Here is a 56,812-nt window from a genome sequence, read left to right on the forward strand (position 1 = left end):
TCCTCGGGGCGCTCGCGCACGTCTTGGATCGACATGCCCGACACGATCGCCAGCACCTCGGACTGCACGTCGTTGCGGCGCGCCTCGATGAGCATGCGGGCGAAGCGGGGATCGATGGGCAGGCGCGAGATCTCGCGGCCGATCTCGGTCAGACGGGGCGTTCCCGACTCGCCGCGGGCGGGGAGCTTCACCGCGCCGAGCTCGACGAGCAGGTCGAACGCCGCCTTCACGCCCCGCGAATCGGGCGGGGTCAGGAACGGGAAGGCCTGGATGTCGCCGAAACCGAGCGAGAGCATCTGCAGGATGACGGATGCCAGGGAGGTGCGCAGGATCTCGGGTTCGGTGTACTCCGGACGCCGGGTGAAGTCCTCTTCGGAATACAGGCGGATCGCGATGCCCGGCGAGGTGCGTCCCGCGCGGCCCGAGCGCTGCTGCGCCGAGGCCTGCGAGACGGCCTCGATCGGCAGACGCTGGATCTTCGAGCGGTTGCTGTAGCGCGAGATGCGCGCGGTGCCGGTGTCGACGACGTACCGGATGCCGGGAACGGTGAGACTCGTCTCGGCGACGTTGGTGGCCAGGATGACGCGGCGGCGCACACCGGCGACGCTCGAACGCTCGAACACGCGGTGCTGTTCGGCGGCGGAGAGGCGTCCGTACAGCGGCAGCACCTCGGTGGGCGCGGCGTCGTTCCGGTACGCCCCGCGGATGGCATCCGCCGCATCGCGGATCTCGGCTTCGCCGGGGAAGAACACGAGCACGTCGCCCGACGACTCCCGGTCGAGTTCGCGCAGGGCCGCCACCACGGCTCCGACCTCGTCGATCTCGTCGGCGTCGCGCCCGGGCTTGGCGGCGGGCCGGGCCGAACTCCTGATTTTCTGAGGGCTGGACGCCTCGCGGCGGCGGGATGACGCGTCATCCGTGCCGTCGGCATCCCCATCCTCAGGAGTTTCGCCCGCACCCTCGACGATCTCGGCCCCACCGGCCGGTCGGTAGCGGATCTCGACCGGATACGTGCGACCCGACACCTCGATCACCGGCGCGAGAACCGGATCGCCGCCGGGCTCGGCCGGGGGAGCGGCGAAGTGGCGCGCGAAGCTCTCGGGGTCGATGGTGGCCGAGGTGACGATGACCTTGAGGTCGGGGCGCTTCGGCAGGATGCGGCGCAGGTACCCGAGCAGGAAGTCGATGTTCAGCGAGCGTTCGTGCGCCTCGTCGACGATGATCGTGTCGTAGCGGCGCAGCAGGCGATCGCGGTGGATCTCGTTGAGCAGGATGCCGTCGGTGACCAGCGCGACGCGCGTGTCGGCCGACACCTTGTCGGTGAAGCGCACCTTGTACCCGACGGTGGAGCCCAGCGGCACCTGCATCTCTTCGGCGATGCGCTCGGCGATCGTGCGCGCGGCGATGCGGCGGGGCTGCGTGTGCGCGATCGAGGTGCGCCCGAGCTCGAGGCAGATCTTGGGCAGCTGCGTGGTCTTGCCCGAGCCCGTCGCCCCGGCCACGATCACGACCTGGTGGTCGCGGATGGCGCGCGCGATCTCGTCCCGCGCGGCGCTGACGGGCAGCTCGGGCGGGTAGACGATGACGGGTTCGACAGACACAGCCTTCGAGCCTATCGCGGTGTCCGCCGTCGGGTGCCGTGCGCGCCCCCCGATGCGGGCGGAGCGCCGAGACCCGTCAGGGCATCGACGCCTTCTGCGCGAGGATGCGGGAGGCCGCGGCATCCACCTTGGCCGCGAACGCGCTGTCGGCCTGCGCCCGGGCGAGCACCGCCTGTCGCATCTCGGGGTAGACCGACGAGTCGGCCGACACCAGCAGCAGATCGATTCCCGCCTCGACGGCGAGGGTCGCCCGGTCGGCCGGCGACCACGCCTGCACCTGCTGGGCGGCCGAGAGGTCATCGGTCGTCACGACGCCGTCGAACCCCACCGTGTCGCGCAGCACACCCACCACGGTGGGCGAGAAGGCGGCGGGGGCGTTCGGGTCGATCTTGGCGTAGACCGCGGTCGAGAGCATGACCACCGCGGGACCCCCGGGAAGCACGGTCGAGTACACGCCCACGTCGGCGCCGTCGGCGGTGACGAAGTCGTCGGTGACGCCGGCTGTGGTGTCGGTGTTCTCACCCACGTGACCGAGGCCCGGGAAGTGCTTGAACGTCGGCAGCACGCCGCCGTCGCGCATCCCGTCGGCGAAGGCACCGGCCTTCGCGGCGACGGTGGCGCCGTCGTAGCCGTACTCGCGCGCGAGCTCGCCGATCGGGGGATTGGATGCCGCCGTCTCGGGGCTCGTGACGATGTCGGCGACGGGGGCGAGGTTCATGTTCACGCCCGCCTGCGCGAGCTGCGCGCCCCAGGTCGCCGCGTTCGCCCGCAGCGTGGCGTCGTCCTGACCGCCCTGGTCGACGGCCGAGGGGATCTCGTCGAACCCCGGGCCCGAGAGCACCTGCACGGTCCCGCCCTCCTGATCGGTGGCGACCCACAGCTCGGGGTCGCCCGCGGCGACGGCCGAGGTGAATCCGTCGACGAGCGCGGCGGTCGCCTCCGTTCCGGCATCCGATCGTCCGTGCAGGAAGATCCCGCCGATGTGATCGTCGGTCACGGCGGCGAGGGTGGTCGGGTCGGCTCCGTCGACCGAGGTGCCGACCATGAACATCTGACCCACCTTGTCTTCCAGGCTGAGAGCCGCCGCCGGGTCGGGCGTGGCCGTCGGCGTCGGTGTGACCGTCGGCGTCGGCGTCGGTGACGGGGATGCCGTCGGACTCGGCGCCGGAGCCGGTGGCGGCACGCAGCCGGTCAACGTCAGGGCGGTGAGCACGAGCAGGACCGCGGAGCGCGAGGCGTTCTTCACCCCCCGATCGTCTCGCATCGAGGACGCCCCCGTCTGCCCCGCCCGGGAATCAGCCGTTTCCGACGGAGCACGTGGACTGGTCGGCCTTCGACCCGCTGACGTTGCCCGGCAGCTCGACGACCTCCGGCGCCGGCGTCGCCGTCGTGGCATCCGGTGCCGGCGTCGTCTCGACGGGTGCCGGCTGCGGCTGCGACGGATCGATCTCGACGCCGCCGTTGGCGCCCGCCTCACCGGTGAGGGCGAGGGGAGCGTTCCGGGCGAGGGCGTCCCAGAGCACGGCCGCCGCCGCGTCGTCGGGGATCACGCGGTTGGTGTCGGACGGGTCGTCGACCACGGGGTACTGCACGAAGGTGACGTCGCCGAGGGGCACGTCTTTCAGCGTGTAGCCGAGCTGCGCGAGGCGCAGCGGGTCGGCCAGGCTCTCGCTCGGGGTGATGTTGTCGACGGCGGTGTTGGCCAGGCCGATCAAGGTCGCCGGGTTCGAGAGCACCTCGTCGCTGCGCAGCTTGTTGAGCAGCCGCGAGAGGTACTGCTGCTGGTTGCCGATGCGCGCGAGGTCGCTGCCGTCGCCGATGCCCTTGCGGGTGCGCAGGAACGCCAGGGCGTCGTACCCCTTCACCACGCGCAGCCCGGGCTCCCACGCGATGCCCGCGTCGTAGTCGTCGATGCCGTCGCCGCCGATGCACACTTCGACCCCACCGACGGCGTCGGTGATGTTCACGACGTTGCCGAAGCTGACCTTCGCGGCGAACGGGATCGGCTGGCCCGACAGATCCGACACCGTGTCGGCGACGCAGGTCAGCCCGCCCGCTTCGTACGCGGTGTTGATCGAGGCCTTCCCGACGCCCGACGAGATCGATCCGTCTTCGCGCGTGCAGTCCGGGATCGCGACCTGCAGGTCGCGGGGGAACGACACCACCGTCACGCGCCGCGGGTTCGTCGAGACGTGCACGAGCAGGTTGACGTCGTTGCGGTTGCCCTCGGCGCCGGGATCGGTGCAGCGCTCGCCGAAGGCGTCTTTGACCTGGTCGTCGCACTCGTCGGTGCCCACGACCAGGAGCGAGAACGGCTCGTCGTAGGTGCTGAGTGACGGAGCCTGAGAGGGCGCGTCGTTGAGGGGCACCGCGGCATCCTGAAGCCTCTGCGACAGCGACCACGCCGTGTAGCCGCCCACGACCAGCGCGGCCAGGACGATGACGGCGACCGTGAGGGCGATGATTCTGATCCACCGCCGACGAGGCGATGCCGGGCGGACCCGCGAGCGCTGGGCGGGGGGCGAGCTCTGCATCGGGTCAGTCAACCACGCTGACCCGCGCCCCCCTGTGCGCGGCGCGTCGGGGCGACCCCGTGAGAACGGCCCCGCCGGGGGCGAGGCCGCACGCCTTACGCGCGTCGAAGGGGCGACCGGTGACCCGGTCGCCCCGTCGACGGGGTCCTACTGACCGCCCTCGGTGAGCGTCACCTCGATCGGCGTGTAGTCGCCGTCCACGGTGACCCCCTCGTTCTTCAGCTCCGACAGGGCCGCCTCGATGTACTCGTTGGAGTGGGCCGTGTCGGCGGGCTCGGTGGTGATGAGGTTCAGGCCGTCCTGGTTGACGGCCTTCATCGCTCCGGCGACCGTCTTGTCCCAGGCTGCGGTGTCGATCATGCCGAAGTCGCCGCCGGTCCAGATGAGCTTGTTGACCTCGTTCATCTGCCACAGCTGGTGGGTGGGGCCCACGGGGAACGCGTCGACGCCCGGCGCGGTCGCGGCGGCGTACGTGATGTCCGCGGCCTCGGTGGGGTTGTCGCGGGCGTACACCCAGCCCTTGACGACGGCCTTGAGGAAGCGCTTCGCGGCGTCGGCGTAGGCGGGGTCGTCGGCCAGCCGCTGCGTGTCGGCCCAGAGGGCGTCCTGCAGCATGGCCCCGGCGGTGTCCTCGTACGAAATCACGTCGATGTCGTCCATCGTGTAGAGCTTCCCGGTGGCGGGGTCGACCGTCTCGAGCAGCTGCGCGAGCTCGTTGTAGGTCATCGCCTGGGCGGCATCCACGTCTTTGTCGAGCAGGGCGTTCATCGAGAAGTCCTGCGTCGTGATCTGCACGGTCGACGCGTCGAGGCCCTTGTCGGCCATCGCGGCGAAGATCTCCCACTCGTTGCCGAAGCCCCACGAGCCGATGCGCTTGCCCTCGAAGTCGTCGACGCTCGTGATGCCCGAGCCCTTCCACGACACCTGGGTGGTTCCCGACTTCTGGAACACCTGCGCGATGTCGGTGAGTTCGACCCCCTGGTTCTCCATCGTGCCGAGCACCTTCGGCACCCACGCGACGGCGAAGTCGACATCGCCCGCGACGAGCGCGTCCTGCGGCACGATGTCGCCGCCCGAGGGCAGTACCTCGACGTCGTCGAAGCCCTCCTCCTGGAAGTAGCCCTGGTCGAGGGCGACGTAGTAGCCCGCGAACTGCGCCTGCGGCAACCACTGCAGCTGCAGCTTCACCGAGGTCAGGGGCGTGAAGTCGCCCTCGGATGCCGCGGGTTCGGAGCCTCCGCCCGAGCAGGCCGACAGTGTGAGGGCCGCGACGGCGACCCCGGCGACCGCGCCGAGGGCGCGACGGGTGCTGTGTCTCATGGATGGTCCTTCCGGTTCGGGTGGAGCGTGTCGTGGTGGTGCAGGCTCTGTGAGGACCGGGATGCCGGTCAGCCGGGCGGGCGCAGCGCGCCGAGGCGTCGCGCGACGACGCGTTCGAGCAGCGCGGTCACGGCGAAGAAGATGAGACCGATCGCGATACCGCCGCCCACGAACGCCCACGCCAGGGCCGCGCGGCCCGACTTGGCGTAGGTCGCGATGGCGGTGCCGACGCCGTCGGCGGGACCGCCGAAGTATTCGGCGACCAGGGCGGAGATGACGGCGAGCGATGCCGCGACCCGCACGCCCGTGAGCAGGTAGGGCAGCGCGGTGGGGAGGGTCAGACGCAGGAAGGTCTGTCCGCCGGTGGCGGCGGTCGCGCGGAACAGGTCGCGCTGCACGGGCCGGGTCTGGCGCAGGCCCCTCAGCGTGTTCACGAACACCGGCACGAACGCCGCGATCCCGGCCACGGCCTGCCGGCCGAACTGGCTGGAGGCCCCGAACATCGTGTTGAGGATGGGGGTGAGCGCGACGATCGGTACCACCGCGAGGGCCGCGACCAGCGGGGCGGTCATGCCGTCGACCGGTCGCCAGGTCGCGGCGAGGGCGGCGATCAGCACGGCGACGACGGTTCCGGCGAGCAGTCCCACGAGGGCATTGGTGCCGGTGATGCCGGCGGCCTCCCACACCAGGGGGAAGCGCGCGACGAGCTCGGTCGCGACGGCGAACGGGTCGGGCAGCATGCGGGGCGCGCTGCCCGAGGCGACGAACGCGTACCAGGCGAGCAACCCCGCGAGACCCACGACGACGGGGGCGGCGAGGCGCGCCCAGCCCGGCAGGGGAATGGCGTTCATCGACCACCTCCGGCGGGAAGGGAGGCCACGGTGCGCCGGGTCACGGCATCCGATGCGCTGATCGAGACCGCGGATGCCACGGACGTCCGCGCCACGAGGCGTACCCCGCTCATCGTTCGTTCGCCCGGTGGACGGGGGTGCCGTGCAACGCTTCGCGCACGGCGGTGACGCGGGCGAAGAACTCCGGCGACTCGCGCAGGTCATCGTCGCGCTCGCGGCCGGGGCGGGTGTCGATGACGTCGGTGATCCGTCCGGGTCGGGGGCTCATGACGACCACGCGGTCCGAGAGGAACACCGCCTCGGGGATGGAGTGCGTCACGAACACCACGGCGGCTCCGGTCTCGGCGGCGATGCGCGCGAGCTCGGACTGCAACCGCTCGCGGGTCATCTCGTCGAGTGCGCCGAACGGCTCGTCCATCAGCAGCAGTCGGGGCTGGGCGGCGAGGGAGCGGGCGATCGCGACGCGCTGCTGCATGCCGCCCGAGAGCTGGTCGGGGTAGCGGCCGATGAAGTCGGTGAGTCCGACGAGTTCGGCGAGCTCCGCCACGCGGGCGTCGCGGCGGGCGCGGGGCCACTTGTGCAGGTCGAGGGGAAGAGCGATGTTCGCGGCCACCGTCAGCCACGGCAGCAGCGCCGCCTGCTGGAAGGCGATGCCGTAGTCCTGGTCGAGTCGCGCCTGGCGCGCCGACTTCCCGTACAGCGTCAGCTCGCCGTCGGTCGGACTGTCGAGGTCGGCGATGAGTCGCAGCAGCGTCGACTTGCCGCAGCCGGAGGGTCCGATCAGCGAGACGAACTCACCGGCGGCGACGGTGAGGTCGACGCCGGTGAGCGCGGTCACCTCGCCTCCGGCGCTGGGGAACACCTTGCCGACGCCCGCGGCGCGGACGGCGAGGTCGGTGGCGGTCTGGGTGGTCATGCGGTGTCCTCTCCGCGACGGAAACGGTGCAGAGCGACGCCGACGAGGGCGACGCCGCCGGCTGCGACGAGTCCCATCACGACGGTGCCGAAGGTGGGCGCCCAGGGGGCGGCCGGGTCGGACGAGGCTTGGCCGGCGAGCTGGATGAGCATGCGGCCGATGCCGCCGCGCAGGCCGATCGAGACCTCGGCGACGACCGCGCCGACGACCGCCGACGCGGCGGCGAGGCGCAGGGCGGGCAGCAGGTGGGGAACGGCCGCGGGCAGCCGCAGGCGCAAGAGCGTCTGCCACCACCCGGCGGAGCTCGCTCGCATGAGGTCGAGGTGCATCGCATCCGGGGCCGAGAGGCCTCGCAACATGCCGACGGCGACGGGGAAGAACGCCAGGTACGACGCGATCAGGGCCACCGAGAGCCACGGCGGCCAGGGAAAACCGGAGCGGTCGACCTGCGTGCCGATGGCGTTGACCACCGGGGCGAAGGCGATGAGCGGCACGATCTGGCTCACGACGATCCAGGGGAGCAGTCCCGCCTCGACGAGACGCCATCGCTGCATCGCCACGCCCAGGAGCGAGCCGACCACGACGCCGATCACCCAGCCGAGGGCGGCGAGGCCCAGCGTCATGCCGGCGGCTCCCGCGACCGACACGATCAGCGGCGGGGTGTCTCCTCCGCTCGTGGGCGCGAACATGCGCACCACCATGTCTCCCACGTGCGGCATGGCGCGATCGTGGCTGCGCGGCAGCAGGATGACGCCCGATCCGGCCGATCCGTCACTTCCGACGGTCACGCCGTCGGCGGGTCCGAGCAGCTTGTAGAGCTCCCACACCGCCACGACCGCGGCGATCCCGAGCACTCCCCAGCCGACGCGGATCGCCGTGGCGCGCCCGCGCGAGGAACGGCCGCCCCGCGGCATCCGCTCCTCGGGGACGACCGCGGTGGTCGTCCCCGGCGCGAGCACCTGGTCGGTCACCGCTTCGCCGTCACCGGGGGAGTGAGCGCCGGAATGACCGTCTCGCCGTAAACGCGCATCGTCTCCTCCTTGTTGTCGTGCTGGAGGTACCCGGCGAACTGCGTCACCCCGAGGGCGCGGAGCTTCTCGAGCTTGGCGATGTGCTCCTCGGCGGTGCCGAGCACGCAGAAGCGCTCCACGATCTCGTCGGGCACGAAGTCGACGTGGTCGTTGTTGCTCTTTCCGTGCGAGTTGTAGTCGTACGCGGTGCGCCCCGCGATGTAGTCGGTCAGCGCGGCGGGCACCGACGAGTCGCCGCCGTACTTCGCCACGATGTCGGCGACGTGGTTGCCGACCATGCCGCCGAACCAGCGGCACTGCTCGATCATGTGCGCGCGGGATTCGGGGGTGTCGTCTCCGATGTACATGGGGGCGGCGACGCAGAACGAGATCTCGTCGGGGTCGCGCCCGGCGTCTTCGGCCGCGCGGCGGACGGTGCGGATCATCCACTCGGCGATGTCGAGGTCGGCCAGCTGCAGGATGAAGCCGTCGCCCACCTCGCCGGTCAGCTTCAACGCGAGCGGTCCGTAGGCGGCGACCCACACCTCGAGCTCCGACCCGCGGCTCCAGGGGAACTGCAGCGTCGCACCGTTGTACTCCACGGCGCGGGAGTTGCCGAGCTCGCGGATGACGTGGATCGACTCCCGCAGGGCCTTCAGCGTGGTGGGCCGACCGTTGGTCACGCGCACGGCGGAGTCGCCGCGGCCGATTCCGCAGATCGTGCGGTTGCCGTACATCTCGTTGAGGGTCGCGAAGGTGGAGGCCGTCACCGTCCAGTCGCGGGTGGCGGGGTTGGTCACGAACGGGCCGACGGTGACCCGGCGGGTGGCGGCGAGGATGGCGGAGTGGATGACGTACGGCTCCTGCCACAGCAGGTGCGAGTCGAAGGTCCACACGTGGCTGAAGCCGTGCGCCTCGGCCAGCTGCGACAGCTGCACCGTGCGGGCCGCGGGGGGATTGGTCTGCAGGACGACACCGAAATCCATGGGGTTCCTCTCAGACCAGGTACTGGCTCAGGCCGCGCTTGACGAATCGCCCGTCGCCGGGGGATCCGAGGTACGCGCCGTCGTCGACGACGACCTTGCCGCGAGAGATGACGGTGTCGACGTGGCCGTCGATCTCGTAGCCCTCCCACGCGGAGTGGTCCATGTTCATGTGATGGGTCTTGCCGACGCCGATCGAGGTGTGCCCGGCCGGGTCGTAGACGACGACGTCGGCGTCGGCACCGGGCGCGATGACGCCCTTCTTGCCGTACATGCCGAACATGCGCGCGGGAGTGGTGCTGGTCAGCTCCACCCAGCGCTCGAGGGTGATCTGTCCCGTGACGACGCCCTGGTACATGAGGTCCATCCGGTGCTCGACCGAGCCGATGCCGTTGGGGATCGCGCGGAAGTCGCCCTGGCCGAGCGTCTTCTGGTCCTTCATGCAGAAGGGGCAGTGGTCGGTGGAGACCATCTGGATGTCGTTCGTCCGGAGCGCCTGCCACATGTGGTGCTGGTGGCCCTCGTCCTTCGAGCGCAGGGGGGTGGAGCACACCCACTTGGCGCCCTCGAAGTCGCCCCACTGCTCGCTGTTCGCGCCGAGCTGGTCTTCGAGCGACAGGTAGAGGTACTGGGGGCACGTCTCGCCGAAGACGTTCTGGCCGTTGTCGCGCGCCCAGGCGAGCTGCTCCACCGCCTGCTTGGCGCTGACGTGCACGACGTACAGCGGCGCGCCGGTCAGGTGCGACAGCATGATGGCGCGGTGGGTCGCCTCTTCCTCCATCTGCCAGGCGCGGGCGACGCCGTGGAAGTACGGCGAGGTCTTGCCCTTGGCGATGAGCTGTTCGGCGAGCACGTCGATGACGGGACCGTTCTCGGCGTGCATCATCGTGAGCAGTCCGGCGTCGGCGGCGACCTGCATCGCCCGCAGGATCTGGGCGTCGTCGGCGTAGAAGACGCCGGGGTAGGCCATGAACATCTTGAAGCTCGAGATGCCCTCGTCGATCAGGCCCGGCAGTGCGGCGAGGGAATCGGCATCCACTCCGCCCACGATCTGATGGAAGCCGTAGTCGATCGCGCAGTTGCCGGCGGCGAGTTCGTGCCAGTGCGCCAGGCCGTCCTGCACGCGCTCGCCGGCGCGCTGCACCGCGAAGTCGACGATGGTCGTCGTGCCGCCCCACGCGGCGGCGCGAGTGCCGGTCTCGAACGTGTCGGAGGCGCTCGTACCGCCGAAGGGCAGCTGCATGTGCGTGTGCGCGTCGATCCCGCCGGGGATGACGTACTTGCCGGTGGCGTCGATGACGGTGTCGACGGATGCCGCGAGGTCGTGGCCGAGCAGGGTCGACCCGGGTGACAGCACGGCGGCGACCGTCTCGCCGTCCAGGAGCACGTCGGCGGCGGTGCGCCCGGTCGCCGAGACCACCGTGCCGCCCGTGATCAGGGTGGTGGCCATGTCAGGCCTCCACGATCTCGCCGTAGGTGTCGGGACGACGGTCGCGGTAGAACTGCCAGTCGTCGCGCATCTGCTGAACGAGGTCCATGTCGAGGTCGCGGATGAGCAGCTCTTCGTGCTCGGCCGAGCCGATCGCGCCCACGTGGTTGCCGCGGGGGTCGATCACCTGGCTGCTGCCGTAGAACGACACCGCCTCGTCGCCGTACTCGTTGTCTTCGCGTCCGACGCGGTTGGGCTGCAGCACGAAGTAGCCGTTGGCGACCGCGGCGCACGGCCCCTCGACCTCCCACAGGCGGTTCGACAGACCGGGCTTGGTGGCGTTGGGGTTGAACACCATGTGCGCGCCGTTCAGGCCCAGCTCTCGCCAGCCCTCGGGGAAGTGGCGGTCGTAACAGATGTACATGCCGACCTTGCCCACGGCGGTCTCGAACACGGGGTAGCCGAGGTTGCCGGGGCGGAAGTAGAACTTCTCCCAGAACTTCTCGAGGTGGGGGATGTGGTTCTTGCGGTAGCTGCCGAGCACGGTGCCGTCGGCGTCGACGAGCACGGAGGTGTTGTAGTACACCCCTGTCTGCGCCTCTTCGTAGATGGGGAGCACGCTGACCAGTCCCAGCTCCTTGGCCAGGGCGGCGAAGCGCTGCACGATCGGCCCGTCGACGGGCTCGGCGTAGCGGTAGTACTTCTGGTCCTGCGTGATGCCGAAGTAGGGACCGTAGAAAAGTTCCTGGAAGCACACGATCTCGGCGCCGCGGGCTGCGGCGTCGCGGGCGAACTGCTCGTGCTTGTCGAGCATCGATTCCTTGTCACCGGTCCACGTGGTCTGCGTGATGGCCGCTCGCACCGTCGTCATGGGTCCTCCTCGGTCTCTGCCCCGCCGGGGAGTGCGAGTGGTCGCATTCGTGCGGGTCGTTCTGTTACTGTCGCGCCTGAACATTTCCCGACGATTTCGTCGGGTGACTTCGTCGTTAATTGGAGCCGCATGCTCTCGCCCCGCGCCCTCGAGTCCCGCTCCGCGGCGGGGCTCGCGGCCGAGATCGCCCGCCTCGTCACCGACGGCACGCTCGGGCCGGGGGAGCGCCTTCCCACCGTCCGGCAGATGGCGGCCGACCTGGGGCTGTCCACCGGAACGGTCGCCGCGGCCTGGCGCGCGCTCGCCCAGGCGGGAGTCGTCACCTCTCACGGTCGCTCGGGCACCTTCGTGCGCTCCGAGCGTCGCGAGTGGCTGAGCCCGCGGGTGCGCGGAATGTCCTCGAGCGAGCGGGCGATGCCACCGACACCCACCCCGAGCGGACTCGGCGGACGGGGCGCGCACGGCATCCGTCTCGATCTGTCGCTCGGCACGCCGGATCCGGCGATGCTCCCCTCGATCGAGCGGGCGCTCTCGCGCGCGCGACCTCGCGCCGACACCGGCCGCTATCACGACCTGCCCGTGCTCCCCGAACTGCACGACGTGCTCGCCGAGGAGTGGCCGGTGCGCACGGTCGAGGCGTTGACCGTCGTCGACGGGGCACTCGACGGCATCTCCCGCACGGTCGAGCAGGTGGTGCGCTTCGGCGACCGGGTCGCGGTGGAGTCACCGGGCTTCCCGTACATCTTCGACCTGGTCGATGCCACCGGCGGCGTCGTGATCCCGCTCGAGAGCGACGCCGACGGCATCCTCCCCGCCTCCCTGGCCCGCGTGCTCGCGCAGCGGCCCTCGACGCTGGTGCTGCAGACCCGGGCGCAGAACCCCACCGGGGTGTCGATGTCGGCGGAGCGGGCGCGACGCCTGGCAGACGTGCTGCTCACCGTTCCCGGAGGACGCGCGGTGACGGTCATCGAAGACGACCACTCCGCTCTCATCGCCACCGCCCCGGCGGTCACCCTCGCGCGGTGGATCCCCGCCCAGGTCGTGCACGTGCGCGGTTTCTCGAAGTCGCACGGCCCCGATCTGCGCATCGCCGCGCTGGGCGGACCCGCTCACATCGTCGAGCGGATCGTGCGCCGTCGCATGCTGGGACCCGGGTGGACGTCGCGGCTGCTGCAGTCGGTGCTGCTCGAACTGCTCATCGACCCGCGCTCCGTCGCGCCGGTTCGCACGGCCCGCCTCATCTACCGTGATCGGCTCGATCGCATGGCCGCGGCCTTGCGACGTCTCGGCATCGACGTGGGCGCACCCGACGGGATCAACCTGTGGCTGCCCGTCCGCGACGAGCGCGCCGCCCTCGTCTACCTCGCCGCAGAGGGCATCGCGGTCGCCGCGGGCGGGCCGTTCCTCGCCGACGCGTCGGCGCAGCAGCGGGTGCGGGTGACCGCCGGATCGGTCACCGAGAACGTGCGGCTCGTCGCCGACGCGCTCGCCCGGGCGGCCTCGGCTCCTCCGCTGTCGTAGGGGCCGTCAACCCCCGGATCCGATGTCGGAGGCGCCTCCTAGGGTGGATGCCATGACCGTTCCCTCTGTGCAGCTCAATGACGGAAACTCCATCCCCCAGCTCGGCTACGGCGTGTTCCTCGTCCCCGCCGACGACGCCGAACGCGCGGTGACCGAGGCCCTCGAGGTCGGCTACCGCCACATCGACACCGCCGCGATCTACAAGAACGAAGAGGGCGTCGGTGCGGCCATCGCCGCCAGCGGCATCCCCCGCGACGAGCTCTTCGTCACCACCAAGCTCTGGAATTCGCGCCACGACGGCGACGACCCGCACTCCGCGATCGACGAGAGCCTTCAGAAGCTGGGACTCGACGCGGTCGACCTGTACCTCGTGCACTGGCCGACCCCGCAGGCCGACAACTACCTCAACGCGTGGCAGAAGCTCATCGAGATCCGCGAGGCGGGCAAGACCCGTTCGATCGGCGTCTCGAACTTCCTGGTGCCGCACCTCGACCGCATCGTCGCCGAGACCGGTGTCACCCCCGTGGTTAACCAGATCGAGCTGCACCCCGCCCTCAGCCAGCGCGAGATCGCCGCGTGGGGCGCCGAGCACGACATGCACATCGAGTCGTGGGGCCCCCTCGGCCAGGGCAAGTACGACCTGTTCGAGCTGCCCGCGGTCAAGAATGCCGCCGAAGCCCACGGAAAGTCGCCCGCCCAGGCGGTGCTGCGCTGGCACATCCAGCACGGCTTCATCGTGTTCCCCAAGTCGGTGCGCCGCGAGCGCCTCGAAGAGAACTTCGACCTGTTCGACTTCGAGCTCACCGCCGACGAGATGGCCGCGATCGACCAGGTCGACCCGGGCGACGGCTCGGGCCGCGTGGGCTCGCACCCCGATGAGGTGAACTGACCTGAACCGCCTGGCGAACGCCTCGAGCCCGTATCTGCGGGCCCATGCCGACAATCCCGTCTCGTGGTTCCCCTGGGGGCCCGAGGCGTTCGCCGAGGCTGCGCGCCGCGACGTGCCCGTGATGATCTCGATCGGGTACAGCACCTGTCACTGGTGCCACGTCATGGCGCGCGAGTCTTTTCAGGATGCCGAGACCGCTGCCGTCCTCGATGACGGCTTCGTCTCGATCAAGGTCGACCGCGAGGAGCATCCCGACGTCGACGCCGCCTACCTCGACGCCGCCTCCGCCTTCACTCCCCATCTGGGGTGGCCGTTGACGGTGTTCGCCTCCCCCGAAGGGCGCGTCTTCTACGCCGGCACGTATTTCCCGCCGGTGCCTCGGCCCCCGCAGCCGTCGTTCCGCCAGGTGCTCGCCGCGGTGCGCGAAGCGTGGACCCTGAGGCGAGACGAGGTGGGTGCCACCGGCTCCTCGCTGCGTGACGCGCTCGCCGCCGCGGCGACCGATGCCGCAGACGCGCCGCCCACGCTCGACCAGCTCGCGGCAGCAGCCCGCACCGTCGCCGCGCGCGAGGACCGCGAGTACTCCGGCTTCGCGGCGGGCCCGGCGTTCGAGACACCGAAGTTCCCCAACACCCCGGTGCTGCGATTCCTGCAGCACCCCGCGCTCGTCGACGCCGCCCCCGAGGCCGCACCGGTGGCATCCCGTGCCCTGGCGGCGATGCGCGACTCCGAGCTGCACGACACCGTCGACGGCGGCTTCTTCCGCTACGCCACGCGCCGCGACTGGAGCGTGCCCCACTTCGAGCGCATGCTCACCGACAACGCGGGCCTCGTCGAGGTCGCGCTCGCCGCGCGAGACGAGGTCACCGCCACCGACGCCGCGCGCTTCCTGGTCGACGTGCTCCAGCTCCCCTCCGGCGGGATCGCCGCGGCCCAGGACTCCGAGTCGATCATCGACGGCGCGCGCAACGAGGGCGGCTACTACCGCGCGTCCGCCGAAGAGCGGGCGGGGCTGGCTCCGCCGGCGCTGGATGCCAAAGTCGTCACCGGCTGGAACGGCCACGCCATCGCCGCGCTCGCCGCCGCAGGCACCCGCACCGACCCCCGTTTCGTCGAGGCCGCCCGCTGGGCCGCCGACGCCGTGCTCGAGAACAACGTCGCCGATGACGGGACGCTCCGCCGCGCCTCGCTCGACGAGATCCGCTCCGCCGCGCCCGCGACGCTCGAGGACTACGGCGGCTTCGCCCGCGGTCTGCTCGCGCTCGCCCGCGCGACCGGCGAGGTGGCCTACGCCGAGCGGGCCCGGGCGTTGATCGATCTGTGCCTCGGCGACGACGGCATCGCTCCCCCCGGCGGCGGGGATCCCGTGCTGACCGCGCAGGGGATGCAGCCCCGCGGGGTGCCCAGCGACGGAGCCGCTCCCTCGGGCCCCTCCACGTTCGCCGCCGCCGCTCTCGACCTGTGGCGTCTGGGCGCGGGGGAGCGTTATTGCGAAGCCGCCGACACGCTGGTGCGCGTGGCCGCCGACGCGGCTCTCGCCGCGCCGCTCGCGCACGGCGCGATCCTCGAGGTGGCCCTCGGACTCGCCGCCGCCCCGCGCCAGGTGGTCGTGGTCGGAGACTCGGATGCCGAGATCGCCGACGCGGCGCGCCGCGTCGCCGCCGACGTGGTCGTCGTCGTGTCGCCGGCACAGGCCGCGGCCTTCGCCGCGGCGGGCTTCGAGCTGTTCGTAGGAAAGAGCGCCCTGGCCGGCGAGGCGACGGCGTACGACTGCCGCGCGTTCACGTGCGCGTTGCCGACGACGGATCCGGCGCGACTGGTCTGAGGCGGGTCCGCCCTCTCCGCGCGTTTCCCCGCTGCGCGCGGCCGGTGCGTTCCGACCCCCGCGCGGTGGTCCGCGGACCGTCCGACGCCGGGTGAGAGCCCGGATGAACAGCGCCCGCGCGGTCCTTCGCCTCCGGGGGCGACTACCGCGGCAACGGGCGGGTATGACCTTCTTCACCCGGGGCGAGCGGCGCGGGCACGCCCGCGGAGGCCGGCGCGGTGGGCGCAGGATCTCGACGGTGCGCCCTGTCCGGCGCCCCCGATCCGGCAGAAGAGGACCCGCCCATGACCACGAACACGCCGCCCCGAGCTCTCATCACCGGAGTGACGGGTCAAGACGGGGGACACCTGACCGAGCTGCTCCTGCAGAAGGGGTACGACGTCTTCGGTCTCGTCCGTGGGCAGCGCAACCCGCGTCGCGACGCGTTCGCGCTCGAGTTCCCCGCCGTCACCCTTATCGAGGGCGACCTCACCGACCTCACGTCCCTCATCCGCGCCGTCGAGGTGAGCCAGCCCGACGAGCTGTACAACCTCGGTGCCGTGAGCCACGTCGGGTACTCCTTCCACAACCCGCTCCTCACCGCCGAGGTCACGGGCAAGGGGGTGCTCCACGTGCTTGAGGCGGTGCGCCTGGCGGGACGTGCGGGGTCGACGCGCGTCTATCAGGCGTCCACCTCCGAGATGTTCGGCGGTCTCGACTACAACCGCCCCGCGACCGGATACACCGAGCAGTCGACCTTCCACCCCCGGAGCCCCTACGGCGTCGCGAAGCTGTTCGGCCACTGGGCGGCGACGAACTACCGCGAGAGCTACGGGATGTTCGTCTCGTGCGGCATCCTGTTCAACCACGAGGGCGAGCGACGGGGCGTCGAGTTCGTCACCCGCAAGATCACCGACGCCGTCGCGGGCATCGTGACCGGACGGCAGTCCCACCTCGAACTCGGTGACCTCACCCCGCGGCGCGACTGGGGATACGCGGGCGACTTCGTCGAGGGCATGTGGCGCATGCTGCAGCACGACCAGCCCGACGACTTCGTGCTCGCCACGGGCGAGACCCACTCGATCGAGGACTTCCTCACGCTGGCGTTCGCCGCGGCGGGCATCGACCAGTGGCGCCCCTATGTCATTCAGAACCCGGCGTTCTTCCGACCCGCAGAGGTCGACGTGCTGCTCGGAGACCCGGCCAAGGCCGAGAGCGTGCTCAACTGGCGCCGTCAGGTGGATCTCCCCGAGATGACGCGTCGCATGGTCGCGCACGACCTGGCCCTCAGCGCCGCGCCGGTCGCCGCGGGATGAAGCGCCTCGTCATCACGGGCGTCGGCGGTTTCGTCGGCGGTCACCTGGCGAGAGCGGCCGCCGAGGCCGGATGGTCGGTGTTCGGTATCGGCCGCACCGAGCGGGTGGCATCCGGGATCGAGCAGGCGCTCGACGGCTACGCGGGCGTCGACCTGCGGCACGAGTGGCCGGCGTCGGCGCCGGCGGACGCCGCCGTCGTGCACTTGGCCGGTCTTGCCGCCGTCGGGGCGTCGTTCGACCGACCGCAGCAGTACATCGCCGACAACAGCGCGATGACGACCGTGCTCTGCGAGGCGGCGTTGCGTTCCGGCGACGGTGCGCGGATCGTGGCCGTCAGCTCCGGCGCGGTCTACGCGGCCTCCGCCGGTGAGTCGGTGCGCGACGAGTCTTCGCCGATCGGATTCTCGTCGCCCTACGTCGTCAGCAAGATCCTCGTCGAGAACCAGATCGCGTTCTACCGCGCGCGCGGACTCGACGCGGTGGTGGCGCGACCGTTCAACCACTTCGGTCCCGGGCAGGGTCCCGGCTTCCTGGTGCCCGACCTGGCGCGCCAGCTCACGGCATCCGTCCCTGGTGAGCCGCTGACCGTCGGCAACCTCGACACTCGCCGTGACTACTCCGACGTCCGCGACGTCGCCCGCGCCTATCTCGCTCTCGCCGACGCGCCGGCCCTGACCCATTCGCTGTACAACGTCGCCTCGGGTGTGGCTCGTTCCGGCCGCGACGTCGTCGACGCGATCTGCGCCGCCGTGGGGCGCGAGATCCCCCCGCTGCGTGTCGATCCCGATCGCATCCGTCCCTCCGACCCGGCATCGATCCGCGGTGACGCGTCTCGGTTACGCGCTGAGACCGGGTGGCAACCGCTCCTCGCCTTCGAGACGAGCATCGCCGACGCCGTCGTGAGCCTCGACGCGGCGGGCGCAGCGTGGCCGCCGTCCGACGCATCGGCGCTGCGGAGCGCCTGAGCCGGGACTGCACGTCGGCGAGTGCCGGACGCCGCTCGGTCCGCCGGATTCTCCGACGCCGGTGCCGCTCACCAAGATGAGTCTGAGGGTGAATCAGGTGCCGGCTCGCCCCGTGATTCCACACCTGACGACTGTCCCCGAACGGAGCCACGCGCATGATCGAGGTTGTCTGAGTTCAGGCGACGTCGACCGCCGCGCCGGCGGGTCCCGGGGGTGCATATGCTCTCTGTCCTTCGTCTCGTTGCCCTGTCCGTCGCGACCACGTTCACCCTCGTGGTCGGACTCGCGGTCCCGACTGACGTTGCGCACGCCGAGACGCCGCCGACGGGTGGCGTAGCCTGGCGCGCCGACGATCCGGCCCTCCCGGCGAACGACGAGGCATCGGAGGAACCGCAGATGCCCGAGGGATCCTTCGATGTCCCGTCTGACGTCCGGGTAGAGCCGGCTCCGCCGGTGGAGCCGATCGGGCCGCCGCCCATCGGCGATGCGGTCGCGACGTGGCAGGGGGACTCACTGGCGCCCGCGGATCTCAAGGCTCTCCTCGAGTCCGTGACATCAACGTCGAAAAGCTCCCCGTCGAGCGGCGGGATCGCCGGCGTCACGACGCAGCCTCCGCGCACGGGCGAGGGCGATGGCGCGTATTCGGTCACCAAGACGTACGTCAAGCGCGTGCCGTTCGTGCGGCAGGTCGGCGGATTCGTCCGCGGCGGATGCGTGGCGAGTGGAGTTCCAGCGAAGGCCGGACAACTCCGTAGCCGCGCTTGTTGCCCCGACGTCCGCCGGTCATCCTGCGTCACGACCAGAGGCAATCTCCGCGTGGCGATGACGACGATGCTCGTGGACTGAGCGGATCGGGAGTCCGCCAGAGGCCTGCCTCGTGGGGTATCGGGGCTGAACCCGCTCGTTCACTCCAGGAGATGCCGCAGGTACCGTCCCGGAGCGTCCAGAAACCCCCGGTGCAGTCGCACCAGCTCCAGGTCTTCCCACTCACTCTCGCGAATACCCCACTCGCCGAGCTCGAGGATCGTCGCGCCCGGCAGGGCGGCGAGCACGGGGGAGTGGGTGGCGCAGATGACCTGCGTTCCGCGTGAGCGCATGCGGTCGAGCGACGCCAGCCAGCGCAGCGTCGACGAGAACGACAGGGCCGCCTCGGGCTCGTCGAGGCACGCGAGGCCCGCAACGTAGTGCTCGTGGTCGAGGGCTTCGTCGAGCAGGGCGTTGAACGACTCGCCGTGGCTCATCTCATGCAGGCTCGGCGCCGGGCCGCCCAGTTCTTCGCGCCACGAGTAGTAGCCGTGCATGGTCTCGGCGCGTAAGAAGAAGCCCCAGCGCGGCGCGCGGGGGCTGCGCTCGATACGCAGCCACTCGCCGAGGGCGCTTTCGCTGCGGCGGGTCTCGGTGCCGCCGTTCGTCGAGCCCCCCTCGGCGGGAAGCCCGGCGGCCTCGGCGATGCCCTCGATGAGGGTGGACTTGCCCGAACCGTTCTCGCCGACGAGAAAAGTGACGCCGGGACCGAACTCCCACCCGTCGCCCGCCGCGACCTCGAGAAACTGCGCCACCGCCGGCACGGTCGCCGGCCACGCGGCGTGGTCGACGGGGGCATCGCGGAACAGCTTCACCCGCTGCACCGGCCGCGGGTCGTGCAGCCACTCGTCGCCGCGGCTCACGTCAGATCCAGGTGGGCAGCCAGTTGTGCAGGCGCCAGAACTCGTACGGCACCGGCAGCCCCGCCCACACGGGGTACCAGAACGCCGAGATCCCCACGCACACCACCACGAAGACGAGCACGACACCCTGACCGCCCGCGCGCGACATGCCGCGCGTCCCCTGGGCGATGTCGCGCAGGGCGAACGCGAGCGCGAGCACCAGGAACGGCAGCATCGCCACCGTGTAGAACTGGAAGATCGTGCGCTCGGGGTACAGCAGCCACGGCACGTAGGTGGCGGCGAGCCCCGTCAGCACCAGCGCGTGGCGCCAGTCCCGCACGATGACGAACCGCACGAGCAGATACACGGATGCCGCGACCCCGGCCCACCAGATGAGCGGGTTCGCGAGGCTCGAGATCGCCTCGGTGCAGCCGTCCGGCAGGGCGCAGCCGTTCACCCCGAAGTCGTCCTGGTGCCAATACATCGACGTCGGGCGGACGAGCAACGGCCATTGCCAGGCGGGGCTGGCGTAGCTGTGCGGGGTGACGAGCCCGACGTGGAAGTTGTACATCGCCTGGTGATAGGCCCACAGGTTCTGCAGGGGCTGCGGCACCCACGACCAGAACCCGCTCGCCGACGCGGCGAGGCCGCGCATATACCCGCCCGAGGTGAACAACCAGCCCGACCAGCTCGCGAGGTACACGACGGCGGCGACCGGCACGAGCAGCACGAACGAGGCGAGGCCCTGGCGCACGGCATCCATCGGCCACTGCACGACACCCGCGCGGCGGCGCGCGAGCGCGTCGGTGACGACGGCGTAGATCCCGACCCCGGCGAGCACGTACAGGCCCGACCACTTCACGCCGGTCGCGGCTCCCGCTGCGGCACCCGCGGCGAGCAGCCAGGGGCGGTTCCAGAGGATCGGCCCCCACCGGGGCGGATCGCCCTCGCGCGCCGCGACGAGACGGGCCAGACGATCGCCGGTGCGCCGGTGATCGAGGGCGACGAACCAGAACGTCAGCACGACGAAGAACGTGAGAAAGATGTCGAGCAGCGCGATGCGGCTCAGCACGATGCCGAGGCCGTCGATGGCGAAGAGACCGGATGCCACGGTCGCCAGCGGAATCGATCGCGTCAGCGTCCGCGCGAACAGGTAGATCAGCAGCACCGTGGCCGTGCCGAAGACCGCGGCCGACAGGCGCCATCCGGTCGCGGAGTCGGGGCCGAGCACCGCCATGCCGGCGCCGAGCAGGATGCGTCCGAGCGGGGGGTGCACGACGTAGCTGCCGATGCCGGTGAAGACGTCGGTGTCACCGGCGGCGAAGCTGGCGTCGGCGCCCTCGGGCCACGTCGAGGGATACCCGAGCACCCACTGGCTCCACGAGTCCTTCACGTAGTAGGTCTCGTCGAACACGAGCTGGTGCGGATTGCCGAGGTCGATCAGACGCAGCACGGCCGCCACGACGGTGACGAGGGCGGGAGCCAGCCATCGCCACACGCGCAGACGCCGGGGATCGAGGAGCATCGCGTCACGCCACCGGTCGAGTCGCGTTCGCTCGATCGGGGCCAGCAGAGGAGGGCCGACGGTGCTCACGGCCCCCAGCCTAAGGTGGAACGGTGATCATCCTCGCGGCGACGCCCATCGGCAACCTGGGTGACGCCTCGCGGCGTCTCATCGAAGCGCTCGAGAACGCCACCGTCGTGGCGGCGGAAGACACGCGCACCACCCAGCGGCTCATGGCCGGCCTCGGCGTCGAGAACCGTCCTCGCCTGATCGCCCTGCACGATCACAACGAGAAGGAGCGCGCCGCCGAACTCGTCGAGCTCGCGCGCGTCGACGACCTCCTCGTGCTGAGCGACGCGGGCATGCCCACCGTCAGCGACCCCGGTTTCGGTCTGGTCGCCGCGGCGGCCGCCGCCGGCGTCACGGTCACCGCCCTGCCCGGTCCGAGTGCGGTCGTCACCGCCCTCGCGGTGGCGGGACTCCCCACCGACCGCTTCGCCTTCGAGGGGTTCCCCCGCCGCAAGCCCGGCGACCGGCGTCGCGCCTTCGCGCAGCTGGCGTCGGAGGAACGCACCCTGGTGTTCTTCGAGTCGCCGTCGCGGCTGGCATCCACTCTCGACGACCTCGCCGCCACCTTCGGCGCGGATCGCCCCGCGGCGGTCTGCCGCGAGCTCACCAAGCTGTACGAAGAGGTCAAGCGCGGAACCCTCGCCGAACTCGCCGCCTGGGCGGCCGAGGGCGTGCGCGGAGAGATCGCGATCGTCGTGGGCGGCGCCAGTGCGCGCGAGGTCGCATTCCCGGATGCCGTGACCCAGGTGCTCGAACTCGTGCGTGGCGGCACGCGACTCAAAGAGGCCGCGGCCGAGGTGGCGTCGTTGACCGGCCACTCCTCGCGCGAGCTGTACCAGGCGGGACTGGCCGTCAAACGCTGACGCGTCACGCGGTCGGGCGCGTCGGCGCGCCCCCGTAGAATCCTCAGGTGACTTCCGGCCGATCCTTCTACATCACGACGCCGATCTACTACCCCAGCGATCTGCCCCACATCGGGCACGGGTACACGACCGTCGCCGTCGACACGCTCGCGCGCTGGCACCGCCAGGCGGGCGACGACACCTGGATGCTCACGGGCACCGACGAGCACGGCCAGAAGATGCTGCGCGCGGCCGCCGCCAACGGCGTGACCCCGCAGGAGTGGGTCGACAAGCTCGTCACCGAGTCGTGGTTCCCGCTGCTCGAGACCCTCGACGTCGCCAACGACGACTTCATCCGCACGACGCAGCCCCGCCACGAGGAGCGCGTGCAGCAGTTCGTGCAGGCTCTCTTCGACCGCGGCTACATCTACGCGGGCGAGTACGAGGCCCTGTACTGCGTGGGCTGCGAGGAGTTCAAGCCCGAAGCCGAGATCGTCGACGGGACCGGGCCGTTCGAGGGGCTCAAGGTCTGCGCGATCCACTCCAAGCCGCTCGAGCTGCTGCAGGAGAAGAACTACTTCTTCAAGCTCAGCGAGTTCCAGGACCGCCTGCTCGAGCTGTACAAGACCGAGCCCGACTTCGTGCGCCCCGAGTCGGCGCGCAACGAGGTCGTGTCGTTCGTGCGCAGCGGTCTGAAAGACCTGTCGATCTCGCGCTCGGCCTTCGACTGGGGCATCACGGTTCCGTGGGACCCCTCGCACGTCATCTACGTGTGGGTCGATGCGCTGCTCAACTACGCCACCGCCGTCGGCTACGGCACAGACCCGGTCACCGGAGAGGTCGCCGAGGAGTTCGCCCGCCGCTGGCCCGCCTTCCACGTCGTCGGCAAAGACATCCTGCGCTTCCACGCCGTCATCTGGCCGGCGATGCTCATGGCCGCCGGCCTCGACGTGCCCCGCGGCGTCTTCGCGCACGGCTGGCTGCTCGTCGGCGGCGAGAAGATGTCGAAGTCCAAGCTCACCGGCATCGCGCCCACCGAGATCACCGACGTCTTCGGCTCCGACGCGTACCGCTTCTACTTCCTCTCCGCGATCGCCTTCGGCCAGGACGGCTCGTTCTCGTGGGAGGACCTGTCGGCCCGCTATCAGGCCGAGCTCGCCAATGGCTTCGGCAACCTGGCATCCCGCACCATCGCGATGATCGAGAAGTACTTCGAGGGGATCGTGCCCCCGGCCGGCGAATACGCCGAGGGCGATCTCGCCATTCAGCGGATCGTGGCGGATGCCGCGGCCTCCGCCGACGCGGCCGTGGAGCGGTTCCGCATCGACGAGGCCATCCAGTCGATCTGGACGATCGTCGACGCGCTCAACGGCTACATCACCGAGAACGAGCCGTGGGCCCTGGCGAAGGACGAGACGAAGCGCGAGCGCCTCGGCACCGTGCTGTACACCGCCGCCGAGGGACTGCGCGCCCTCGCGGTGCTGTTGTCGCCCGTCATGCCCGTCGCGACCGACAAGCTGTGGACCGCCCTCGGTGCCGCCGAGAGCCTGGGCGGCGTGCGCGATCAGCCCCTCCGCGAAGCGGGAGCCTGGGGCGTGCTGCGGGCGGGGACGTCGGTCGCCGGCCTCTCGCCGCTGTTCCCGCGCGTCGAGCAGGCGTGACGCCCGTGACCCCTGAGCCGGTCGAAGGGTCCGCCCCCGCCGGCTCCACGCCCGTCGAGCGCCCGCGCGGAACCATCGACGGCGTCGATCCCAGCCAGTACGTGCGTGAGCGCTCCGTCGACGGGCGCCGCGACGTGAGCTACCCGCCCGCGCCCGAGCCGCTCGGCGTACCCGTCTACGACAACCACACGCACCTCGAGATCGAAGACGGCGACACCGGCCTGTCGCTCGACGAGCAGCTGGAGCGGGCCCTGGCGGTGGGTGTCCACGGCGTCGTGCAGGCCGGCGGCGACATCGACTCGTCGCGGTGGTCGGCGTGGGCGGCGCGCACGCACCCGCGTGTGCTCGCGGCCGTGGCCGTGCACCCCAACGAGGCCCCCGTGTACGAGCGGGCGGGGGAGTTGGATGCCGCGATCGCGGTCATCGACGAGCTCGCCGCCGAGCCGCGCGTGCGGGCGATCGGCGAGACGGGCCTGGACTTCTTCCGCACCGAGGCCGACGGCATCCCGGCGCAGATGCGGTCGTTCGAGGCGCACATCGAGCTTGCCAAGAAGCACGGCATCGCCATGCAGATCCACGACCGCGACGCCCACGAAGCCGTACTCGAGACGCTGGAGCGCGTCGGCGCTCCCGACAAGACGGTGTTCCACTGCTTCTCGGGCGACGCCGACATGGCGCGCATCGCGGCCGACCGCGGGTACTACCTGTCGTTCGCGGGCAACGTCACGTTCAAGAACGCGCAGAACCTGCGCGACGCGCTGGCCGTCACGCCGCGCGAGCGCATCCTCGTCGAGACCGACGCGCCGTTCCTCACCCCGGCGCCGTACCGCGGCCGCCCGAACGCGCCGTACCTGATCCCCGTGACGCTGCGGTTCCTGGCGGCCGAGTTGCGAATCGATGCCGACGAACTCGCCGCGCAGGTCGCCGCGAACACGCTCGAGGTCTACGGCGAGTTCTAGGCCGGCGCCGGGTTCAGCGCTTCTCGTCGTCGAGTCGCGCCTCTTCGGCGCGCTCGAGGCGGTCCTTCTCCTTCTGCGCCGCTTCTCGCTCCTCGCGGATCTCTTCGTGGGACTTCGAGTTGTTCGTCATGGAGGGATCCTGTCAGCTCTTCTGCGTCTTCGGCTTGCGCACGAACAACGTTTCGGTCTGCTCGAGTTCCATGCCCTTGGTCTCGGGGATCTTCCACAGCACGAAGACGAACGACAGCGCCGCGAAGAACGCGTAGGCGCCGTACGTGATCGTGAGCGACCAGTCGGCGAGCTGCGGGAAGGTCCACGACACGAGGAAGTTGGCCAGCCACTGCGCGCCGGCGGCGACGCCGAGGGCCTTGCCGCGGATGCGGCTGGGGAAGATCTCGCCGAGCAGCACCCACACGAGCGGTCCCCACGACGCGCCGAACCCGACGACGAAGAGGTTGGCGGCGACGAGCGCGACCGGACCCCAGGCGCCCGGGAGCGAGACGTCCTGCCCCGAGCCCGTGGCGAACGAGAACGCCAGGGCCATCGTGCCGAGCGAGAGCGCCATCAGCGCCGAGCCCACCAGCAGCAGGGGCTTGCGGCCGACGCGGTCGACGAGCCAGATCGCGATCAGGGTCACGAGCACGTTCGTCACCGAGGTGATCACGCCGATGAGCAGCGAGTTGCTCTCGTCGAAGCCGACCGCCCGCCACAGGCTCGTGGAGTAGTAGAAGATCACGTTGATGCCGACGAACTGCTGGAAGACCGACAGGATGATGCCGATCCAGACGATCGGCTGCAGTCCGAGGGCCTTGCCCGCGAGCGACGCGCTCTTGTTGCGGCGGTCGGCCTCGAGACCGTTGGTGAGCTCGGTGAGGGTCTTCTCGAGGTCGGCCGGGGGCACGAGGCGGGCGAAGACGGCCCGCGCCTCGTCGGTGCGTCCGCGCGCGAGCAGGAAGCGCGGCGACTCGGGCATCGTGAAGGCCAGCAGACCGTAGACCGCTGCCGGCACCACGCCGATGAGGAACATCCAACGCCAGGCCTCGAGTCCCCACCAGAGCTGGTTGTCGGCGGTGCCACCGGCGATCCCGACCAGGACGGCGTTGCTGAGCAGGGCGGCGAAGATACCGAGCGTGATCGCCAGCTGCTGCAGCGACGCGAGGCTGCCGCGGATCTGACGCGGGGCCACCTCGGCGATGTAGGCCGGGGCCACCACCGAGGCGATCCCGATGCCGAGCCCGCCGATCACGCGCCAGATGGTGAGGTCGAGCACGCTGAACGTCAGCGCCGATCCGATGGACGACGCGAAGAACAGCACGGCGCCGATCATCATGACCTTCAGACGACCGAAGCGGTCGGAGAGGGCGCCGGCGGCGATCGCGCCCACCGCGCAGCCGATCAACGCGATCGCGACGACGAAGCCGGTGAGGGTCGGAGCCTTCGTGTACTCGGTCTCGATGGACTGCACGGCGCCGTTGATGACGGAGGAGTCGAATCCGAAGAGGAAGCCGCCGACGGCCGCCGCGATCGAGAGCACCACGGCTCGTCGACCGAAGGGGCTGCGCAGGGTGAAAGCATTCGCGGGGATCGACTGGGTCTGACTCACCCGCACACGCTACTCCTGTCACCCGGAGCGCGCAGCGAGGCTGACTACAGTGGAACAATGCCCGTTTCCCTGCTCGGTGCCGCCGAGATCCGCCGGCTCGCCGCCGACCTCGACGTCACCCCCACCAAGAAGCTCGGGCAGAACTTCGTCGTCGACGCCAACACCGTGCGCAAGATCGTCCACGTCGCCGGGGTCTCGGCATCCGACCGTGTCGTCGAGATCGGCCCCGGGCTCGGCTCGCTCACCCTCGCGATCCTCGAGACCGGTGCGTCGGTCGTCGCCGTCGAGATCGACCACCGCCTCGCCGAGCGTCTTCCCTCCACCGCCTCAGCGCACGACGTGCCCGCCGACCGGTTGACCGTCATCGACGCCGACGCGCTGCGCGTGCAGTCGCTGCCGGGGGAGCCCGAGGTGCTCGTGGCGAACCTGCCCTACAACGTCTCGGTGCCGGTGCTGCTGCACTTCCTCGAGACGTTCCCGTACCTGCGCAGCGGCGTCGTCATGGTGCAGGCCGAGGTGGGGGAGCGGCTCGCCGCCCCGCCCGGATCGAAGGTGTACGGAGCGCCGAGCGTCAAGGCGGCCTGGTACGGACGGTGGCGGCTCGCCGGCACCGTGTCGCGTCAGGTGTTCTGGCCGGTGCCGAACGTCGACAGCGTGCTGGTCGCCTTCGAACGCGACGCCGACGTACGCGGCTCCGAGGAGCATCGACGCCGCACGTTCCAGATCGTGGATGCCGCTTTCCAGCAGCGCCGCAAGATGTTGCGCCAGGCGTTGTCCACCGTGCTGGGTGGAACCGCGGCCGAGGCATCGGCTCAGCTCGAGAGAGCCGGCGTCGACCCCACGCTGCGGGGCGAGCAGCTCACGGTCGAGGACTACGCCCGTATCGCCGCCCTCTGACGCGCGGCGCTTCCGCTGTCGGGCGGCGGCGCTCGGCGCGGGGCACGGTCGGCCGGGTGGACGCCGATCCGCCCGAGGGGGCGCGGTCGTGCCGCGCTTCTCATGGCCGAAATCGAGAGGCATCTGGGCGAATTCGCACCGTGTTCATCACGCGTTCGCGAAACATGCCGGTAACATTTCGAGCCAACCGGGAGCATCACGCCGGTGACGAGGTCGTACCCGACGGCCCGAGAGGAACGAGATGCGTTACGCCGAGTATCCCCGCGCTGAGCGAGTGCTCCTGCACCTGAGCGACACCCACCTGCGTGCGGGAGGAAGCCGGCTCTACGACAGGGTCGACGCCGAGGCGTATCTCGCCCGAGCCGTCGCGTCGATCGAGGCGTCCGGCATCCGGCCGCAGGCGCTCGTCTTCACGGGCGACCTCGCCGACTTCGGTGAGGCCGACGCGTACGACCGCGTCCGCGCGCTCGTCGACCCCCTCGCCGAGCGCCTCGACGCCCGCGTCGTCTGGGTGATGGGCAACCACGACGACCGCGCCACCTTCCGCTCGCACCTGCTGCCCGACGACGGCGCCGACCCCGCGGCGCCCGTCGACCGCGTCGACGAGTTCGACGGACTGCGCATCGTCACGCTCGACACCTCGGTTCCCGGCGCGCACCACGGCGAGGTCAGCGCCGCGCAGCTGGCCTGGCTCGCCGACGTCTTGGCGACACCGGCCCCGCTGGGCACCGTGCTGGCGATGCACCACCCGCCCGTGCCGAGCGTGCTCGACCTCGCCGCCTCGGTCGAACTCCGCGATCAGCGGAGCCTCGCCGACGTGCTGCGCGGCACCGACGTGCGGGCGATCCTCGCCGGTCACCTGCACTACTCCACGTTCGCCACCTTCGCCGGCATCCCGGTGTCGGTCGCCTCGGCCACCTGCTACACGCAGGACCTCATGGTGCCCGCCGGGGGAACCCGGCCGCAGGACGCCGCGCAGGGCTTCAACACCGTGCACATCTACGACGAGACGATCGTGCACTCGGTCGTGCCGCTGGCAGCCACCGAGGCCCTGCAGTACGTCGACGCCGCCGAGTCGCAGCGACGCTTGCACGACGCCGGGATCCTGGTCCCGAGCGCGCGGGAACTCAGCGGACGGGTGTCGCCGCCGACGACGCCGCTGCCGATCCTGCGCTGACCGACGGCTTCTCCCACGGAGCGGCGACCGGGAAGTACCTCTCGAGGCAGGCGCGCAGGGCGGGAACGCGCACCTCTTCGGGGATCTCGGGCACGCTGCCGTCGTTGAGGCAGAACATGTCGGTGTCGCGTCGCGAGACCAGGCGCTCCATCGTGCGCAGCGAGTCGAGCTGCGTGGTCTGCACGTACCGTGTCCGCGGCTGCGTGGTGATGACCGCGCGACCCGTCGCCAGGGCGTAGTGGTGGTACAGGCTGTTGGTCACCGAGATGTCTGTCGCCGAACGGAACCGGCTGGCGGCGGTGCGCGCGTAGTCCTCGGCGAACTCCTGCTCCAGCTCGAAGGCCACCGAGCGGCGCAGTGGCGTCGCGCAGTGCTCGAGGTCGAGCGTGATGACGCGGTTGAAGTGCTCCTTCAGCAGGGCGCGGTTCACCCGCAGGGCGTTGTCGTGTCCGGAGCGGTCGACGTGCGACGGGCCGCTGCCGATGCGGACGCCGCTCTCGACGAACCGGCTCACGCCCCCGCCGCTGAAGAACAGCTCGGGAGTGACCGGACGACCGAAGAACATGTCGTCGTTGCTGTAAAGGAAGTGCTCGGCGAGCCCGGGAATGCGGTGCAGCTGGGCTTCGACGGCGTGGGAGTTGTGCGTGGGGAGCACCGAGGGATCGGCGAAGAACTCCTCGCTGCGCACGATGGTGACCTTGGGGTGGTCGGCGAGCCACTCGGGCGTGGGGGAGTCGGTCGCGATGAAGATGCGACGCACCCACGGGGCGTACATGTGCACACTCCGAAGCGCATACCGAAGCTCGTCGACCTGGCGGTAGCGGGCGGCGTTGTCATCGCCGTCGCCCACCACGTAGCCCTGCATGCGCGCGGCGCGCTGACGCTGGAACTCGCTCGACGAGCCGTCGACCCACGAGAAGACCATGTCGACGTCGGCGGTGAACTCGTTGGGGTGCGGATCGAACATGCCCGACACCGTCGTCCACGTGCGGCCGTACCGCTCGACCTCGACCAGGTCGAGATCGGCGGCGGCGAAGCGACGTCGGGTCAGGGCGCTCGGGCGGGGCGCTTCGATCGTCGTCTTGCCGAAACGCCACAGCTCCAAGCGGGGAGCCAGTGCCGCGCCGTAGCGGTACGAGCCCTCCGACGAGGTGCGGGGGCGGAAGACGGCGTAGGCCTGGACGGTCCCGGGTGCGGGCACGACGCTGTGCGCCGGAACGGGGTCTTCGCCGCGTGCCTTCAGATACACCGGACCGAGATCGGGATCGCACAGGGCAGCGATCGCGGCGATCGCGTCGGCGGTGTCGACGACGAGCTTGGGGCGACGGTTGGCATCGCGAACGAGCATCACCCGCACGCCCGCGGCCTCGATGGCGGCGGCCGCGGTGAGCAGATCGTCGCGTTCCGCGACCGCGGGAGGGGCGGTGTCGTCGATGACGTGCAGGATGCCGTCGTGCATCCGGATATCGGACCGGGACAGCAGGGCGCGCCAGGGATCGGCGTCGATCGACAGGGGGACCATCGGGCGCATACTGCCTCCTCGGAAGGGGTGGACGGGATTGGGACACCGTATGGTTCCGGCGTTTCGGTCGCGTTTCGGCGACGGCGCCGATCGACACGGGGGGCGCGCTACTGTCGAAGAGTGACTCGAATCGCGCGTTCCGGCCCGGACCTTCCCGTGACCTCGCGTGAGCGACGGCGGGAAGCGGGCCGACGTTCCAGTTTCGCACACGGCGACGCGGCCGGGCGCACGGGTCTGCGGGCGGGGCGATGACCCCCGCGTCGCCCGAATCCGTCCGCGTCCGCGCGCCCGGGAAGATCAACGTCTTCCTCGAGGTCGGCGACGTTCACGACGACGGATATCACGAGCTCGCGACGGCTTTCCAAGCCGTGTCGCTGTACGAGGAGATCGTCGCGACACCGGCCGATGACATCACGCTCGAGGTCGCCGCGCGCGGACCGGTCGACGTCGACGGCGTGCCCACCGACGGACGCAACCTGGCGGTGCGGGCGGCGCGCCTGCTCGCCCAGACGGCGGGGATCGATCGGGGCGTGCACCTCGCGGTGCGAAAGGCCGTCCCCGTCGCCGGAGGAATGGGCGGCGGGTCGGCAGACGCCGCGGCGGCACTGGTGGCCTGCGATGCGCTCTGGGGACTCGGGATGCCGTCGAGTGAACTCGCGCGCCTGGGCGCCCGCCTCGGGGCCGACGTCCCCTTCGCCCTGCTGGGTGGCACGGCGGTGGGAACCGGGCGTGGCGACGAACTGAGTCCCGCTCTCGCGCGCGGTCGATTCGACTGGGTGCTCGTGCCCAACGAGGTCGGAATGTCGACGCCCGTCGTCTACGGCGAGCTCGACGCGCACCGCGAGCGCAACGCCGTCGACATCGGGCCCGCACCCCGTGATCCCGCGGTCGACCCCGACGTGCTGCACGCCCTGCGCCAGGGCGACGCCCGCATGCTCGCCGCCACCCTGCGCAACGACCTTCAGGCGCCCGCGCTGCACCTGCGCCCAGACCTGGCGCGCGTGCTGCAACGGGGCGAGAGCTCCGGGGCCCTCGCGGGGATCGTGTCGGGGTCGGGCCCGACGCTGGCCTTCCTCGCCGCCGACGAAGCCTCCGCCCTCGATCTTCAGATCACCCTGAGCGCGGCCGGTCTCGTCGCCCTGCACGTGCACGGTCCGGTCGCCGGAGCCCGCGTCGCCTGACCGGCGGGCACCATACCCGAGCGTGTCACACAGGGCAATCTGGCCTTGGCGTGATTTTCGCGTGGGTAGCCTCGACCGAGGTGGATCGCCACCGCAGGGTGCCGTACCCGCGGGGTGCCACGAAGGGGGACCCCATGAAGGCAGTACTCGACGGCGTCGTCATCGCCGAGGCCGACCGTGACGACCTGGCTTCCATCGAAGGCAACTGGTACTTCCCGCCGGCCGCGGTCCGCGAGGGCGCGCTCCAGCAGAGCCCCACGGCGTACACCTGCCCGTGGAAGGGGGCGGCCCAGTACTGGACCATCTCGCTCGACGGGGCCGAGCTCACCGACGGAGCGTGGTCGTACCCCGACTTGCGCCCCGGTGCCGTCGACCGCGTGGGCAAGGATTTCGCCGGCTACGTCGCTTTCGACCGCAAGGTCGTGGTCTCCGACTGAGTCGGGCACGCAGATGATCGAATTCTCGACCGTTTCCAAGGTCTTCCCCGACGGCACGCGTGCCGTCGACAAATTCAGTCTGGTGATCCCCTCGCGCAAGACGACCGTGTTCGTCGGATCGTCGGGGTGCGGCAAGACGACGCTGCTGCGCATGATCAACCGCATGGTCGAGCCCTCGTCGGGCGAGATCGCGATCGACGGCGACGACATCGGCGGCAAGCCCGCGGTGCAGTTGCGCCGCAGCATCGGCTACGTCATGCAGAACTCCGGCCTGCTGCCGCACTTCACGGTCGCCGACAACATCGCGACCGTTCCGGTGCTGCAGGGTCAGAACCGCAAGGCGGCCCGGGCACGCGCGCTCGAGCTGATGAAGACCGTCGGGCTCGACACCGCGATGGCCGACCGCTACCCGAGTCAGCTCTCCGGCGGTCAGCAGCAGCGCGTGGGCGTCGCCCGCGGGCTCGCTGCCGACCCCAATATTCTGCTCATGGACGAGCCGTTCGGTGCCGTCGACCCGATCGTCCGCGACGAACTGCAGCAGGAGTTGCTGCGCCTGCAGAGCGAGATCGGCAAGACGATCGTCTTCGTCACCCACGACATCGACGAGGCCTTCCTGCTCGGCGACCAGGTCGTCATCCTCGAAAAGGGTGCGAAGATCGCGCAGGTCGGAAGCCCGAGCGAGATCGTCGAGAATCCGGCATCCGACTTCGTCGCGAGCTTCATCGGCGCGGTCAAGGGCAAGCGGGCGCTCCACCTCAAGCAGACGGAGAACGGCACCGTCGTGGTGGATGCCTCGGGACGCACCCAGGGTGCGCTCAGAGACGAGCCGTTGTCGTGACGTGGCTCTGGGGCAACTTCCCCCTGGTCGTCGATCTGACCCTCAACCACATCCGGTTGAGCATCATCCCGATCGTGCTCGGGTTCCTCATCGCGATCCCGCTCGGGAGGCTGACCCTCACGGGCCGCTTCGCCCGCGGCACGGTGATCACGGCCATGAGCCTGCTGTACACGATCCCGTCGCTGCCGCTGTTCGTCATCCTGCCCGCGATCCTCGGAACGCGCGTTCTGAGCGACACCAATCTGATAGTGGCGCTGACCATCTACGCGGTCGCGATCATGGTGCGCGCCACCTCCGACGCGTTCTTCTCGGTCTCGGCCGAGACGAAGCAGGCGGCGACCGCGATGGGCTTCTCGGCCTGGCGGCGGTTCTGGCAGGTGGAGTTCCCCCTGGCGGGCCCGGTCATGCTCGCGGGACTGCGCGTCGTATCGGTCTCGACGATCGCCCTGGTCTCGGTGGGCGTGCTCATCGGCTCCGAGAACCTCGGCTACCTGTTCACCAACGGCAAGCAGCGCAACAACCTCGAGGAGGTCGGCGTCGGGATCGTCGCCACCCTGCTCATCGCGTTGCTGTTCGATCTCATCCTCGTCGCCGCGGGCAGGATCCTCATGCCCTGGGCGAGGGTGGACCGTGCCGCCCAGCGGCGCGGCAAGCGCACCGTCGTGGCCGCCCCCATCGCTGCCGGGGGCACTGCGCCCACCGCAGCGGTCGACGAAGTGTCTCCGGGGGGTCGCGCATGAATCTCTTCCTCGACGCGATCGCGTGGATCTTCGCGCCGCAGAACTGGCAGCCCGGCGGAGTGTCGCCCCTGCCCATCCAGGACCGGCTCCTCGAGCACCTGCTGTACACGGTTGTCGCGGTGGTCATCGCCGCGGCGATCGCCCTTCCGCTCGGGTTCTACATCGGGCACACCGGTCGCGGCCGACAGTTCGTCATCGGCTTCACGGGCGCCATGCGCGCGCTGCCGACCCTGGGCGTGCTGTTCTTCCTCACGATGGTGCTGGGCGCCCTGGTGAAGGGGAACTCCGGCATCTTCTGGGGAACGACCATCGCCCTCGTGCTCCTGGCGATCCCCTCGATCCTCGCGGGTGCGTACGCCGGTCTCGAGTCGGTGTCGCGACCGGCCATCGACGCGGCGCGCTCGATCGGCATGACCGAGATGCAGATCCTCACGCGCGTCGAGATTCCGCTGGCCCTGCCGCTGATCATCGGCGGGCTCCGTGCGGGCACGCTGCAGGTGATCGCCACCGCGGTCATCGCGTCGTACGCCGGTCTCGGCGGGCTCGGCCGCATCATCAGCAGCGGTATCGGCCTCAACGATTACGACCGCATCCTCGGCGGAGCCATCCTGGTGACGGCCTTCGCGCTCGTGGTGGATGCGCTGTTCGCGATCGTGCAACGACTCACCCGCGGCCCCGGAGCAGTCTCCGGGCGTCGCGGCAACAGATTCCGTCGACGGGCGTCCCGTCCCGAGACGGTGGTGGAAACACCAACCCAAGAGAGGAATGTCACAGCATGAGCATTTTCAGTAAAGGCCGGGTCGCCTTCGGCGTCATCGCGGTCGGGGCCGTCGTGGCCCTGGCAGGGTGTTCGCAGGCGGATCCCACCGCTCCCGAAACCGGTAATGCCGGAGGGGACTCCAGCACCATCGTCGTCGGCTCGTTCGCGTTCCCCGAGAGCGAGATCCTCGGCGAGATCTACGCCCAGGCTCTGAAGGCCAAGGGCTTCGACGTGCAGACGAAGTTCAACATCGGACCGCGTCAGCAGACGATCCCCGCCCTGCAGGACGGTTCGATCAACCTGATCCCCGAGTACAACGGCAACCTGCTGGCGTACTACGACACCGCTTTCACGCAGCGCACGACCGAAGACGTCGACGCCGCGCTGACGGATGCCGTGTCCAAGGACGACCTGACCGTCTACGCCTCCGCCGCCGCGGAGGACAAGGACGCCTACGTCGTCACCCAGTCGTACGCGCAGGCGAACGGCCTCACCTCGATCGGCGACCTCGCCAAGGTCCAGCCCTTCAGCCTGGGCGCCAACCCGCAGTTCGCGGAGCTGGGGTACGGCCTCCCGGGCCTCGCGTCGGTGTACGGCGTCAGCAACGTGACCTTCGTGCCCTACGAGGACTTCGGTGGCCCCGACACCGTCCGCGCCCTCGTCGACAACACGGTGCAGGTCGCCGACATCTACACGACGTCGCCGGCACTGAAGGCCGAGAACCTGCTCGTGCTCGAGGACCCCGAGAACCTCATCGCCGCGCAGAACGTTCTTCCCCTGCTCAGCACGTCGATCGACACGCCGGAGCTGAAGGACGCACTCGACGCCATCTCGGCCAAGCTCACGACCGACGATCTCATCGATCTGCGCGACCGCGTCGAGGGCAGCGAGCAGGCATCGGCCAGCACCGCCGCCGCGGACTGGCTCTCGCAGGCCGGTCTCAGCTGAGGCCGCTCACCCCGAACATCGGAGGCCGTCCCCGCTCGGGGGCGGCCTCCGTCGTTCCCTGCGCAGCGCGCGCGAGACCGCGCACCGCGTAGCCTGGGACGGATATGGCACATCTGCTCGGGGGCGAAGCCCTGCACCTGGAATACCCGACCAAGGTCGTCTTCGACTCCGTCTCGCTCGGCGTCAACGAGGGCGACCGCATCGGCATCGTCGGTCGCAACGGCGACGGCAAGTCGAGCCTGCTCGGCATGCTCGCCGGCATCCGTGAGCCCGACGGCGGCCGCGTGACGGTGCGCGGCGGTGTGACCGTCGGCGTGCTCGATCAGCAGGACACCCTCGACGACGACGAGACCATCGGCCGCGCGGTCGTCGGCGAGCGCGCCGAGCACGAGTGGGCGGGCGACGCGCGTACGCGCGACGTCATCGCCGGACTCCTGGGCGACCTGCCGTGGGACGCGCGCCTCGGCGACCTCTCGGGCGGGCAGCGCCGTCGCGTGGCACTGGCCCAGCTGCTGTCGGGCGACTGGGACGTGCTCTTCCTCGACGAGCCGACGAACCACCTCGACGTCGAGGCCATCACCTGGCTGGCCGGGCACCTCCGGCGGCGGTGGGCGCCCTCGGCCGGCGGCCTGCTCGTCGTGACGCACGACCGGTGGTTCCTCGATGAGATCTGCACCGCCACCTGGGAGGTGCACGATCGCCTGGTCGAGCCCTTCGAGGGCGGGTACGCCGCCTACATCCTGCAGCGCGTCGAGCGCGACCGCCAGGCCGCGACGATCGAACAGCGTCGGCAGAACCTCGCGCGCAAAGAGCTCGCGTGGCTGCGCCGCGGTGCCCCCGCGCGCACGTCGAAGCCGAAGTTCCGCATCGACGCGGCCAACGAGCTCATCGCCGACGTGCCCGAGATCCGCGACCGCGTCGCGCTGCAGTCCCTCGCCGTCGCGCGCCTCGGCAAGGACGTCGTCGATCTTCTCGATGTCGGCGTGACGTACGGCGACCACACCGTACTGAAAGACATCGAGTGGCGCATCGCACCGGGGGAGCGCACCGGCATCCTGGGCGTCAACGGCGCCGGCAAGTCGACGCTGCTGAACCTGGTGACCGGCTCGCTCGAACCCACGAGCGGACGCGTGAAGCGCGGCAAGACCGTCAAGGTCGCCACCCTCACCCAGCGCCTCGACGAGCTCGATCAGCACATGAACGACCCCGTCCGCGTGGTGATCGCGAATCTGCGCACGACGTACTCGTTCGGTACGGGCTCGAAGGCGAAGGAGCTCACCCCCGGAGAACTCCTCGAGCGCCTGGGCTTCTCGAGCGCCCAGCTCTCGACGCCCGTGAAAGACCTCTCGGGTGGTCAGAAGCGGCGCCTGCAGCTCCTGCTCGTCATCCTCGACCAGCCGAACGTGCTGATCCTCGACGAGCCCACCAACGACCTCGACACCGACATGCTCGCCGCCATGGAAGACCTGCTCGACTCTTGGTCGGGCACGCTCATCGTGGTCTCGCACGACCGCTACTTCCTCGAGCGGGTCACCGATCAGCAGTTCGCGATCCTCGACGCCAAGCTCCGCCACCTTCCCGGGGGCGTGGACGAATACCTGCGGCTGCGCGCGCTCCAGGATGCCGAGCCCTCTCGGTCCGCGGCATCCGGCACCGTGGCCGCGGCTCCGGGGCTGCAGGGCGCCGAGCTGCGCGCCGCGCAGAAGGAGGCCTCGGCCACCGAACGACGCATCGAGAAGCTGCAGCAGCAGATCGACAAGGCGAAGGCTGCTCTGGCCGACCACGACCAGGGCGACTACGTGGGCCTCGGCACCGAGATGCAGCGCATCTCGCAGCTCGAGAGCGAGCGCGACGAGCTCGAGATGACGTGGTTCGAACTCACCGAGGCCATCGGCTGACCCCGGCCGCCGGTCCCGCCACGCGCCGCGCGCGGCGGCGCGGCACTCAGTGGATGACGAGCTCGAGCAGCACGATGAAGATGCCGAGGCACGCCGTGGCGAAGCCCCCGAGCAGGCGACCGAGCAGACCCGCGCCTCGGCGCCGGTAGGCGCTGTACCCGAGGAGCGCGAGCACGAGGAACGTGGTCCACCCGCAGAGCTCGGCCGCGTCGCTGACCGAGACGCCGGTGGCGCCGGCCCACACGAGCACGAGCATCGCCGGCACCGACGCGTAGAGCATGCCCGCGCCGTGACGCATGCCCTCGCGCGTGGCGTGACGCAGGCCGTGCGTGGCGTGCTCGGTGAGCGTGTGCGCGAAGACGTGGGCGATGAAGAACACGAACAGCGAACCCGTCGACGTCAGCAGCACCTCCCACACCGATTCGGCGTGGTCGTCGGCGATGGTGACGAAGGCGGCGAACACGATCAAGCCGTAGATGGCGGCGGGGGAGCGAAAACGCACGTCGAACCACGCCTTCACGCGCGTCCACGCCGACGGCGCCTCGACCGGGGCGCTCATGCGTCGAACCCCAGGCTGAGCTTGCGCAGCAGCGTCGCGAGGCGATCGCGGTCGCCGCGCGAGAGTCCCTCGAGCAGCAGGGCCTCGGCATCGACGAGCCGGGTGATCGCGGCGTCCACGCGCACGCGTCCGTCTTCGGTCAGGGTCACCAGGATGCTCCGTCCGTCTTGCGGATCGGCCTCGCGGCGCACGAAACGGCGGGCGACGAGTCGGTCGATGCGATTGGTCATGGTGCCGCTCGAGACCAGGGTCTGTTGCAGCAGTTGCTTGGGGCTCAGTTGATACGGCTCGCCGGCACGGCGCAACGCCGACAGCACGTCCCACTCCCACGACTCGATGTCGCTGCGCCGGAACGCCTCTTTGCGCGCGATGTCGAGGTGACGCGACAAGCGTGCGACGCGCGAGAGCACCTCTAGGGGTGAGAAATCGAGGTCGGGGCGCTGATGCATCCACGCATCGACGATGCGGTCGACCTCGTCGCTGTCCCGGCTCACCGTCTCATTATGTCGAGAGCCCGTCGCCGTCGCGTCGCGCCGCCCGTGCGAGACGGCGTCGTCTGGCAGACTTGACCGGTGCCCGCGGGCACGGTCCGCTGTGGTGTAACGGCAGCACGACAGCCTTTGGAGCTGTTAGGTCCAGGTTCGAATCCTGGCGGCGGAGCATGACAACACCGACCGAGCTCGCCGTCGTCGTCCTCGCCGCGGGTCAAGGCACCCGCATGCGGTCGCGCACCCCCAAGGTGCTGCACCCCGTCGGTGGTCGTCCGCTCGTCGGTCACGTGCTCGACACCGCGGCATCCCTCGACCCGGCGCGCATCGTCGTGGTCGTGCGCCACGAGCGGCAGCTGGTCGCCGACACCGTCGCCGAGCTCGCGCCGGGTGTCGTCGTCGTCGATCAAGACGAGGTCACGGGCACCGGCCGCGCCGTCGAGGCCGCGCTGGAGGCGCTCGAGGGGTTCGAGGGCGACGTGCTCGTGCTGAGCGCCGACGTGCCGCTGCTCGAGACCGGAACGCTCACCGAGCTGCTCGCCACTCACCGCACGGGAGGGTCGGCCGTCACGCTCCTGAGCGCCCGCGTCGACCAGCCGTTCGGCTACGGCCGCATCATCCGCGACGACGCCGACGGCGTCCGCCGCATCGTCGAGCAGAAGGACGCCACGGCCGACGAGGCCGCGGTCACCGAGATCAACGTGGGCGTCTACGTCTTCCAGGCAGCGCCCCTGCGCGCGCAGTTGGCGCTCGTGGGGACCGCGAACGCCCAGGGCGAGAAGTACCTCACCGACGTGATCGGGCTCCTCCGCGACGCGCAGCTCGGGGTCGCGGCATCCGTCACCCCCGATGCCTCCGCGGCCCTCGGCGTCAACGACCGCGTGCAGCTGTCGGAGGCGGGACGCACCCTCAACGCCCGCACCGTGCGCCGGTGGCAGCTCGAGGGCGTCACCGTCGTCGACCCGGCCACGACCTGGATCGACGTCACCGCGACGCTGGCCCCCGACGTCACGATCCTGCCCAACACGCACGTGCGCGGTGCCACCGTGATCGCCTCGGGCGCCACGATCGGACCCGACACCACCCTCGTCGACTGCGAGGTGGGCGAGGACGCCACCATCACGCGCACCGATGGAACGCTCGCGGTCGTCGAAGCGGGAGCCACCGTCGGCCCCTTCGCCTACCTGCGCGCGAATGCCCGCGTCGGCGTGAACGGCAAGGTCGGCACGTTCGTCGAGGTGAAGAACTCCTCCATCGGCGAGGGCAGCAAGGTGCCCCACCTGTCGTACATCGGCGACACCGACATCGGTCGCGGCGTCAACCTCGGCGCGGGAGCGATCACCGCGAACTACGACGATCTCACCAAGCACCGCACCGTGATCGGCGACGAGGTGCACAGCGGCTCGCACAACGTCTTCGTCGCGCCGGTTACGATTGGAGACGGCGCCAAGACGGGCGCCGGCGCCGTCATCCGCAAGGACGTCCCCGCCGGTGCGTTGGCGCTCAGCGTGGCACCCCAGCGCAACATCGAGGGGTGGGTCGAGAAGAACCGACCGGGCACTGCGGCGGCCGACGTGGCCGCGCGGGCCCGGGCTGAACAGGAAGCGGCCGATGGCTCGTAAGAAGAATCGTGTAGATCTCGACCGCGACAACGGCATCGCCCCCGGCCTCGTCGCCAAGACGAAGAAGCGGCTGGTCGTCGCGTCCGGACGCTCGCACCTCGACCTCGCCGCACAGGTCACCCATCACCTGGGCACCGAACTGGCCCCCACCGAGCACCGCACCTTCGCCTCGGGCGAGATCTACACCCGCTTCGAGGTGTCGATCCGCGGGTGCGACGTCTTCGTCATCCAGTCCTTCGGGCCGCCGGTCAACGAGTGGCTCATGGAGCTGCTCATCATGCTCGACGCGCTCAAGCGCGCCTCGGCCAAGCGCATCACGGTCGTCGCTCCGTACTTCCCGTACTCGCGGCAAGACAAGAAGGGCCGCGGCCGTGAGCCGATCAGTGCCCGTCTCGTCGCCGACCTGTTGAAGACGGCCGGCGCCGACCGCATCATGAGCGTCGACCTGCACGCAGCGCAGATCCAGGGCTTCTTCGACGGCCCCGTCGACCACCTCTTCGCCAAGCCCGTGCTGCTCGAGCACTTCCAGCACACGCTCACCGGCGAAGACCGCGAGACCCTCACGGTCGTCTCGCCCGACATGGGCCGCGTGCGCGTGGCCGACACCTGGTCCGACAGCCTGGGCGCGCCGCTCGCGATCATCCACAAGCGCCGTGACCCGAAGGTCGCCAACCAGGTCTCGGTGCACGAGATCGTCGGTGACGTGAACGGCCGCACCTGCCTGCTGGTCGACGACATGATCGACACCGGCGGCACGATCCAGAAGGCCGCGCAGGCGCTCAAGGCCGCCGGTGCCCGCAAGGTCATCGTCGCCGCCACCCACGCGATCTTCAGTGACCCGGCCACCGAGCGACTGCAGGATGCCGCGATCGACGAGGTCGTCGTCACCGACACCGTCCCGCTGCCGCCCGAGCGCCGCTTCGACCGGCTCACGGTGCTGCCGATCGCTCCGCTGCTGGCCCGCGCGATCCACGAGGTCTTCGAGGACGGCTCGGTCACGAGCATGTTCGGCGGCGACGCGTAAGCGACCGTTCGAAAACCCCCGCCTGCGGTTCGAGGCGGGGGTTTTCGCGTCCTCGTTCACAGCCCGCACAAAGGTGTGAACCGGAACGCCACCAAGGTCGTGTCCCTACCGTGAGAACGAACGCGCCGCGAGGCACGACCGAAGGAGGACCCTCATGATCCGCACCACAGCCGTACCCCGTCCCGTCCGCATCGGCACCGCCCTGCTGGGCGTCGCCGGAATCGTCACCCTCGCCGGATGCTCCGGCGGTACCACCACCACCGACGCCGCGGCCCCCGCCGAGACCAGCGCCGCGAGCGCTGCCCCCAGCGCCACCGCGAGCGCTGCCGCCGGCGGCTCGACGGCCGCGGGGACCTACACGGACGGCACGTACGAGGCCACCGGTCAGTACGCCACCCCCGAGAGCGTCGAGACCATCGACGTCACCCTCGTCCTGGCCGGTGACACCGTCACCGACGTCACGGTGACGGGCGACCCGCAGGCGGCTGAATCGCAGCGCTACCAGGGCGAGTTCATCGGCGGGATCAAGGACGAGGTCGTCGGCAAGAAGCTCGACGAGATCTCGGTGAGCAAGGTGGCCGGTTCGTCGCTGACCAGCGGCGGATTCATGAAGGCCGTCGACACCATCAAGACCGAGGCGAAGGCCTGACCCTCGTGTCCACTCCGACCGCGACGGGCTCGACCTGGGTCTTCGACGCGATCGGCACGTCGTGGGCGATCGAGACGGCGCACCCCCTGCCCTCGATCGCCCGCGACGCGGTGTCGGCCGTCGTCGAGCGTTTCGACCGGGAGTGGTCGCGCTTCCGCGACGACTCGCTGGTGTCGGCCCTCGCCGAGGGCCGGGCGGCATCCGTGCCCGCCCCCGACGACGCGCACGCCATGCTCTCGATGTACGACGAGCTCGACGCCGCGACGGGCGGTGCGGTCAACCCGCTGGTCGGCGACTCGCTGGCCCGTCTGGGCTACGACGCGCGACTCACGCTCGCCCCCCGGGGTGAGCCGCAGCCCGCACCGTCGTGGCGCGACACCCTGACGTGGGGGAGCGATCAGCTCGCCCTGGGCGCACCCGCGACGATCGACGTCGGCGCCCTCGGCAAGGGGCGGCTGGTCGACCTCGTGCACGACACGGTGCGCCGTCACGTCGACGGCGACGTCGTGGTCGACGGCTCGGGAGACCTGGCCGTGAGCGGGGCCCCGATCCGCGTCGCCCTCGAGCACCCCTACGATTCGACGCGCGCGATCGGCGTGGCCACCGTGGTCGACGGCGCGCTGTGCGCCTCGGCGATCAACCGACGCGCGTGGGGAGACGGGCTCCATCACGTCCTCGACGCCCGCACGGGAGCGCCCGTGCGCGCCTTCGCGGCGACCTGGGCGCTCGCCGACACCGCGATGCGGGCCGACGCCCTCGCGACGGCACTGTTCTTCGACGGCGGGCCCGAGCTCGCCGCCACCTGGAAGGCGCACTGGGTGCGCATGCGTACCGACGGCCGCGTGGAGTGGTCGCCCGGATTCGACGGAGAGGTCTTCTCGTGACCACCACCCTCACCGCGGGTTCCACCCGCGTGCTCGGCCTGATCGGCCGGGTCTCGATGTACCGGCTCGTGATGTTCTCACTGGGCCTTCTGGCGCTGATCGCGCTCGTGCTGTCGTTCGCCGGCCAGGTCGGTCCGCAGCCGCTCGAGATCGTCGTCAGCGCGGTGGTGCTCGCGCTCGCGTGCGCCCTCACCGATCTCGCGGCGCAGAGCCTGCTCCGGATGCCGCGCCGGCTCGAGTCCTCGCTGATCACCGCCGCGATCCTGCTGTTCGTGCTGCGGCCGACGCTGGAGCCGATCGGCCTCGCCGGTCTCGTGCTCGCGGGTGTCGTGGCATCCGCATCGAAGTACCTGCTCGCCTGGCGCGGTCGCCACATCTTCAACCCGGCCGCCACGGGAGCCGCCGTGCTGACCATCGTCAGCATCTGGGCGCCCGATCTGGGCTCCTCCGCCTGGTGGGTCGGCTCGCCGTGGATGGCAGCCCCCGTCCTCGTGCTGGGCGTGCTGCTGCTGGTGCGCACCGACAAGCTCCCCGTGGTCGTGACCTTCTGGCTCGTGGCCATGACGGTCGCTTTCGTGCGCACGACGGTGCAGTTCCAGGCGGCGGGGTTCCCCGTCGATGTGCCGACCGTGCTGCTGCAGGTCGCGTTCTCGTCGCCGTTCCTGTTCCTGGGGGCCTTCATGCTCTCGGAGCCCCTGACGCTGCCCCCGCGCCGCGCGCAGCAGTACGTCGTGGCGGTCGTGGTCGGCGTGCTGGCCGGCTGGCCGCTGGCGGTCGGCGCGATCACGCTCGGTCAGGAGCGCGCCCTGCTGATCGGAAACCTCGTGGCGTTCCTGTTCTGCCTGCGTGCCGCGGTGCGACTTCGGGTGGAGCGGCGGCGGGACCTCACTCCCACCGTGCGCGAACTGACGTTCCACGCGGCGCGACCCTTCTCGTTCTCGCCCGGGCAGTACCTCGAGCTCGATGTGCCCCACCGTCGCCCCGACGGCCGCGGAACGCGCCGCGAGTTCTCGATCGCCTCGGCCCCCGAAGACCTGCCCGAGGTGCGCATCGCCTTCAAGGACGGTTCGCAGTCGTCGTACAAGAAGGCCCTCGCCGCGGTCGAGCCCGGCGGAACGCTCGCGGTGACCGGCGTGTGGGGCGACTTCGTGCTCCCCGCACGCCCCACGGCGCCCGTGCTGATGGTGGCGGCCGGCATCGGCGTGACCCCGTTCGTGTCGCAGTTGCGGCACCTCGCCGCCACGGGTCAGCGTCGCGACGCGGTGCTCGCCTATGTCGTGTCGGGGTCGGACGAGCTCGCGTTCCGCGACGACATCGTCGCCAGTGGCATCCCGGTCGTGGTGTTCTCGCCCGACGAGCCGGTCGATCTGCCGGCCGGGTGGGTCTGGGCGGGACCCGATCGGGTGGATGCCGAGGGGCTCCTGCGCGCCGTTCCCGACCTCGCCCAGCGTGCGGCCTACGTGTCGGGCCCGCCGCGATTGATCGCGGCTCTCGCACCCGCCCTGGGGAAGGCGAAGTCGCTCACGACCGACGCGTTCGCGGGGTACTGAGCGGCCGAGGTGGCGTATGCGGCGGCGGGCGGCGGGGGATCGACCCGGCCGTCCGCCGGGCTCGGTCTACAGTGAACGCGTGCCCACTCCCGACTTCGTCCTCGAGCTGCGCCGCCACGTCGGCACCATGCCCCTGCCGCTCGTCGGCGTCACCGCGGTGATCGTCCGCGGCGACGACGTCTTGCTCGGTCGCCGCAGCGACTCGGGCCGGCTCACCCCGATCACCGGCATCGTCGACCCGGGCGAGGAGCCGGCCGACGCCGCGGCGCGCGAGGCCGAAGAAGAGGCCGGCGTGCGCATCGACGTCGACCGACTGGTCTGGGTTCACCAGATCCCGCGCGTGACGTACGACAACGGCGATCAGAGCGACTACCTCGACCTGGTCTTCGCCTGCACGTGGCGCTCGGGCGAGCCGGTGCCGGTCGACGGCGAGATGACCGAGGTCGGTTGGTGGGCCCTCGACGAGGTCGACGCGCTCCTCGACGCCGAGATGGCCGGGCGCGTGCGCGCCGCCCGCCAGACCGGCCCCGCGCGTTTCGAGCGCCGCGCCGACTGAGCGCGTCGGCTCACACGGGGTCGGCGGGCTTCGCGGGCAGGCGCACCTCGAAGGTCGTGTCGCCGGGCGTGCTCCGCACGCCGATCGTGCCGTTGTGCGCCTCGACGATCGCGCGGGCGATCGAGAGCCCCAGACCCGTTCCGCCGGTCTTGCGGTCGCGGGAGCGATCGCCGCGGGCGAAGCGCTCGAACAACTGCGCAGCGACCGAGGGATCGATCCCGGGGCCGTCGTCGTGCACGCGCAGCACGGCTTCGTCGCCCTCGTGGGCGACCGAGACGGCCACCACGGTGCCCGCCGGCGTGTGCGTGCGGGCGTTGGCGAGGAGGTTCGCGACGACCTGATGCAGACGCGAGGAGTCGCCGGCGAGCTCGACCGGTTGGTCGGGCACGTCGATGGTCCAGGCGTGGTCGGGTCCGGCGGGACGCGCGTCGCCGACGGCCTCCACCGCGAGGCGGGTGAGGTCGACCGACCCGTAGACGAGCTCCTGGCCCTCGTCGAGGCGCGCCAGCAGCAGCAGGTCTTCGACGAGCGTCGTCATGCGCAGCGACTGCGCCTGGATGCGTTCGAGCGACTGCTCGGTGGTCTCGACGGCCAGCTCGATGCGTTGGCGGCTCTCGTCGTCGTGCGCTTGGCGCATGGCTCGCAGCGACAACTCCGAGAACCCGCGGATGGATGCGAGGGGCGTGCGCAGTTCGTGACTGGCATCCGCCACGAAGCGGCGCATGAGCTCCTCATTGCGCTGGCGAGCCGTCAGCGAGGCGTCGACGGTGTCGAGGAGGGAGTTGAGGGCGAGGCCGACCTGACCGATCTCGGTGTGCTCGTCGACCTGGTCGGCGGGGACGCGCTCGGTGATCGACACGTCGCCCTGGTCCATGCGCAACGAGGCGACGCGGGTGGCGGTCTCGGCGACGGCGCGTAGCGGCTTGAGCCCCAGGCGGATGACGATGGCGATGACGACGGCGAGCAGCAGCAGGCCGCCGGCGGTCACGAGGGCGACGGTGGTGAGGATGGCCCCGATGTAGCCCGTGACGTTGGACAGGGGGAGCCCGACCAAGAAGGCGACCCCGCCGGGTGAGCTGTAGGAGCGCACGAGGTACTCGCCGAGGTTGGGCAGGTTCACCGTCTGCGCGGCGGGGTCGGTGGAGCGCAGGCTGTCGGCGATCTGCCCGAGGTCGTCGGTGGTCAGGGCCCGCGCGCCGCCCTCGCTGACCACGGCGCCGGTGAGGGCGTTGCGCGAGTTCATCACGAGCAGGGTGCCCGGGTCGCGGGGGCCCGCCTCGAGCACTTCTTCGGCCGTGCTCTGGAATCCGATCTGCGACTGCACCGACGAGGCGGCGTCGGTGACCGATGCGTCGAGGTTGTAGAAGAGGATCTGGCTCAGGATCGCGCTGGTCGAGATGCCGATCATCACGAGGATGAACGCCACCATGCCGATGACCGCCGTCATCAGGCGCGCCTGCAGGGTCCAGGGCCGGCGCAGGCGCGTGAACCTCTCGCCCGCGGTCGCGGGGGGCGGCGCCGGTCGCGGGGGAATGCTCACTGGGGGGCTTTGATCATGTAGCCGACGCCGCGCACCGTGTGGATGAGCGGCTCGTGGCCGGCGTCGATCTTCTTGCGCAGGTACGAGATGTACAGCTCCACGACGCTGGAGCGTCCGCCGAAGTCGTAGTTCCAGACGCGGTCGAGGATCTGCGCCTTCGACACCACGCGCCGCTGGTTGCGCATGAGGAAGCGCAACAGCTCGAACTCGGTCGCCGTCAGCTCGATCTCGTGGCCCCCGCGCACGACCTCGTGGCTGTCTTCGTTGAGCGACAGGTCGCCGACGCGCAGGATGGGCTCGGAGTCGCGGGTGAGTGCGGTGCCCGCGCGCCGCATGAGGCCCCGGAGCCGCGCCACGACCTCTTCGAGGCTGAACGGCTTGGTGACGTAGTCGTCGCCGCCCGCGGTGAGACCGGCGACGCGGTCGGCCACCGCGTCCTTCGCGGTGAGGAAGAGCACGGGCACGTCGTTGCCCGAGTGGCGCAGTCGCTGCAATACCGCCATGCCGTCGAGGTCCGGCATCATGATGTCGAGCACCATGGCATCCGGTTCGAAATCGCGGGCGGCCGACAGGGCGTCGAAGCCCGACCCGGCGGTGCGCACCTCCCAGCCCTCCATGCGCAGGGCCATCGAGAGCAGATCGGTGAGCATCTGCTCGTCGTCGACGACGAGCACCCGCAGGGCGCTCCCGTCGGGGCGGGTGAAGGCGGGGGCGGGGGCGGTCGCGGTCATGGAACTCATTGTGCTCGCGTATCTATGAGCTTTCTATGGCGTGGGTTATGGGAATCCTGAGAGCCGGGCAGCAGGCGCCTGAGAAGGACCAGCGCGACCACGCCGAGACCGGCCCCGAGGGTGTTCGCGACGACGTCGCGCGCATCGGCGACGCGCGTGGGAAGGAACACCAGCTGGGTGGTCTCGATCGCGATGCTCAGCAGCAGCGCGATCAGGATGCCGTGCCACCACCGCCCGCCCCAGCCGAGCACGAGCAGTCCCAGGGGGACGAACATCGCCACGTTCGAGGCGGACTCCACCACATCGAACGTGACCCACGCGGTGGGCGGCCACGCCGCCAGCACGCGCAGGACGGCGGTGAGGATGCCGCCCACACCGGCGTCGTAGATCGAGGGGCGCAGCGTCATCCACCAGAGACCGAACGCGTACAACGCCGAAGCGGCGACGAGCAGTGCTCGCCGCCGCTTCGAGAGGGCCCTGATCAGTGGGTGTCCTCGGCTTCGATCTCGGTGCGGTCGCCCGACCAGAGGGTGTGGAACGTGCCCTCCTTGTCGATGCGGCGGTACGTGTGCGCCCCGAAGAAGTCGCGCTGGCCCTGGATGAGGGCGGCGGGCAGACGCTCAGCGCGCAGGCCGTCGTAGTACGCCAGCGACGAGCTGAACGCGGGGGCCGGGATGCCGCTGTCGGCCGACAGCGAGACGATGTGGCGCCACGCGTCCTGCGCGCGGCCCAGGGCCTCGACGAAGTACGGAGCGGTCAGCAGCACGGGCAGCTCGGGGGCGGCGTCGTAGGCCTCGGCGATGCGGTTGAGGAACTGCGCGCGGATGATGCAGCCGCCGCGCCACAGCTTCGACACGGCGCCCAGGTCGATGTTCCAGTCGTACTGGGCGGCACCGGCGCGGATCTCGTCGAAGCCCTGGCTGTACGCCACGATCTTCGAGGCGTACAGCGCCAGGCGCACCTGCTCGATGAACGCGTCGGCGTCGGCGCCCGCGAGCACGTCCGTGCCCGAGGGGCCGGGGAGCTCGCGCGAGACCTCGCGCTGCTCGGGGTGGCTCGACAGCGACCGGGCGAAGGTGGCCTCGGCGATGCCCGAGACGGGGACGCCCAGGTCGAGGGCGGTCTGCACCGTCCAGGCGCCGGTGCCCTTGGCGCCGGCCTGGTCGAGGATCACGTCGACCAGGGGCTTGCCGGTGTCTGCGTCGGTCTGGCGCAGCACCTCGGCGGTGATCTCGATGAGGTACGACTCGAGCTCCCCGCGGTTCCACTCGGCGAACACGTCGGCGATTTCGGCCGGGCTCTTGCCGGTGGCGCGACGGATGAGGTCGTACGCCTCGGCGATGAGCTGCATGTCGGCGTACTCGATGCCGTTGTGCACCATCTTCACGAAGTGGCCCGCGCCGTCGTGGCCGACGTGCGCCACGCACGGCTCGCCCTCGGCGACCGCGGCGATGGACTTCAGGATGGGGCCGAGGGTGGCCCAGGCCTCGTCGGAGCCGCCGGGCATGATCGAGGGGCCGAGCAGCGCGCCCTCTTCTCCGCCCGAGACGCCCATTCCGACGTAGTTGATGCCCGTGTCGCGCACGGCCTTCTCACGGCGGATCGTGTCGGTGAACAGGGCGTTGCCCCCGTCGACGATGATGTCGCCCGGCTCGAACACCTTCACCAGCTCGTCGACGACGAAGTCGGTGGGGCGGCCGGCCTTGACCATGATGATCGCCGTGCGCGGAACCGACAGCGACGCCGCGAAGTCGGCGTACGAGAATGAGGGGACGAATTCGGCCTCGGGGTGCGCCTCGACGAGGTGCTCGGTCTTGTCGGCGCTGCGGTTGAACACCGCGACCGTGTTGCCCTCGCGGCTGGCGAGGTTGCGCGCGAGGTTCGAGCCCATCACGGCCAGGCCCACGACGCCGATGTTGGCGCGGCCGTCGCCCTCGCCCTGGGGGCGGGAGTCGGCCTCGACGGTGGGGCGGTCCACCTCTTCGATGCCGGGCGCACCCTCGTGCACCTGGGCGGCTTCGTGAGGGGCCTGATCCTGGTCGGTCGAAGGTCCGGTCGGGGAGGGGGTCGACGTCATTCGTTGCTCCGTATTCGGGTGCGAGAAAGGGGTGGGCGAGCGCACGCGGGCTGCCGCTGCCACTGTATCGGCTCGACCCGCGTGTCTCTCAGGGGGTGGCGAGGCGGAGCAGGGCGATGGCTTCGTCGACCTGCTCCTGGGGCGTCATGTCGAGGTCGATGCGGATCGCCTGCTCGTCGGCATCCGGGATCTCGAGGGTCTCGAACTGCGACGTCAGCAGCGACGGCGGCATGTAGTGGCCCTGGCGGCGCAGGAGACGTTCGAGCACGAGCTTCGGGTCGCCCATCAGCAGCACGAACGACACCTGCTCGCGCCGCAGCACGTCGCGGTAGCTGCGCTTGAGCGCCGAGCACGTGATGACGCCGGGGCGTCCGGCGGCGATCTGCCCGTCGATCCAGCCGGCGACCCGGTCGAGCCAGGGCCAGCGGTCGTCGTCGTTCAACGCGTGACCGGCCGCCATCTTGGCGACGTTCTCCTGCGGGTGCAGGTCGTCGCCCTCTTGGAAGTCCCAGCCGAGGCGACCGGCGAGCATGCCGGCGACCGTGGACTTGCCGGTTCCGGCGGGTCCCATGAACACGAGGACGGGGGGAGCGGATGCCGACGACGCGGCGGCCCGTTCGGGGTCGACGTGTGCGGCAGAGGTCGGTGTGGAGGTCATGTCGGGGTTCCCTTCGCTCGACTCAGACGAACACGCTGATCACGAGGACGCCGGCCAGGCCCGTGACCGAGATCACGCACTCCAGCACGGTCCATGTTTTCAGGGTCATCGGGATGTCGAGACCGAAGTACTCCTTGATGAGCCAGAATCCGGCGTCGTTGACGTGGCTGAGGAACACCGATCCCGCACCGATCGCCAGCACGAGCAGCGCGGTCATGGGGGCGTCGAGGGTTTCGGTGAGCGGCTGGAGGATGCCGGCGGCGGTGATGGTGGCCACCGTCGCCGAGCCGGTCGCCACGCGGATGACCACGGCGACGAGCCAGGCGAGCAGCAGGACCGACACGCTGGAACCGGCGACGAGGTCGGCGATCACCTTGCCGATGCCCGTGTCGACGAGGACCTGCTTGAAGCCTCCACCGGCGCCGACGATGAGGAGGATGCCGGCGATCGGACCGAGAGAGGAGCCGACGACGGTCGTGAGGCGGGCGCGGTCGAAGCCGGCGCCGCGGCCGAGGACGACGAAGCCGACGAGCACGGCGAGCAGCAGCGCGATGATCGGCAGGCCCAGGAAGTCGATGACGACCTTCCACGCGTCGGTCGAGCCCGGCGCGACGATGTCGGCGACGGCCTTCAGCAGCATGAGGAAGACGGGCAGCAGGATGCTGCCGAGGGTGGCGGCGAACGACGGGCGTCGCGCGGGCTCGTCTCCCTTCTCCTCGGCCGAGAGGAAGAGCTCGGGGACGGGCACCGGAGCCCAGCGGGCGGCGATGGGCGCGAACAGGGGGCCGGCGATGATGACGGCGGGGATCGCCACGATGACGCCGAAGAAGAGGGTGAGGCCGAGGTTGGCGCCGAGAGCGTCGATGGCGGCCAGGGGGCCGGGGTGCGGGGGCACCAGACCGTGCATCGCCGACAAGCCGGCGAGGGTGGGGATCGCGATCTTCATCAGGGCGACGCCCGAGCGGCGGGCCACGAGGATGATCACGGGCACCAGCAGCACGAGGCCGACCTCGAAGAACATCGGCAGTCCGATGATCGCGCCGATGAGCCCCATGACCCACGGCAGGCTGCGCGGGGTGGCGCGGGCGACGAGGGTGTCGACGATGCGGTCCGCTCCTCCGGAGTCGGCCAGGAGCTTGCCGTAGATGGCGCCGAGGGCGACGAGGATGCCCACCCCGCCCATGGTGGATCCGAAGCCTCCGGTGAAGCTCGTCACGGTGGTGGGGATCGCCATGCCGGCCACGACACCGGTGGTCAAGGCGCCGATGGTCAGGGCGAGGAAGGGGTGCAGCTTGCCCCACGTGATCAGCACCACGATGAGCGCGACGCCCACGAGGGCGGCGGTGATGAGCTGCCCGGCGGGTGCGGCGGGACCGCTGTCGGCGGCGGCGAGCACGAGCGCGGGGGAGAGGGTGGTGATGGCCATGAGCGTCCTTGGTCCGGCGGGCGGCAGCGATGCCGCGGGTCTATTTGTCGTACATAAAAGCACAGGATGACGAATTCTGCACGACAAATATGTCTGTCAGTCCGGATGACGTCTGTCATCATCGGGGGATGACGATGGACCGTCCGCCCGTGCCGACCCTGCACGACGCACTCGTGGACCGCGTCGGCTCCGCCATCGTGCGCGGCGAGATCGCCGCGGGGTCCCGCCTGGTCACGGGCGAACTCGCCGAGGGGTCGTCACGCGGAGCTGGACGCGAGGCGGTGCGCGTGCTGCAGTCGCTGGGGCTGGTGCGGGTGCGACGCAAGACCGGCGTCGAGGTGCTGCCGGCGACGGACTGGAACGTCTACGCCCCGGAGATCATCGCCTGGCGTCTCGCCGGACCTGGTCGCGATGCGCAACTGCGCGAACTCGGCGAGCTACGCGCGGCCATCGAGCCGCTCGCGGCGCACGGGGCGGCGGTCCACGCCGACGACGCGCAGCGTCGGGAGCTCGTCTCCGCCGTCATGGAGATGGCGCGTACCGAGAACCACGCCGACGGCGGGGAGTACCTCGCGGCCGACGTACGGTTCCACCGGACGCTGCTCTCCGCGTCGGGCAACGCGATGTTCGCCGCGCTCGGCACGGTCGTCGAATCCGTGCTCGTCGGGCGCACGCTGCACGAACTGATGCCGCACGACGCCAACCCGCACGCTGTGCGCTGGCATCAGGACGTGGCGTTCGCCGTGACCGCCGGGCGCGCTGATGAGGCCGCCGACGCGATGCGGTGGATCGTCCGCGAAGCCGACGACGCCATGCGGGGCGTGGCCCGAGAGGACTGAACGGCGTCAGTGCTTCTTGTACGCCGCCGAGCGGCCCAGGGTGAAGAGGGCGCCGACCGTGCCGACCAGGCCGACCGCGGCGATGCCGCCGATGACCCAGAGCACGACGTGAGAGAAGAAGCCGCTGTCCATGATGATCCTCCGGGTCGATTGGCCTCTCGACTCTACCGTCGCGCCCACCGAACCGACGCCGTGCGCCTCCGCGGCTCCGCACCCCCGGCGGTGCCGCACGCATCGGCGAGGGTGATCGGGGCGGTGGCCGCGGGAGCTCGTCGAGCCCCGAGTGAGCGTCGAGGAGGCCCACCTCCGAGCGGGTCGTGCCGACGGTCCCGCGCTGGTAGACTTCCGGGGAACTTCGGCGAGGGAATGCCGCGCACCGTCAGGTGCACGCGGCATCCGTGATCGACGCGGTGATGCAGGCTTCCGGCTTTCCTCACGCGATCGCGTTCGAGTCGAATCCAGACCACACACGCGCGGACCCGGTCCGCTCACAAGCTGCGGGACACGTACCCGCGAGGAGAACATCATGTCGGAAGACAACAAGGTCGTCGCGGAACTCCGCGAGAACTTCGGCAAGGGCTTCGCCCGTCGCCTCCGCGCCGCGGGCAAGATCCCGGCCGTCATCTACGGTCACGGCACCGATCCCCAGCACGTCGCGCTGCCGGGCCACCAGGTCGCGCTGCTCATCCGTCGCGCAAACGCGCTGCTCGACCTCGACATCGCAGGCAAGGGCCAGCTCGTCCTCGTCAAGGACGTGCAGAAGGACCCCGTGCGTCAGATCATCGAGCACATCGACCTGATCGTGATCAACAAGGGCGAGAAGGTCCAGGTCGACGTGCCCGTCACGGTCGTCGGCGAGCCCTTCTCCGGCACGGTCGCCAACCTCGAGAACACCACGGTGTCGCTCGAAGTCGAGGCCACCCACATCCCCCAGAACATCGAGGTCTCGGTCGAGGGTGCCGAGGACGGCACGCAGATCACCGCCGCCGACCTGACCCTCCCCGCCGGCGCGGTTCTGGTGACCGAGCCCGACACGCTGATCATCGGCGTCTCGGTCCCCCTCGACACGCTCGCTGCCGACGAAGAGATCGCCGAAGCCGACGCAGAGGTCGCCGAGGAGCAGTCCGAAGAGGCCGAGGGCGACCAGAACTGATCTCCGGCGGGCCGCGTCACGGCCTGCCGACCACGAGGGGGCGCGTTTTCGCGCCCCCTCGTTTTCTCTGTGCGGGGTCCGAGCGCGGACCCGGAAGGATGGATGCCATGGCAGACACCTGGCTGATCGTCGGTCTCGGCAACCCCGGCCCGCGGTACGAGGCGACCCGGCACAACATCGGTCAGATGGTCATGGATGAGCTGGCATCCCGCCGCCGCGAGGCTTTCCGCGCGCACAAGGCGAACGCGCGCGTCGTCGAGACCTGGCTGCGGCCGGGCGCGGCGAAGCTCGTGCTGGCCAAGCCGAACAGCTTCATGAACGTCTCGGGCGGCCCGGTGGCCGGTCTCGCCCGGTTCTACGGCACCGAGCCCGAGCGCGTGGTCGTCGTGCACGACGAGCTCGACATCCCCTACGACACGATCAAGCTGAAGACCGGCGGGGGTCACGGCGGCCACAACGGCGTGCGCGACATCGCGAAGGCACTGGCGACGCCCGAGTTCCCCCGGGTGCGCGTGGGCATCGGCCGGCCGGTGGGGCGGCAGGATCCCGCGGACTGGGTGCTCGATCCCTTCAGCGCGACCGAGCGTCAGACGCTCCCCATCCTCGTGTCCGATGCGGCGGACGCGGTGGAGATGCTCGTCGACGAGGGCCTGGTGGCCGCGCAGCAGCGCTTCCACGCCCCCCGCAGCTGACACCGCGACCCGCGCGGGTGCGAACGACGACGGCCCCGGTCTCGAGAGATCGGGGCCGTCGATGTGTCGGTGTCACATGCTGGGCGCCACTCCCAGGCCGACCCCGCCCACGAAGGCGACGATGACGACGATGCCGCCGAGCACGGCGATGACCACGGCGGCGATTCCCCAGCCGCGTCCGCGGTTCTTGACCGCCGCGACGATGCCCTGGATGAAGCCCCAGAGGCCGAAGATGCCGTAGACCGCGAAGGCCGTCACGCTGAGGACGGCGATCAGGATGGCGGTCTGTTCGGTACCGGGCGGGAGGGTGCTCGGGTCGATCTCGCCGCTGGCGTCGGCGTACTGCGCCAGGGAACCGCTCTGCAGGCCCGCGATGAGGGCGCAGACGATGCCGACGACCACGCCGAGCATCGACGCGAGGAACGCGATGAGGCCGAGGGTCCGCGAACCCTTCGCCCCGCGGGACGACGGCGGGGGCGCATAGGCCGGTGCGGCGGGTGCGCCGTACGCGGACTCCGCGGCGCCGGCGCGCGCGATGGGCGGGTCGTAGGGCTCGGGGGGCGGTGGGGTGGCGCTGCTCACGGTGTCCTCCTCAGGTCGGAGACGGGCGCGATCCGCCCGTCGCTCCAGTGTAGGAACGACGACGGGGTGCCCGCCCGGGCTGGACGCACCGCGTCAGCGCACGGTAACGCGGGCTCAGACGACCGAGCCGCCGCCCGTCGGCATCGTGGCGACTCCACCGACGACGGCGATCACGACGAACGCCACGAACAGAAGGGGTCCGAGCACCGACACCACGATCGCCCCGATGCCCGCGCCGCGACCCGCGCCGCGGGCCGTGGCCACCACACCGAGCACGAAGGCGATGAGGCCGATGACGGTGGCCGCCCAGAACGTGACCTCTGCGGCGAGGACCAGGTCGCGTACGGGCGAGAACATCCGCCAGTCGACCGTCGTCGAGTTCAGGAGGTCGGGGCCGACGCCCCGGGCGATGCGGAAGGCGAGGAACCCTCCGACGGCGGATGCCAGCACGGTGGCGATGAGCGACAGCAGCAGCGCCCAGGTTCCCAGGGGGCGTCCTCGACGTGCGACGGGCGGGGGAGTCAGCAGCGTGCCGGCCGGGGGCGCGACGTGCGGTGCGGCGAAGACCGGGCCGTTCGGGGCGCTCGGAGAGGACATGCGGCCACTCTACGAGAACGCCCGAGCGGACGGTGAGCCGAATCCGGGTGTCGATTACGGGCGACCGTGACTGTCCAGCCGGGTCCGATGTCGGTACCCCCGCGTAGACTTCTGCGAGTGACAGTTCCCGGGATCGTGCGCGCCCTCGAGCAGGCTGAGTCGTACCGTGAGGCCGCTTCTGCGGCCTCCGCCGACCTGTCTCTCTCCCTTGTCGACGGACTCGACGCCCCCGTCATCGCGGGCCTCGTCGAACGACGCCGTGCGGCGGGTGAGCCGGGTGCCGTCCTCGTGATCACCCCGACCGGCCGACGCGCCGAGTCGCTCGGCCCGGCTCTCGACGCCGTCCTTCCGGGTGCGCAGGTGCTCCATTTCCCCGCGTGGGAGACGCTGCCGCACGAGCGGCTCAGCCCGAGCCCCGAGACGGTCGGACGCCGCCTCGACGTGCTGCGGCGGATCGCGGCGTGGGATGGGCGGGCACCCCTCGTCGTCACGGCCTCGGTGCGCAGCGCCCTGCAGCCGCTGGCCCCCGGCCTCGGCGACGTCGAGCCGATCGAACTCGTCGTGGGCGGACGCGGCCACGAGCTCGAGTCCGTCATCATGCGCCTGGTCGAGCTGGCCTACCACCGCGTCGACATGGTCTCGCGGCGCGGCGAGTTCGCCGTGCGCGGAGGCATCCTCGACGTGTTCCCCACCGTGGCCGACCACCCCTTCCGCGTTGAGTTCTTCGGCGACGAGGTCGATCAGATCCGGGCATTCTCGGTCGCCGATCAGCGCTCTCTGCCGGGAGACGTGGCATCCGTGTCGCTCAACCCCAGCCGCGAACTCCTGCTCACCGCCGAGGTGCGCTCCCGTGCCGCCGACCTGCGCGACGGCTACCCGGGTCTGCGTCAGCTGCTCGAGAAGATGGCCGAGGGCATCCCCGCAGAGGGCATGGAGTCCCTCATCCCGGTGCTGGTCGACGACCTCGTCACCCTCGTCCACTACCTCCCGGGCGGCAGCGCCGTGGCCCTGGTCGACCCCGAGCGCTCGACGGCGCGTGCCACGACGCTCGGCGACACCAACCGCGAATTCCTCGAGGCCGCGTGGTCGGCGGCGACTGCCGGCGCCGACACCCCCGTCGACCTCGACTCGGGCGACTTCGTGACCCTGCACGACCTGCACGAGATCTCGAGCGGACGTGGCGGCGTGTGGTGGCAGCTGAGTGCGTTCGACTCGGGCGCAGCGGATGCCGAAGACGAGGGCCTCGTGGTCGGTGAGGAGTCCGCGTACCGGGTGAAGGCCGATCCCGTCCCCTCGTACCAGGGCAATGTCGACGGCGCGACGTCGCACGTCGGACTCCTCTTGGCCGACGGGTGGTCCGTGGTGGTCACCGCGTCGGGCCCCGGCATGGTCGATCGCGCGCGCGACGTGCTGGCCGAGCGCGGCATCGCGGCGCGACGCGTCGACGAGGTGCGCACGCCCCCCGAGCCGGGGGTCGCGCACGTCGTGTGCGCACCGCTGGAACGCGGCTTCCACCTGCCCGAGGCGAAGTTCGCCGTCATCACCGAGACCGAGTTCTACGGTCGTTCGGTCAGCGGTGACAACCGCGGCCCGAAGAAGCTGGCGTCGCGCCGCCGCAACGTCGTCGACCCGCTGCAGCTGAAGCCGGGCGACGTGGTCGTGCACGCCACCCACGGCATCGGCAAGTTCCTCGAACTCACGCAGCGCGAGGTGTCGAGCGGCGGGCGCAACGCGGTCAAGACGACCAAGGAGTACCTCGTCCTGGAGTACGCCCCGGCCAAACGCGGGTACCCGGGCGACAAGCTCTTCGTCCCCACCGACCAGCTCGACCTGCTGTCGAAGTACGTCGGCGGCGAGGCGCCCACGCTGTCGAAGATGGGCGGAGGCGACTGGGCGGCGGCGAAGGGGCGGGCACGCAAGGCGGTCCGCGACATCGCGGTCGAGCTGGTGAAGCTGTATTCGGCGCGCATGGCGTCGAAGGGGTACGCCTTCGGACCCGACACCCCCTGGCAACGCGAGCTCGAAGAGGCCTTCCCGTTCGCCGAGACCCTCGACCAGCTGCAGACGATCGACGAGATCAAGGCCGACATGGAGAAGCCGATCCCCATGGATCGCCTGCTGTCGGGCGACGTGGGTTTCGGTAAGACCGAGGTCGCCGTGCGCGCCGCCTTCAAGGCGATCCAGGACGGCAAGCAGGTCGCCATGCTCGTGCCGACGACGCTTCTGGTCAAACAGCACCTCGAGACCTTCGCCGAGCGCTTCGCGGGCTTCCCGGTCACGGTTCGGCCGTTGTCGCGCTTCCAGAGCGACAAAGAGGCGAAGGCGACGCTGGCGGGGATCACCGACGGTACCGTCGACATGGTCATCGGAACGCATCGCATCCTCACCGAGAAGGTGCACTTCAAAGACCTCGGGCTCATGATCATCGACGAGGAGCAGCGGTTCGGCGTCGAGCACAAGGACTCTCTCAAGAAGCTCAAGACGAACGTCGAC

General features: G+C 70.6%; 53 protein-coding genes and 1 tRNA gene (2 of these 54 only partly in view). 29 read left to right on the forward strand and 25 right to left on the reverse strand.

All coding sequences use genetic code 11. From position 1 onward, the window contains the following. The 10 genes from IFU40_RS14305 to IFU40_RS14350 all read right to left on the reverse strand — a co-directional run. Window positions 1-1,601: the 5' portion of a DUF3418 domain-containing protein gene (locus IFU40_RS14305; RefSeq protein ID WP_191926750.1), read on the reverse strand. It extends 2,608 nt beyond the left edge of the window; the window shows 1,601 of its 4,209 coding nt (coding positions 1-1,601); it begins with the start codon at window positions 1,599-1,601; its stop codon lies beyond the left edge, outside the window. A gap of 76 nt (window positions 1,602-1,677) precedes the next feature. Further along, window positions 1,678-2,865, reverse strand: coding sequence for a glycoside hydrolase family 3 protein (locus tag IFU40_RS14310; RefSeq protein WP_191926751.1), 1,188 nt, complete (start codon window positions 2,863-2,865; stop codon window positions 1,678-1,680). A 31-nt stretch (window positions 2,866-2,896) separates the two neighbouring features. Next, window positions 2,897-4,135 (reverse strand): LCP family glycopolymer transferase, encoded by a 1,239-nt coding sequence (locus tag IFU40_RS14315; protein ID WP_191926752.1) that lies wholly within the window; start codon window positions 4,133-4,135, stop codon window positions 2,897-2,899. Between the two features lie 147 nt (window positions 4,136-4,282). After that, complete coding sequence (locus tag IFU40_RS14320) at window positions 4,283-5,455, reverse strand: ABC transporter substrate-binding protein (protein ID WP_191926753.1); 1,173 nt, start codon at window positions 5,453-5,455, stop codon at window positions 4,283-4,285. Between the two features lie 68 nt (window positions 5,456-5,523). Further along, window positions 5,524-6,306, reverse strand: a complete 783-nt coding sequence (locus IFU40_RS14325) for an ABC transporter permease (RefSeq protein ID WP_191926754.1) — start codon at window positions 6,304-6,306, stop codon at window positions 5,524-5,526. 109 nt (window positions 6,307-6,415) lie between these two features. After that, window positions 6,416-7,222, reverse strand: a complete 807-nt coding sequence (locus IFU40_RS14330) for an ABC transporter ATP-binding protein (protein WP_191926755.1) — start codon at window positions 7,220-7,222, stop codon at window positions 6,416-6,418. Next, a complete protein-coding gene (locus tag IFU40_RS14335; RefSeq protein WP_342343539.1) occupies window positions 7,219-8,193 on the reverse strand; it encodes an ABC transporter permease in 975 nt (324 codons plus the stop codon). Before IFU40_RS14335 ends, IFU40_RS14330 begins: the two co-directional genes overlap by 4 nt. Next, on the reverse strand, window positions 8,190-9,218 hold the full coding sequence (locus IFU40_RS14340; protein WP_191926756.1) for a TIGR03842 family LLM class F420-dependent oxidoreductase: 1,029 nt from the start codon (window positions 9,216-9,218) through the stop codon (window positions 8,190-8,192). Before IFU40_RS14340 ends, IFU40_RS14335 begins: the two co-directional genes overlap by 4 nt. Window positions 9,219-9,228: 10 nt before the next feature. After that, window positions 9,229-10,665 carry a dihydropyrimidinase gene (gene hydA, locus IFU40_RS14345; RefSeq protein ID WP_191926757.1) on the reverse strand — a complete coding sequence of 479 codons (1,437 nt, stop codon included), beginning with the start codon at window positions 10,663-10,665 and terminating at the stop codon, window positions 9,229-9,231. Between the two features lies 1 nt (window position 10,666). Then, window positions 10,667-11,515: a nitrilase-related carbon-nitrogen hydrolase gene (locus IFU40_RS14350; protein WP_055839742.1), complete on the reverse strand. Its 849-nt coding sequence runs from the start codon at window positions 11,513-11,515 to the stop codon at window positions 10,667-10,669. Window positions 11,516-11,644: 129 nt separating this feature from the next. Here IFU40_RS14350 and IFU40_RS14355 point away from each other — a divergent pair, with 129 nt between their 5' ends. The 6 genes from IFU40_RS14355 to IFU40_RS14380 all read left to right on the forward strand — a co-directional run bounded on the left by IFU40_RS14355 (window position 11,645) and on the right by IFU40_RS14380 (window position 18,856). Next, window positions 11,645-13,036, forward strand: a complete 1,392-nt coding sequence (locus IFU40_RS14355) for an aminotransferase-like domain-containing protein (protein WP_055937851.1) — start codon at window positions 11,645-11,647, stop codon at window positions 13,034-13,036. Window positions 13,037-13,088: 52 nt separating this feature from the next. After that, window positions 13,089-13,925, forward strand: a complete 837-nt coding sequence (locus tag IFU40_RS14360) for an aldo/keto reductase (protein WP_191926758.1) — start codon at window positions 13,089-13,091, stop codon at window positions 13,923-13,925. A gap of 1 nt (window position 13,926) precedes the next feature. Further along, window positions 13,927-15,750, forward strand: a complete 1,824-nt coding sequence (locus tag IFU40_RS14365; RefSeq protein ID WP_191926890.1) for a thioredoxin domain-containing protein — start codon at window positions 13,927-13,929, stop codon at window positions 15,748-15,750. Window positions 15,751-16,034: 284 nt separating this feature from the next. Further along, a complete protein-coding gene (locus IFU40_RS14370; RefSeq protein WP_191926759.1) occupies window positions 16,035-17,045 on the forward strand; it encodes a GDP-mannose 4,6-dehydratase in 1,011 nt (336 codons plus the stop codon). Further along, a complete protein-coding gene (locus IFU40_RS14375; RefSeq protein WP_191926760.1) occupies window positions 17,042-18,010 on the forward strand; it encodes an NAD-dependent epimerase/dehydratase family protein in 969 nt (322 codons plus the stop codon). The genes IFU40_RS14370 and IFU40_RS14375 overlap by 4 nt, the downstream gene beginning before the upstream one ends. 219 nt (window positions 18,011-18,229) lie before the next feature. After that, a complete protein-coding gene (locus IFU40_RS14380; RefSeq protein WP_191926761.1) occupies window positions 18,230-18,856 on the forward strand; it encodes a hypothetical protein in 627 nt (208 codons plus the stop codon). 59 nt (window positions 18,857-18,915) lie between these two features. Here IFU40_RS14380 and IFU40_RS14385 read toward each other — a convergent pair whose 3' ends face one another. Next, window positions 18,916-19,677, reverse strand: coding sequence for an AAA family ATPase (locus IFU40_RS14385; protein ID WP_191926762.1), 762 nt, complete (start codon window positions 19,675-19,677; stop codon window positions 18,916-18,918). 1 nt (window position 19,678) lies between these two features. After that, entirely contained in the window at window positions 19,679-21,250 is a 1,572-nt protein-coding gene (locus IFU40_RS14390; protein WP_191926763.1) for a phospholipid carrier-dependent glycosyltransferase, read from the reverse strand. A gap of 23 nt (window positions 21,251-21,273) precedes the next feature. Here IFU40_RS14390 and rsmI point away from each other — a divergent pair, with 23 nt between their 5' ends. The 3 genes from rsmI (at window position 21,274) to IFU40_RS14405 (ending at window position 24,691) form a co-directional block, all read left to right on the forward strand. Then, window positions 21,274-22,092 (forward strand): 16S rRNA (cytidine(1402)-2'-O)-methyltransferase, encoded by an 819-nt coding sequence (rsmI, locus tag IFU40_RS14395; protein ID WP_055839708.1) that lies wholly within the window; start codon window positions 21,274-21,276, stop codon window positions 22,090-22,092. 47 nt (window positions 22,093-22,139) lie between these two features. Further along, entirely contained in the window at window positions 22,140-23,732 is a 1,593-nt protein-coding gene (gene metG / locus IFU40_RS14400) for a methionine--tRNA ligase (RefSeq protein ID WP_191926764.1), read from the forward strand. A gap of 74 nt (window positions 23,733-23,806) precedes the next feature. Further along, window positions 23,807-24,691, forward strand: coding sequence for a TatD family hydrolase (locus tag IFU40_RS14405; RefSeq protein ID WP_191926891.1), 885 nt, complete (start codon window positions 23,807-23,809; stop codon window positions 24,689-24,691). Between the two features lie 142 nt (window positions 24,692-24,833). Here the strand turns inward: IFU40_RS14405 and IFU40_RS14410 are convergent, their stop codons facing one another. Continuing rightward, window positions 24,834-26,294 carry a sugar porter family MFS transporter gene (locus tag IFU40_RS14410; protein ID WP_055939304.1) on the reverse strand — a complete coding sequence of 487 codons (1,461 nt, stop codon included), beginning with the start codon at window positions 26,292-26,294 and terminating at the stop codon, window positions 24,834-24,836. Between the two features lie 57 nt (window positions 26,295-26,351). Between IFU40_RS14410 and rsmA the strand changes: the two genes are divergently transcribed. Together rsmA and IFU40_RS14420 are read left to right on the forward strand one after the other, a co-directional pair. Next, window positions 26,352-27,191, forward strand: coding sequence for a 16S rRNA (adenine(1518)-N(6)/adenine(1519)-N(6))-dimethyltransferase RsmA (gene rsmA / locus IFU40_RS14415; protein WP_191926765.1), 840 nt, complete (start codon window positions 26,352-26,354; stop codon window positions 27,189-27,191). A gap of 241 nt (window positions 27,192-27,432) precedes the next feature. After that, window positions 27,433-28,368 (forward strand): phosphodiesterase, encoded by a 936-nt coding sequence (locus IFU40_RS14420; protein WP_070409645.1) that lies wholly within the window; start codon window positions 27,433-27,435, stop codon window positions 28,366-28,368. On the opposite strand, the gene IFU40_RS14425 is transcribed toward IFU40_RS14420, so the two are convergent. Then, window positions 28,319-29,899: a stealth conserved region 3 domain-containing protein gene (locus IFU40_RS14425; protein ID WP_070409646.1), complete on the reverse strand. Its 1,581-nt coding sequence runs from the start codon at window positions 29,897-29,899 to the stop codon at window positions 28,319-28,321. The genes IFU40_RS14420 and IFU40_RS14425 overlap by 50 nt on opposite strands. A gap of 239 nt (window positions 29,900-30,138) precedes the next feature. Here IFU40_RS14425 and IFU40_RS14430 point away from each other — a divergent pair, with 239 nt between their 5' ends. The 7 genes from IFU40_RS14430 to IFU40_RS14460 all read left to right on the forward strand — a co-directional run bounded on the left by IFU40_RS14430 (window position 30,139) and on the right by IFU40_RS14460 (window position 36,692). After that, complete coding sequence (locus IFU40_RS14430; RefSeq protein ID WP_070409647.1) at window positions 30,139-31,071, forward strand: 4-(cytidine 5'-diphospho)-2-C-methyl-D-erythritol kinase; 933 nt, start codon at window positions 30,139-30,141, stop codon at window positions 31,069-31,071. Between the two features lie 134 nt (window positions 31,072-31,205). Then, window positions 31,206-31,508, forward strand: coding sequence for a DUF427 domain-containing protein (locus IFU40_RS14435; protein WP_055839691.1), 303 nt, complete (start codon window positions 31,206-31,208; stop codon window positions 31,506-31,508). 13 nt (window positions 31,509-31,521) lie between these two features. Continuing rightward, window positions 31,522-32,346, forward strand: a complete 825-nt coding sequence (locus IFU40_RS14440; protein WP_191926766.1) for an ABC transporter ATP-binding protein — start codon at window positions 31,522-31,524, stop codon at window positions 32,344-32,346. Further along, the gene (locus IFU40_RS14445) at window positions 32,343-33,086 is read left to right on the forward strand and encodes an ABC transporter permease subunit (RefSeq protein WP_191926767.1); all 744 of its coding nucleotides are present in this window, start codon (window positions 32,343-32,345) and stop codon (window positions 33,084-33,086) included. The genes IFU40_RS14440 and IFU40_RS14445 overlap by 4 nt, the downstream gene beginning before the upstream one ends. Then, window positions 33,083-33,865, forward strand: coding sequence for an ABC transporter permease (locus IFU40_RS14450; protein WP_191926768.1), 783 nt, complete (start codon window positions 33,083-33,085; stop codon window positions 33,863-33,865). The genes IFU40_RS14445 and IFU40_RS14450 overlap by 4 nt, the downstream gene beginning before the upstream one ends. Next, window positions 33,862-34,794, forward strand: coding sequence for an ABC transporter substrate-binding protein (locus tag IFU40_RS14455; protein ID WP_055839677.1), 933 nt, complete (start codon window positions 33,862-33,864; stop codon window positions 34,792-34,794). Before IFU40_RS14450 ends, IFU40_RS14455 begins: the two co-directional genes overlap by 4 nt. A gap of 104 nt (window positions 34,795-34,898) precedes the next feature. Then, window positions 34,899-36,692, forward strand: a complete 1,794-nt coding sequence (locus tag IFU40_RS14460; RefSeq protein WP_191926769.1) for an ABC-F family ATP-binding cassette domain-containing protein — start codon at window positions 34,899-34,901, stop codon at window positions 36,690-36,692. A 46-nt stretch (window positions 36,693-36,738) separates the two neighbouring features. Here the strand turns inward: IFU40_RS14460 and IFU40_RS14465 are convergent, their stop codons facing one another. Further along, window positions 36,739-37,251: a hypothetical protein gene (locus IFU40_RS14465; RefSeq protein ID WP_055839671.1), complete on the reverse strand. Its 513-nt coding sequence runs from the start codon at window positions 37,249-37,251 to the stop codon at window positions 36,739-36,741. Then, window positions 37,248-37,700, reverse strand: a complete 453-nt coding sequence (locus IFU40_RS14470; RefSeq protein WP_181016034.1) for a MarR family winged helix-turn-helix transcriptional regulator — start codon at window positions 37,698-37,700, stop codon at window positions 37,248-37,250. Before IFU40_RS14470 ends, IFU40_RS14465 begins: the two co-directional genes overlap by 4 nt. Window positions 37,701-37,839: 139 nt before the next feature. Between IFU40_RS14470 and IFU40_RS14475 the strand changes: the two genes are divergently transcribed. The 7 genes from IFU40_RS14475 to IFU40_RS14505 all read left to right on the forward strand — a co-directional run bounded on the left by IFU40_RS14475 (window position 37,840) and on the right by IFU40_RS14505 (window position 44,024). Then, window positions 37,840-37,911: transfer RNA gene (locus IFU40_RS14475), tRNA-Gln, on the forward strand. Between the two features lies 1 nt (window position 37,912). Next, window positions 37,913-39,361 (forward strand): bifunctional UDP-N-acetylglucosamine diphosphorylase/glucosamine-1-phosphate N-acetyltransferase GlmU, encoded by a 1,449-nt coding sequence (gene glmU, locus IFU40_RS14480; protein ID WP_191926770.1) that lies wholly within the window; start codon window positions 37,913-37,915, stop codon window positions 39,359-39,361. After that, on the forward strand, window positions 39,351-40,385 hold the full coding sequence (locus IFU40_RS14485) for a ribose-phosphate diphosphokinase (protein WP_055839665.1): 1,035 nt from the start codon (window positions 39,351-39,353) through the stop codon (window positions 40,383-40,385). The genes glmU and IFU40_RS14485 overlap by 11 nt, the downstream gene beginning before the upstream one ends. A gap of 154 nt (window positions 40,386-40,539) precedes the next feature. Then, the gene (locus IFU40_RS14490) at window positions 40,540-41,034 is read left to right on the forward strand and encodes an FMN-binding protein (RefSeq protein WP_191926771.1); all 495 of its coding nucleotides are present in this window, start codon (window positions 40,540-40,542) and stop codon (window positions 41,032-41,034) included. 5 nt (window positions 41,035-41,039) lie between these two features. Then, the gene (locus IFU40_RS14495) at window positions 41,040-41,918 is read left to right on the forward strand and encodes an FAD:protein FMN transferase (RefSeq protein ID WP_191926772.1); all 879 of its coding nucleotides are present in this window, start codon (window positions 41,040-41,042) and stop codon (window positions 41,916-41,918) included. Then, the gene (locus tag IFU40_RS14500; RefSeq protein WP_191915721.1) at window positions 41,915-43,468 is read left to right on the forward strand and encodes a flavodoxin reductase; all 1,554 of its coding nucleotides are present in this window, start codon (window positions 41,915-41,917) and stop codon (window positions 43,466-43,468) included. Before IFU40_RS14495 ends, IFU40_RS14500 begins: the two co-directional genes overlap by 4 nt. A 79-nt stretch (window positions 43,469-43,547) precedes the next feature. Beyond that, a complete protein-coding gene (locus IFU40_RS14505; protein ID WP_191926773.1) occupies window positions 43,548-44,024 on the forward strand; it encodes an NUDIX domain-containing protein in 477 nt (158 codons plus the stop codon). Between the two features lie 10 nt (window positions 44,025-44,034). On the opposite strand, the gene IFU40_RS14510 is transcribed toward IFU40_RS14505, so the two are convergent. The 6 genes from IFU40_RS14510 to IFU40_RS14535 form a co-directional block, all read right to left on the reverse strand. Next, entirely contained in the window at window positions 44,035-45,564 is a 1,530-nt protein-coding gene (locus tag IFU40_RS14510; protein ID WP_342030263.1) for a sensor histidine kinase, read from the reverse strand. Further along, window positions 45,561-46,295, reverse strand: coding sequence for a response regulator transcription factor (locus IFU40_RS14515; RefSeq protein WP_055839647.1), 735 nt, complete (start codon window positions 46,293-46,295; stop codon window positions 45,561-45,563). The genes IFU40_RS14510 and IFU40_RS14515 overlap by 4 nt, the downstream gene beginning before the upstream one ends. A 5-nt stretch (window positions 46,296-46,300) precedes the next feature. Beyond that, window positions 46,301-46,726, reverse strand: a complete 426-nt coding sequence (locus IFU40_RS14520; RefSeq protein ID WP_274605371.1) for a VanZ family protein — start codon at window positions 46,724-46,726, stop codon at window positions 46,301-46,303. 50 nt (window positions 46,727-46,776) lie between these two features. Then, a complete protein-coding gene (gene gndA / locus IFU40_RS14525; protein ID WP_191926775.1) occupies window positions 46,777-48,372 on the reverse strand; it encodes an NADP-dependent phosphogluconate dehydrogenase in 1,596 nt (531 codons plus the stop codon). Window positions 48,373-48,460: 88 nt separating this feature from the next. Beyond that, complete coding sequence (locus IFU40_RS14530) at window positions 48,461-48,943, reverse strand: gluconokinase (RefSeq protein ID WP_055939295.1); 483 nt, start codon at window positions 48,941-48,943, stop codon at window positions 48,461-48,463. A 109-nt stretch (window positions 48,944-49,052) separates the two neighbouring features. After that, entirely contained in the window at window positions 49,053-50,456 is a 1,404-nt protein-coding gene (locus IFU40_RS14535; RefSeq protein ID WP_191926776.1) for a GntP family permease, read from the reverse strand. Window positions 50,457-50,584: 128 nt separating this feature from the next. On the opposite strand from IFU40_RS14535, the gene IFU40_RS14540 reads away from it, so the two are divergent. Continuing rightward, window positions 50,585-51,295, forward strand: a complete 711-nt coding sequence (locus tag IFU40_RS14540; RefSeq protein ID WP_191915725.1) for a FadR/GntR family transcriptional regulator — start codon at window positions 50,585-50,587, stop codon at window positions 51,293-51,295. 6 nt (window positions 51,296-51,301) lie between these two features. Here the strand turns inward: IFU40_RS14540 and IFU40_RS17110 are convergent, their stop codons facing one another. Continuing rightward, complete coding sequence (locus IFU40_RS17110) at window positions 51,302-51,427, reverse strand: hypothetical protein (RefSeq protein ID WP_258027492.1); 126 nt, start codon at window positions 51,425-51,427, stop codon at window positions 51,302-51,304. 394 nt (window positions 51,428-51,821) lie between these two features. Between IFU40_RS17110 and IFU40_RS14545 the strand changes: the two genes are divergently transcribed. Beyond that, on the forward strand, window positions 51,822-52,448 hold the full coding sequence (locus IFU40_RS14545) for a 50S ribosomal protein L25/general stress protein Ctc (RefSeq protein WP_191926777.1): 627 nt from the start codon (window positions 51,822-51,824) through the stop codon (window positions 52,446-52,448). A 107-nt stretch (window positions 52,449-52,555) separates the two neighbouring features. Next, window positions 52,556-53,140: an aminoacyl-tRNA hydrolase gene (pth, locus tag IFU40_RS14550; RefSeq protein ID WP_055839631.1), complete on the forward strand. Its 585-nt coding sequence runs from the start codon at window positions 52,556-52,558 to the stop codon at window positions 53,138-53,140. A gap of 72 nt (window positions 53,141-53,212) precedes the next feature. Here pth and IFU40_RS14555 read toward each other — a convergent pair whose 3' ends face one another. Continuing rightward, window positions 53,213-53,722: a hypothetical protein gene (locus tag IFU40_RS14555; RefSeq protein WP_191926778.1), complete on the reverse strand. Its 510-nt coding sequence runs from the start codon at window positions 53,720-53,722 to the stop codon at window positions 53,213-53,215. 114 nt (window positions 53,723-53,836) lie between these two features. Beyond that, entirely contained in the window at window positions 53,837-54,319 is a 483-nt protein-coding gene (locus IFU40_RS14560) for a hypothetical protein (RefSeq protein WP_191926779.1), read from the reverse strand. A gap of 117 nt (window positions 54,320-54,436) precedes the next feature. Between IFU40_RS14560 and mfd the strand changes: the two genes are divergently transcribed. Beyond that, on the forward strand, window positions 54,437-56,812 hold the 5' portion of the coding sequence (gene mfd / locus IFU40_RS14565) for a transcription-repair coupling factor (protein ID WP_191926780.1). Its footprint extends 1,212 nt past the window's final position; 2,376 of the gene's 3,588 nt are visible here — the first part of the coding sequence; it begins with the start codon at window positions 54,437-54,439; its stop codon lies off the right edge, out of view.

It is taken from the genome of Microbacterium sp. CFBP 13617, from assembly GCF_014839445.1.
GTDB lineage: Bacteria > Actinomycetota > Actinomycetes > Actinomycetales > Microbacteriaceae > Microbacterium.

Excerpts from the sequence above, each read along its gene's own strand:
- IFU40_RS14310 (WP_191926751.1), bottom strand. The coding sequence starts at position 2,865 with ATGCGAGACGATCGGGGGGTGAAGAACGCCTCGCGCTCCGCGGTCCTG.
- IFU40_RS14315 (WP_191926752.1), bottom strand. The coding sequence starts at position 4,135 with ATGCAGAGCTCGCCCCCCGCCCAGCGCTCGCGGGTCCGCCCGGCATCG.
- IFU40_RS14320 (WP_191926753.1), bottom strand. The coding sequence starts at position 5,455 with ATGAGACACAGCACCCGTCGCGCCCTCGGCGCGGTCGCCGGGGTCGCC.
- IFU40_RS14325 (WP_191926754.1), bottom strand. The coding sequence starts at position 6,306 with ATGAACGCCATTCCCCTGCCGGGCTGGGCGCGCCTCGCCGCCCCCGTC.
- IFU40_RS14330 (WP_191926755.1), bottom strand. The coding sequence starts at position 7,222 with ATGACCACCCAGACCGCCACCGACCTCGCCGTCCGCGCCGCGGGCGTC.
- IFU40_RS14340 (WP_191926756.1), bottom strand. The coding sequence starts at position 9,218 with ATGGATTTCGGTGTCGTCCTGCAGACCAATCCCCCCGCGGCCCGCACG.
- hydA (WP_191926757.1), bottom strand. The coding sequence starts at position 10,665 with ATGGCCACCACCCTGATCACGGGCGGCACGGTGGTCTCGGCGACCGGG.
- IFU40_RS14350 (WP_055839742.1), bottom strand. The coding sequence starts at position 11,515 with ATGACGACGGTGCGAGCGGCCATCACGCAGACCACGTGGACCGGTGAC.
- IFU40_RS14355 (WP_055937851.1), top strand. The coding sequence starts at position 11,645 with ATGCTCTCGCCCCGCGCCCTCGAGTCCCGCTCCGCGGCGGGGCTCGCG.
- IFU40_RS14360 (WP_191926758.1), top strand. The coding sequence starts at position 13,089 with ATGACCGTTCCCTCTGTGCAGCTCAATGACGGAAACTCCATCCCCCAG.
- IFU40_RS14370 (WP_191926759.1), top strand. The coding sequence starts at position 16,035 with ATGACCACGAACACGCCGCCCCGAGCTCTCATCACCGGAGTGACGGGT.
- IFU40_RS14375 (WP_191926760.1), top strand. The coding sequence starts at position 17,042 with ATGAAGCGCCTCGTCATCACGGGCGTCGGCGGTTTCGTCGGCGGTCAC.
- IFU40_RS14380 (WP_191926761.1), top strand. The coding sequence starts at position 18,230 with ATGCTCTCTGTCCTTCGTCTCGTTGCCCTGTCCGTCGCGACCACGTTC.
- rsmA (WP_191926765.1), top strand. The coding sequence starts at position 26,352 with ATGCCCGTTTCCCTGCTCGGTGCCGCCGAGATCCGCCGGCTCGCCGCC.
- IFU40_RS14420 (WP_070409645.1), top strand. The coding sequence starts at position 27,433 with ATGCGTTACGCCGAGTATCCCCGCGCTGAGCGAGTGCTCCTGCACCTG.
- IFU40_RS14425 (WP_070409646.1), bottom strand. The coding sequence starts at position 29,899 with ATGCGCCCGATGGTCCCCCTGTCGATCGACGCCGATCCCTGGCGCGCC.
- IFU40_RS14430 (WP_070409647.1), top strand. The coding sequence starts at position 30,139 with ATGACCCCCGCGTCGCCCGAATCCGTCCGCGTCCGCGCGCCCGGGAAG.
- IFU40_RS14435 (WP_055839691.1), top strand. The coding sequence starts at position 31,206 with ATGAAGGCAGTACTCGACGGCGTCGTCATCGCCGAGGCCGACCGTGAC.
- IFU40_RS14440 (WP_191926766.1), top strand. The coding sequence starts at position 31,522 with ATGATCGAATTCTCGACCGTTTCCAAGGTCTTCCCCGACGGCACGCGT.
- IFU40_RS14450 (WP_191926768.1), top strand. The coding sequence starts at position 33,083 with ATGAATCTCTTCCTCGACGCGATCGCGTGGATCTTCGCGCCGCAGAAC.
- IFU40_RS14455 (WP_055839677.1), top strand. The coding sequence starts at position 33,862 with ATGAGCATTTTCAGTAAAGGCCGGGTCGCCTTCGGCGTCATCGCGGTC.
- IFU40_RS14460 (WP_191926769.1), top strand. The coding sequence starts at position 34,899 with ATGGCACATCTGCTCGGGGGCGAAGCCCTGCACCTGGAATACCCGACC.
- IFU40_RS14465 (WP_055839671.1), bottom strand. The coding sequence starts at position 37,251 with ATGAGCGCCCCGGTCGAGGCGCCGTCGGCGTGGACGCGCGTGAAGGCG.
- IFU40_RS14470 (WP_181016034.1), bottom strand. The coding sequence starts at position 37,700 with ATGCATCAGCGCCCCGACCTCGATTTCTCACCCCTAGAGGTGCTCTCG.
- glmU (WP_191926770.1), top strand. The coding sequence starts at position 37,913 with ATGACAACACCGACCGAGCTCGCCGTCGTCGTCCTCGCCGCGGGTCAA.
- IFU40_RS14485 (WP_055839665.1), top strand. The coding sequence starts at position 39,351 with ATGGCTCGTAAGAAGAATCGTGTAGATCTCGACCGCGACAACGGCATC.
- IFU40_RS14490 (WP_191926771.1), top strand. The coding sequence starts at position 40,540 with ATGATCCGCACCACAGCCGTACCCCGTCCCGTCCGCATCGGCACCGCC.
- IFU40_RS14515 (WP_055839647.1), bottom strand. The coding sequence starts at position 46,295 with ATGACCGCGACCGCCCCCGCCCCCGCCTTCACCCGCCCCGACGGGAGC.
- gndA (WP_191926775.1), bottom strand. The coding sequence starts at position 48,372 with ATGACGTCGACCCCCTCCCCGACCGGACCTTCGACCGACCAGGATCAG.
- IFU40_RS14530 (WP_055939295.1), bottom strand. The coding sequence starts at position 48,943 with ATGGGACCCGCCGGAACCGGCAAGTCCACGGTCGCCGGCATGCTCGCC.
- IFU40_RS14535 (WP_191926776.1), bottom strand. The coding sequence starts at position 50,456 with ATGGCCATCACCACCCTCTCCCCCGCGCTCGTGCTCGCCGCCGCCGAC.
- IFU40_RS14540 (WP_191915725.1), top strand. The coding sequence starts at position 50,585 with ATGACGATGGACCGTCCGCCCGTGCCGACCCTGCACGACGCACTCGTG.
- IFU40_RS17110 (WP_258027492.1), bottom strand. The coding sequence starts at position 51,427 with ATGGACAGCGGCTTCTTCTCTCACGTCGTGCTCTGGGTCATCGGCGGC.
- IFU40_RS14545 (WP_191926777.1), top strand. The coding sequence starts at position 51,822 with ATGTCGGAAGACAACAAGGTCGTCGCGGAACTCCGCGAGAACTTCGGC.
- pth (WP_055839631.1), top strand. The coding sequence starts at position 52,556 with ATGGCAGACACCTGGCTGATCGTCGGTCTCGGCAACCCCGGCCCGCGG.
- IFU40_RS14560 (WP_191926779.1), bottom strand. The coding sequence starts at position 54,319 with ATGTCCTCTCCGAGCGCCCCGAACGGCCCGGTCTTCGCCGCACCGCAC.